We start from the raw sequence: 55,776 nt of genomic DNA on the forward strand, positions 1-55,776 counted from the left end.
GCGCGGGTCACCGCTGCCACCGGCGTACCGTTCGTGGAGCGCCTTGTTGAGGGTGCTCAGGGCCGAGACGGGGTCGGGGTCGTGCAGGGCGGCGGCGCGCAGGGTGTAGCGGGTCAGTGAGGTGACCGCGGCGGCCTGGGGCCCCTTGCCGCACACGTCGCCGAGGAAGAAACCGAAGCGCTCGGCGTCGATGGGGAAGACGTCGTAGAAGTCGCCGCCGAGCCGGTCGGGATGGGCGGTGTGGTAGTAGGCGGCCGACTCCACACCGGGTATCCGGGGCAGGATGTCGGGCAGCAGTGACTGCTGGAGGACCGCGAGGGCGTCCTCCAGCCGGGTTCGGTCGGCCTCGGCCTGCTTGCGCGTTTCTTCGGCCGCCTTCCGGCCGCGCAGGAGCTCTTCCTCGTAGGCACGGCGGTCCCGGGCGTCGAAGAGCGTGGTGCGGATCAGCAGCGGCTCGCCGGTGCTGCCGTGCTTGACCACGGAGGAGACCAGGACCGGCATTCGGCCGTCGCTCCGTCTGATCTCCAGGGCGATGCCGCTGATCTCGCCCTGCATCCGCAGCAGCGGTGCGAAGTGCGTCTCGTGGTACAGCTTGCCGCCCATGGTCAGCAGGTCGGCGAAGCGCATCCGGCCCACCACCGCCTCACGCTCCAGGCCGAGCCAGGTCAGCAGGGTGCCATTGATCTTCGCGATGGTGCCGTCCATCAGCGTGGACAGGTATCCGCACGGCGCGCTTTCGTAGAGTTCCTCGGCGCTGTCCTCCAGCAGGGCGGCGAACGTCGCGCCGGGCGCCTTGTCGTCGTCCGCCTCGTGCGGACCGGGGTGCTGCCCTGTGCGGCACATCAGCGCAGGCCCGCGAGGAAGACCCGTATCGCCGCGTTGGTCGCCTCGGACGCGGACAGGTGCGGGCAGTGCCCGTGCGCGTCCAGCGTGACGAGCGTCGAACCGGGGATCGCCCGGTGGACGAAGGCGCCCACCTCACGGGGAGCGATCATGTCCTGGGCGCACTCCAGCACCAGGGTCGGCACCCTCACACGCTTCAGGTCGGCCCGCGAATCCGACAGGAACGTGGTCCGGGCGAAGACGCGAGCCATCTCCGGATCGGTGACGCAGAAGCTGTTCCTCAGCTCCTCACCGAGCTCCGGCCGGTCCGCGTTCCCCATGATCACCGGCGCCATCGCCGCCGACCAGCCCAGATAGTTCGACTCCAGTGACTCCAGCAGTTCGTCGATGTCGGCGGCGCTGAAACCGCCGCGGTAACCGTCGTCGTCGATGTACCGCGCGGACGGCGCGAGCATCACGTGTGCCCCGATCCGGTCGGGGGCCATGTCGGCCGCAAGCACACCGATCATCGCGCTGACGGAATGGCCCACGAACACCGCGTCACGCAGATCGAGCGCCTCGCACACCTCCACCACGTCCTGGGCTTAGCCGCTCAGGGAGGCGTAGCGAGCCGCCGAGAACGCGGCCGCGTCCGAGCGGCCCGAGCCGACGTAGTCGAACAGCACCACCCGGTAGTCCTCGGTCAGGGCAGGCAGTGTCAGCCGCCACATGTTCTGGTCGCAGCCGAACCCGTGAGCCAGCACCACCGTCCGTCCTCGCGGATTGCCGGTGACGGCGACGTTGTTCCTACGGGCGACATCCATGTCCGGCAGTCTCGCAGCACCTGCCCCGTGACCCAACCCGGCCCCGCGCCGCCCGACCATGCGCGCGGGGCGGCGTCGGTCCCGCGCTCACGTGGGCGGGTACGCGAAGACCCCGTCCCGCCCTCACGAAGAGGGAGAGCGCGACACGGCGGGATGATCCGAGTCTGCGCTTCGTGAGCACGGGTACCCGGTCGCCATGGACGGAAAATACTGGGACATCGCGCTCTCGAACGCCGCGTACGGCACGCTCGGCGCGTTTCTGGGCGGGCTCGTCATCGCGGGAGCCCTGGTCTGGGCAGTACCGCTGGGAATCCGGACGCGCCGTCGCGAGCCGAGCCCGCCCCAGGCTCATGAGCAGCCCACGCTTGCGGAGTCAGGGCCGGTGCGCGAGACCTCGGAGGTCAGGGAACCGAACGAGGTGCCGCGGGCCGCGAACGAGAGCGAGCGCCTCACCCCGCACCAGCTCGGCGGGCCCGGCAGCAAACGCAGCGACCGGCAGGAGCGCCCGCGCTGGGACTCCGGGTCCGGCGGTTCGTTCGGCAGCGGGGGCTCCGGCAGGACCTGAACCGCCTCGCCGGTCCGCGGCCCCCGAGACGACGCCCATCGCCCTCACGTGTCATGACCGGGCGAGCCCCCGTATGTCCTGGCCGTGTGGTCGGGACATACGGGGGCCGGTGCCCGCTCGCTCGGTCGTGCCGGGGGTTTCGGTGCCGTGATTCAGCTCGGAAGTTTCCAGTTCTGGGCCGCTGTGCCGTTGCAGGTGTAGATCTGGAGCTGGGTGCCGGTCGTCGTCGTCGCGTTGGGGTCGTCCAGGCACAGTTTGGACTGGGGGTTGATCACCGACCCGTTGGCGCCCGCGGACCACTGCTGGGCGCCGGTGCCGTTGCAGGTCCACAGCTGGACGAGGGTGCCGTTGGTGGTGCCGCTGTGGTCGACGTCCAGGCACTTGCCGAGGGTCCGGATCGTTCCGTCGCCGGCGACGATCCAGTCCTGGGCGTAGGTGTTGTTGCAGGTCCAGATCTGTACGTGGTTGCCGTCGGTCGTCGAGGAGCTCGCGTCGTCGACGCACAGGTTCGATGCCACCGCCGAGGTGACGGGTCCGGTACGGGGCACGGCGGGGGCCGTGGTGTCACCGGCGTAGGAGGGCGGAGCCGCGGACGCGGCCGTCGCCCAGGACGTGTTGGCGCTCGTGCCGAGCGTGTAGTTGAGGGTGCCGCCCGCCGTGATCGCCGAGGTCGGGGCGTAGGCGTTGTTCCAGGCGGTGCCGTTCCAGGTCGCGGACTGGACGTAGGGGGCGTTGTCGGCGGCACCGTTGCCGTTGATCGTCAGGGTGTTGCCCGACGGGAGGGTGACCACGGCCTGCGTGAACAGGGGTGAGCCCAGGGCGAGATCGGAGGTGCCCGGGGTCTCGGGGAACATTCCGAGTGCGGACCACACGTACCACGCGCTCATCGCGCCGAGATCGTCGTTGCCGTCGGCGAGCCCGCCAGGGGTGTTCGACCAGATCTGGTCCTGGACCGCCCGCACGGTGCCCTGCGTCTTGTACGGCTGCCCGATGTAGTCGTACTCCCAGGGCAGTTCGATGCTGGGTTCGTTGCCGACCCACGCATAGCCCTTGTCACCCGTGTAGCTGCGCAGCACGGTGTCCAAGTAGTGGCTCATCGCCGTGTTGCCGCCCTTGGCGCGCGCCAGACCGCCGATGTTGAACGGGATCATCCCGGTGTAGATCCAGGAGTCGGCCTCGACCATGTCGGTGCCGCTGGTGGGGTCGAAGCCGCCGGTCCAGGAACCACTGGCGTTGCGCGGCTCGACGAAGCCGGAGGCCGGGTTGAGAACGTTGCGCCAGCCCTGGGCGCGGTTGGCGTACGTCTTCTGGTTGGCGGTATCCCCGAGCGCCCCGGCCATGGCGGAGAGCGCGAAGTCGGCCGTGTTGTACTCCAGCGTCGTGGCCACGGGACCGTAGAAGTTGCAGCAGCCGTAGCTGCCGTCGTGCGGCATGTAGCCCGGTGAGTTGAGGTAGTTGAGGCCCGGCCGGTCGTTGTTGGTCGTGCTCGCCTGTTTCACCATGTCGGCGAGAGCGGTCGTCGTGTCGAAGTCCCTGGCGCCGAAGGCGTAGTAGTCGGCGAGGATCGCGTCCGCCGGATCACCCACCATGACGTACGACTCGCCGTTGTTCTCCGACCACTTGGGGAAGATCCCGGTCTGGGCGTAGTCGTCGACCATCGACTGCGCGGTGTCCGAGGCGACCTGCGGGGCGACCAGGGCTTCGAGCTGTGCCTGCGAACGGTAGATGTCCCACCCGGAGTAGTTGGCGTACTCCGCCTTGTGGCCCGCGTCCACGGTGTGGGTCTTGCCGTCGAAGCCGTAGTACTGGCCGTTGGTGTCGCTGATGACGTTCGGGTGCAGCAGCGAGTGGTAGAGCGCCGTGTAGAAGGTCTGCTGCTGCGCGGCCGTTCCGCCGGCGACCTGCACCTTGCCGAGTGCGCTGTTCCAGGCGTCCTGCGCGGTGGTGCGGGTCGCGTTGAAATCCCACCCGGTGTTCTCCGACGCCCTGTTGGCCGTCGCGTTGGCCACCGAGACGTAGGAGATGCCGACCTTGGCCTGCACCACCGGGTTGGCGGTGGTGTTGAAGGTGACGTAGCCGTTCGAGGCGGCGGCGTCGGGCGAGGCGCTGTCCTTGGCGGCCTTCGGCGTCGCGGCGGCGGGCATCTTGCCGTGCAGTACAGGCTTGTTGGGCTTCTCGGCCGCGTTCTTGGACGCCGAGCCGGGCTTCGCGGGAGTGGCGGACGACGCCTTGGCGATCGACGTGCCCTGCGAGGCGAACGGCTGGTCGAAGACCATGTCGAAGTACACGCTGTAGGTGTTCCCCGCGCCGCAGAAGTGCCCGCTGGTGACCTGACCGCTCACCTCGGTGTTCGAGATTTTGGTGAACTGGGTCGAGGAGGCTCCGTTCTGACTGCCAGTCAGCTTGAAGATCAGATTGGACTGGGTGCTCGAGGGGAAGGTGAAGCGCGCCATGCCGCTGCGCGTCGTGGTGGTCAGTTCCGCGGTCACCTGGTTGTTGAGCGCGACCTTGTAGGAACCGGCGGACGCCGATTCGTTGGCGTGCGAGAACGCGTCCGTCGCCCCGGTGTTCACGGTGCCGACGGTGGGCAGCACCGGTATGTCGCCGGCCGCGCCGCAGCCGGGTCCGGCGATGTGGGTGAGGCTGAAGCCGGTGATGGACGAGTCGTTGTACTCGTATCCGCCACCGGAGGGTCGTGACGGTGTGTCAGGACTCCACTGCACCATGCCGAACGGCACGTCGGCCCCGGGGAAGTCGTCGGCCTGATTCGACGTTCCGATGAACGGGTTGACCACGGTGGCGGGCGAGGTGACGAGCGCGGCCTTGCCGGCAGCCCACGCGGGTGCGCACATCCCGGCCGTGGCCAGCGCCGTAGCCGCGAGCAATCCGATCACGGCGGTTCCGGGGGGTCTCGACAGTCGTGTGATCACGGGGGGTTTCTCCTCTACTCGGGAGCGGGAGGCACAGCGGCTTGACAACGTTGTCTTTCTTGACTTCCGTACGACGCGCATTACTTGAGCGGCAGCCGAGTTCGACAACGTTGTCGCATCGTCGAGTTGGGGCGCCTGACGATGTGAACGCATGGGCGTGGCCCCTGGGCCGCAAGCACCTGGGGGCGCAGACGAGAACTGTCCGTGAAGCTAGCTATAAGGCAGGGGCATGTCAACGATTCGCGCAAAGGGCCCGCCCCTGGTCCGCCTCACCGCTTCCGCCGTGGTCTTCACGTTCGTCCGAGCACGTGCAGCACCCGGCGGCCGGCCGAGGCGCGCACAGCCCGGGAGACGGCTCCGTGCGCGAGCGGCGAGTGCCGGCTCGTGCGAAGATGCGCCGCTCGTCGTTCGGACGGACCGTTGAGACATGACACATCCACTCGTACCCCCAGGTGAGACGCCGCCCGTCGAGGGCTGCATCGCGGAAGCGCATCAGGAGCGGCCCGACGGCGGGATTTGGGAACACCCCTATCTGTGGCTCACGTTCATCGTCGTGGGCTCGGTGATCGTCGCCGGATACTTCGTGGCCCGGATCAGCGGATTCTGAGCCGCCCAGCCGTGCGGCCTGCGAAATGGTGGTGACTGGTGTTCCGTTGGCGGCCTGTTTCAGCCGTCTCGGATGATCTCTCGTGTGCGGCGAACGCCGTACACGAGAGAGAGAACGGAACGTGAACGCACGAACTGTCGCACGGCGGGCCGCTGTCGGGGCAGGCACGCCGACCGGGGTCGCCGCCCTGGTGCTGGGCGGCAGCGGGGTCGCCTCCGCGGAGACCGCACGGTCCACGGTCTGGAGCCACAACTGCTCGGGCACCCTGATGACGCAGTACCTTTCGGGCTCCGCCGGCTGACAGGTCCGCAACTACGTGAACAACAACGCCGGCGGCGGCACCCACTGGTCGGGCTGGATCGACTGGGCCTCGACGGTCGACACCGGCCACTTCTCCGGTCTGAACAACCGGGTCTGGGTGGATCCCGGCCACTCTCAGGAATCCCTCCCCATGCCGGACAACATCCCTGCGCTGGCGCGCATTTGTGTCCTGGCGACCGGGGACAACACCGCGCGCCGCACCGCATGGTGGTAGGCCGCTGACCTCAGTGCGTGATCAAGTTCGGCGGTGCACCCTCGTCGGCGCCGGGACCGCCTGACGAGTCGGCCGGGGCCGCGGGGAGTTCAGGTCCCCTCCCCCGCGGCCCGCCGCGCTGTCCGGTGACCTGTCCTGTGCGATGTCCGGTGCGATGTCCGGTGCGATGTGCGGTGCGATGTGCGGTGCGATGTGCGGTGCGGCAAACGCCGCCTGAAAGTCGTCGCTTTCGTGTGCCGGGACCGACCCCGCGCGCCATTGCCTCCGGCCGCAGAGACCGAACGGATCCCGATCCGCCGGAGGGCCCCGTCCGCACGGCCTCGCGCGCCGCGTCTCCGAGATCTGCCCGCATGCGCCGATCCCGCGTCGTCCTTAGGCTGGAACGCGTCGGCCGAAATTCGCTCGAACCCCGGCGAGCGCCGCCAACGCAGCCACGGACGCGACACCGACCCGCCCGACTCCGCACGGCAAGGCTCTGCTCTGACTGGCCGAGCCCGGCCCGGCCCGGCCCGGGTTCAGGATCGTCGCGCGCGGGCTGCGGCGGGCCGGACGGACACGCCCGCCGGTCACAGCTGGACGCTCGATTCTCATTCCGGTCACGCGGGCGGTTCGGCCAAGGTCCCCGACGAGCTAATCGGCGCCAAGGAGGCGAGGAACGATGGCGAAAGTGCTGTTCATCGTGACGGGTGCGACGTACTGGGTACTCAAGGACGGCACCCGGTACGCGACGGGCTACTGGGCCGAGGAATTCGCCATGCCCTACAAGGCGATCACGGAGGCCGGTCACGAGGTCGTGGTCGCGACACCGGGCGGTGTGACTCCCAACGTCGACATGATGAGTCTGCGTCCTTCCATGGTCGGCGGTGAGGAGACGGCTCTGGAGCTGGAGGAGATCATCCGCTCCGCGGAGGCGATGCGCCGGCCGCTCGAGCTGTCGGACGTCCGTCTGGAGGACTACGACGCCGTCTACCTCCCCGGGGGCCACGGACCGATGTCGGACCTGGCATACGACGCCGACGCCGGCCGGCTGCTGACGGCCCAGCTCGCCTCGGGCAGGCCGCTGGCCATCGTGTGCCACGCTCCCGCCGCCCTGCTGTCCACCAGGATCCATGGCAGCTCGCCGTTCAAGGGCTATCGCATGACGGGTTTCACCAACGACGAGGAGACGGCCGTCGGTCTGGCCTCCAAGGCGCCGTGGCTGCTGGAGGACGAGCTGAAGCACCAGGTGGGCGTCGAATACAGTCGCGGCCCCGTGTGGGAGCCGTACATGGTGGAGGACCGCAATCTCGTCACCGGGCAGAACCCCCACTCCGCGGCGATCGTGGCGGATCGGCTGCTCGAACTCCTCAAGTGAGCACGTCCGCACGCCGTCACGGCGGAGCTGCGGGCGCACCGACGGCCGGCGTGGTGACAGCGGTGACAGCGGCATAGCCGGTGGCGCGAAGGCGGTGAGCTGCCGTAGCCTCGCATACGGAACCAGTTCCGTTTACGGGGTGTGCAGGAGGTCGGGTTGACCGGCGACGAGGGGCACGTGACGCGGTCCCGCAGACCGCTGCGGGCCGACGCGCGGCGCAACGAGGACCGTCTCCTGGAGGCGGCGGCGGCCGCCTTCGCCCGCGACGGCATGAACGCCTCGGTCAAGGACATCGCCCGAGCCGCCGGTGTCGGCGTCGGCACGCTCTACCGGCGGTTCCCCTCCAAGGAACTGCTGTTCGCGGCGATCTACCGGCTCGAAGTGCAGCGGCTCTGTGAGGCCGCACCGCGTCTCGCGGCCGCACGGCCCCCCGTGGAGGCGTTGCGGGAGTGGATGGAGCGATTCATCGACTTCATGGCCGCGAAAGAGGGCATGGCCGACGCGCTGCGCGCGGTGCTTTCCGACGACAGCGAGAAACTGGAGACGCGGGCGATGCTCGCCGGGGCCATCGATCACCTGCTCACACCGGCCCAGGGCACGTCGGTTGCACGGCCGGAGGTCAAGGACCAGGACGTACTCATGGCCCTGGGCGGGATCAGCCTGATGGCCGGGGCCGAGGGCAGGCGCGAGCTGGCCACCCGGCTCATCGGCCTGCTCCTGCACGGCATCGTGAAGAACTGAAACCCTCCGGTCGGACCGGAGCGTGGGGCGGGATCGCCGCCGGGCACCCGCGGTCCGTCACCAGGTCTGGTCGCCGGCACGTACGAGGATCTCGTTGACGGCGACCCGGCGTTCACGCGTCACGATGTACGAGACCGCGTCGGCGATGTCCTCCGGACGCAGCAGCTCCAGCCCCTCCACCTGCCTCTCGACGGCTTCACGCGCGCCGTCGCGAAGGTGCGAGCTCAGCTCGGTGTCCACCGTGCCGGGCTCCACCACGCTCACCCGCACCCCTTTCCCCATGACCTCCTGCCGCAGGGCCTCGGTGAAACCGTTGACCCCGAACTTGGTGAGGTTGTAGACCGCCGTCCCCGGCCGTGCCACCCGGCCCGCCGTGGAACTGATGTTGACCAGGTCCGCCACCTTCCGGGGCGAGTCCTCGGCGGCCCGCAGCAGATGCGGCAGCGCGGCGTGGGTCACGTACAGAAGACCCCGTACGTTGATCTCGATCATCCGCTCCCACTCGTCGACCGGGGAGTCCGTCACGGGGCCGACCCCCATGGTCCCGGCGTTGTTGACGACGGTGTCCAGGCGGCCCAGTTCGGAGACGACGCCCTCGACGGCCGCCGCGGCCCGCCCCTGATCGGTGATGTCGGCTTCCACCACGAACGCCGTCCTCGCCTCCGCCCGAAGCTCGCCCGCGAGCGCCTCCAGCCGCTCACGCCGCCGACCCAGAAGGGCCACCGCCGCACCCTCCGCGGCGAGGGCTCGCGCCGTCGCCGCACCGATACCGCTGCTCGCGCCGGTGACCAGGGCCACCGTGTCCCGCAGTCGTCCAGCCATTGCCGCCACCTTCTTCGTCCTCCGCCCGGTGCCGCCCGCCCGGCCTTCGTGGCGGCACCACCGGCCTCATATGCGGAACCAGTTCCGGTTACACCGTAAGCGGAACTGGTTCCACTTGCAAGCGTCTGCGGAACAGTGACGCCTCCGGGATCGCCGCGCTCGATGCCGGCCTTCCGGCCCGGCGCCGGCCGTCTGTTGCCGTCGCCGCGAGTCACTTGCCAGAATGGTGACGTGAACCACGAACACGCCTTCGTCTGCGGCCACCCGGCACTCGACTTCGCCGCGACGCTCCGCGCCCGGCGGACGGTCCGTCACGAGATGTTCTCGGCGCCGGACCGCTTGGACGCCTGGTTCGTGGAGTCCGGGCTGGTCGACTCCGTCACGCCCGGCGACGATGACGACGTGGAGCGCGCCAAGGCGTTGCGCGAGGCGATCTACGACCTCGTCACGGCCCGTCGTCTCGAGCGGGAGTACGACGAGGAAGCGCTGAGCCTCGTGAACGACGCCGCCCGCAAGCCTCCGGCGACGCCACAGCTCACCAGGACCGGCCGCAGGACCGAGGCGAGCGCGGAGCAGGCGCTGTCCACGGTCGCCCGGTACGCCGTCGAGTTGCTCAGCGGTCCGGACGTGCCCCTGATGAAGGAGTGCGACAACCCCGAGTGCACGCGGATCTACGTCGACCGCTCCCGGGGCACACGCCGGCAGTGGTGCGGCATGGAGTCCTGCGGCAACAGGTTCAAGGCCGCCGCGTACCGCGCCCGGAAGAAGAGCGCTCAGGCAACGGCCTCCGGCTGAAAGGCAGTTCGGGCCCAGGCGTGAGCCGGCGCGTCATCAGGGACACACCGGCCGTCCGTCGCGTGGCTCAGGGCCTCCCGCCCTGCCCCGGGACCGGCCGCGCCGTGCCGCTTGGCCGTGGACCGTGCCGGCCAGGCCGGTTCAGACCGTCCGGCCCGGGTCGTTGGGGTGCGACTCCAACGGGGTGATCACCGCGGTCATCCACGGCCACATCGGCAGACTCCCGAGGACCTTCTCGCGCAGTTCGGGCTCGTCCTCCGCGCGCCACACCCCGATGCTGCGAAGCTCGCCCACCGGACGCCACAGCCGGAACAGGCGCCCCTCGGCCGCCAGTTCCCCGGCCCGTACGGATTCGGCGGCGCGTCGCCTGTCGACCTCCGCCGGCTCGATGCCGCCGGGCACCGTGGTGGTCAGCTCGACCAGGTATTCCCTCATGACGTACGCCTCCACGGATCGATCCGATGGGCCTGGGCCGACCCCGGCCTCACCAGGTCCGGACGGCAGCCACGGCCTCACAGCACGCCGGAAACGTCTCACAGCCCCAGATCGAGCGCGAGGCAGGAGAAGTGGTTCCAGGAGGCTTCGGGGTTGTACGAGGCGGTCCCGGCACCGTTCGGTCCGGCTTCCTTCTCCTCGATCATGGCGTGAAACGGTACGCGCTCCGGCAGCTTGCCGAACCGCGCGTGCCGCGCCGCCGCTCCCACGTCCATCGCGGTCTCGGCCTCAGTCTCAGCCCCAGTCTCCACGGTGGCCCCCTTTCCGTCTTGGCGAACCGGCCCACCGGACGAGATGCCCACAAGGCTGCATCGGTCCGCGTCACCTGTCAAGGCAGTGACGCACAGGACGGTGACGCGGCGGTGGAGCGCGCGGTCGCGGCTCCTCGGCGAACAGGGCCGAGAAGCTGACGAGCACGTGAAAGTCGCCGTCGGGCCGGAAGAAGCCGACGGCTGTGGACGGGCCGGCACGTCGGCCGCCCGGTGAGGACGAGGCTGGGGACTCGGAGGTCTAAAAGTGTCCCTGCGGGCGTACGTCAGCCGCGCGCGGCCGTCGGGTCATGGCCCGCGCGGATCATCAGCTCGACCGCTTGCAGGGTTCCGGCCACGTCCGTCGCGTTGAAGCTGTTGTCGATGAGACCGGCGACGGATGCCGCGGCGGTCGAGACGTCGTCGGCGCGTCGCCGCACGGCGTTCATCAGGACGTTCACGGCTTCATGTCGGGCGACGGTCTGAAAGCCGGCGCCCAGTTTCCCGGGCTCGGCCAGAGCCATCGCGGCCAGGTCGGCCACGTACGCGTCGTCGAACTCGGCACGGCACCTGTCGACTGTCTCGATGAGTTGCGGGATGCCCCAGACCACGAACGTGAAGTCCTGGGTACCCGTACGCACCGTCACTTGCCGGGTCGCCGCCACCGAGGAGTTCCGGACCTCCTCGATGCAGGGGAGGAACATGCTGAACGTGCCTCGCACACGGTTGAAACGGTGGGACTTGAAGACCAGCCGATAGTTGGTCAGATAGAGCCGTCCGCCGATGGCCTCCTTGTTCCGCATGCCGACGAGCCACATGAGGTCGTCGAACGCGAAACGGGACAGCCCGGCCGCCCTCACGTCGATGACCGCGTTGGCGTTCTTGCGAAGGATGATCCCCTCGCCCGGCAGCAGGTCCTCGGAATTCAGCGGGGCTATCGCCACGGCTCCCCCTCCATGTCGGTTGCGCAGCAAGGGAGACATCGTAGGTGCGCCGCCCCGCAGGCCTGACCGCTGGGGGCAACTCCCCGACCTGTCCCACGATCGAGCGCGTGAATCGGGACCGGGCTGTCCCGCTCCCCCGGCCGCCGTCCCCCTCGATCACGGACTGCTCCGATCGGATCCCATGAGTGGTGGACCTCTGGCCACGCGCCCAGGCTGGCCCACGTGGTGCCCGCCCGCAGCAGGCGGTGGCGGGCCGAACCCGGGCGTCGGCGTCGTGACGGCGGCGCGCCCGGGGACGTCAGAGAAACGGGATCTCATGAGGGAACAGGGCATCAGAACGGGCTGTCCGCCGTCCGTTCGCGGGGATGGCGGGAACGGCGAGGGCAGGAACAGCAGGACCGCCGGCCGTGACGAGAACGGCGGTGGTGGCGACGACACCGGCAGCAACAGCGACTACGGGAACTCCGGTGGCGGTGGCCTGCGCGCGAACGACGTCCACCGCGGACGCGCCGGATCCGCGCCGGGACGTACGCCGCACCGGTCCGAACGGCGGCGCTCGCGGAACACACGCACCAGGGTGGCCGTCGTCGCGGCGGGCGTGGCCTTCCTCGGCGCCCTGGCCCCGGCACCGGGCCACGCCTCGACCGGCACCGAGAGCGCGCCGCGGCCGGGGACACCCGTCCGGTTCGTACCGGGTCCCTGCCCGAAGACGCCCGAGCCGGTCCCCGGACGGTGCGGGTTCCTGGAGGTCCCCGAGAATCGCGCCCACCCCGGCGGGCGGACCGTCCGGCTGACGGTCGTGGTCGTCCCGGCCGTCTCGGCGAGGCCCGCCGGGGACCCCGTGGTGTTCATGACCGGTGGTCCCGGGGCCGACGCGATCGACGACATCCCGTTCCTGATCGGCGCCGGGGTGAACAAGGACCGCGATCTGATCGTCATGGCCCAGCGCGGAACTCTTCACGCACAGCCGAACCTCGCCTGCCCGGAGATCGACCGCTTCTACGCGGACGCCGTCGGGCTGCGCTACGACGCGCCGTCGACCGGACGGCGTCTGGTGCGCGCGGCCAAGCAGTGCCGGGACCGCCTCACGGCCCACGGTGTCGAGCTGAGCGCCTACAACACGACCGAGAACGCGGCGGACTTCGCCGATCTGCGCGGGGCGCTGGGCATCCACCGCTGGAACGTCTACGGCTACTCCTACGGCACCGACCTGGCCCTCACCTACCTGCGCCGTCACCCGCAGGGGACTCGCTCGTTCGCGATCGACTCCGTGGTGCCTCCTCAGATCGTCAGCCTTCCGTGGACCTGGGACAGCGCCGGTGAGGGGATCAACACCATCTTCGCGGCCTGCGCGGCCCAGCCTCGGTGCAAGAACCGCTACCCGGACCTGTCGCGCACGCTGACGCGGCAGGTGCGGCGGCTCGAGGCGCGTCCCCTGACGGTGATGGCACAGCCGCCGTCCGGGGGAACGCCGGTCAAGGTCGTCCTCGACGGGGGCGCGCTCGTCAATCTGCTCGTCGCCAACGCCGTCCCCGCGGTCGACGTCCCCGCCGCGCTGGACGAACTCGCGCACGGCAATCCGGAGCGGTTCGCGCGGGCCAGGGCCGCCGGTGCCAACCCCGCGATCGGCGAGTTCGCGCACGGTCTCACCCAGTCGGTGGCCTGCGCCGAATGGGTGCCCGGTTACTCGCAGTCCGACCTGCTGGCGGCCGGGCGGCGCGCCTTCCCCGGCTGGCCCGACTCCGTCCTGGCCCAGGCACCCCAGCTTCCCTTCGAACAGGAGGTGTGCCACGTCTGGAACGTCCCGGACCGTACCCCGGTCCAGCGCGTGACGACCGTCAGCAACGTGCCGGCGCTCGTGGTCTCCGGAACCTTCGACGCCAAGACGGGGGCGCGATGGGGCGCGTACGCGGCCCGCACGCTGTCCCGCTCGACCACCGTACGGATTCCCGGAATCGGTCACTGGGTCGTACCCCAGTCGCCCTGCGCCCAGAGCGTCCTGGCCTCCTTCCTCGCCCGTCCGAACGCGCCCGACACCAGCTGTGTGGCGGGCCTGACGCCCAAACCGTTCACGATCATCCCCGCTCTGGAGACTCCATGATGTCCATCCGCCCGCCCCGTCACCGGCCCACCTCGCGACGGCTCCCCGCCACCCTGGCCGGAGCCGCGGCCGGCCTCCTGTTCGCCGGTCTCACCGCGACCCCGGCGGGGGCCGTGCCCGGCACCACGGCCCCACCGGGCACGGCGGCCGGGACGGCCGGCCACGCCCGGTTCGTACCAGGCCCCTGTCCAAGGACGGCGGACCCGGTCCCCGCACTGGAGGGTGCCCGCTGCGGCACGCTCGCCGTGCCCGAGAACCGTTCCCGCCCCCAGGGCCGGAAGATCACCCTCTCCGTCGCGATCGTGCCGGCCGCCACGCGCAGGCACGCTCCCGACCCGATCGTGTGGTTCGCCGGCGGGCCCGGCGACGACGCCGTCTCCGAGGCGCAGCTGGCGGTCGACGGCGGCCTGAACCGGGACCGGGACGTCATCTTCATGTCCCAGCGAGGCACCTACTCCGCCGACCCGGTGCTCACCTGCCCGAACATCGACGAGTTCAACGCCCGGGCCCTCGGGCTCGTCTACAACGCCCCCTCGACCGGTCGCCTGCACGTCCAGGCGACCCGGGCCTGCCGCGCGAGCCTGACACGGCGCACCGCCGACCTCGCGGCGTACAACACCCTCGAAAGCGCCGCCGACTACGCCGACCTGCGCGTCGCGCTGGGCATCAGACGGTGGAACGTCTTCGGCATCTCGTACGGCACCGAACTGGCCCTGACCTACATGCGCACCCACCCGCAGGGCGTCCGGTCCGTCGGGATCGACGGTGTCCTGCCGCCGTCCCTGGCCGGGGGCGCCGTGACCTGGAAGGCCGCGCGTGAGGGCTTCGACGGCCTGTTCACGGCCTGCGCCCGACAGCCCGCGTGCAACACGCGTTACCCGCATCTGTCGCAGACCTTCGAGGGCCTCGTACGCAGACTCGAGGCCCAACCGGTGACCACCACCGTCACCGTCGCGGGCCGGCCCGGGCCGGTGAAGGTCACGATCGACGGCGGGGTCCTGGTGACCTGGCTGACCTCCGCAACCCACGTGGCGGAGGGTGTGCCCCGGTCCATCGACGAACTGGCCCACGGCAACCCGCAGCGCGTCGCCGAGCAGTGGGCCGGCGGCAAACTCAGCCCGCAGGCCATCGGGCGGATCGCCCACGGTCTCGAATACGGTGTCTTCTGCGGCGAGTGGACGCCGTTCGAGACCGAGGCGGATGTGATCCGGGGAGGGCGCCGCGTGTTCCCCTCGTTCCCCCGCTCGGTGCTGGCCAACGCCCCGCAGCTGCCGTTCCTCCACGCCGACTGCCGTGCCTGGGACATCCCCGCGGCACCGCGCTCGGTCCGTGACGTGACGCGCAGCGACATCCCCACCCTCGTCCTGTCGGGCGGGTTCGACGCCCAGACCGCGCCGAGCAACGGCCCCTACGCGGCCCGCACCCTGAGCCGCGCCACCACCGTGACCGTCCCGTACGTCGCCCACGTCGTCTTCGCCGGATCAACCTGCGCGCAGACGATCACCAATTCGTTCTTCGACTCCCCGACGGCACCGGACAAGTCCTGCCTCGCGGGTCTTCAGCCGCCGCGGTTCGAGATCGCGCCGTAAGGACGACCCACCACCTCACGCGGGAAGGACCAGGGGCGGACGAGCAGCCGGGAGAGCCGGCTCTCGTCCGCCCCCTTCAACTGCTGCGGGGGACGCTCGGACCGGATCAGGAGCGTGTGGCCGGAGAGGTGCGGTTGGCGGCGGCCCGGGGGAAGTTGGCGGCGGCCACGACCTCGGGCGGGCGGACGTATCCGCCGACGCTCTCCACCCTGACGACGAGCGCCAGAGGCGCTGTCGTGTCGTATGTCCTGGCCAGCGCGCGAATCGCTCCGCGGGCGAAGAGCTGGGTCGCACCCGAGGTGGCCAGGAGGGCGCAGCCCGCGATCATGATCAGGCGGCTTCCCGCCGCGAAGGGATTGTTCGCCAGCACGACGATGGCATGATCTACCAGCGTCGCCGTGTCCACGTCCGACTCTCCGTACTCCTCGCCGCTCTCCACGCAGACGACGCGGAATTCGTCGGGGAACCGCCGGAACACGTACGGGGGATCGAGCCTGTCGGACAGCAGCGTCCAGACGCGGTTGTGCACCGGCCCGCCGATCACGACCAGGTTCTCCTCCGCGTCCGCAGCCATGGCGAAGGCCCCCGCCCGAACCGTCGCCGCCTCGTGCAACCCGAGGTCCTGGGACAGGAACTGCCGCAGGTTCATGGCCGCGAGGGCATCGGTCTCCGGGATCTTCGGATACGCGGACGACGGCCCGCCCGACTCGCCGACGACCATCACCACGCGTCGGCCGCGGTCCAGCCGCCACACACGCGCCGCGGGAATCCGCGTCCGGTAGTAGTGGACGAGAGCACGGCCGAGCCAGCCGACACCGAATGCCAGCAGCGAGGCCACGAGGTTGACCGCCAGATCCTGCCGCACGACCGGCTCCCCCCGCCCTCGTCTGCGCGTCAACGAGCAGTCTGCACCACGGAGTTGGCCGACGAGTAGTGAATCGCGGGGACGCCCGGGGGAGGATCGTGTCGCCTCACGGCCCCGGCGCACCGGTCGTTCGCCGAGGCGTCCAGGCTTCGGAGGAGGCCGGTGACGACCTGTCCGAAGTCGCTGGGCGCCTCGGCCACGCGCTTGCTCCCGGGTAACGCCCCCGGGATCAGTGACACTGGTTGGCGTGGTTGAAGTCCACGACCACACGCTCGGGGCTGTGGAGCTTGGAGACCTTGTACGTGGGTTTGGTCTGGAACGCGGTCCCGAAGGAGACGACGCCTTCGAAGTCCCCGGTCAGGGCCAGCCCCTTGAGCTTGGTCAAGGGGATCTTGACCAGACGGGGGCCGTGGTAGACCGACCTGCCCGCGCTGTCGTGAGCGACCGCGGGGGACAGCCTGATGGACAGGAAGTACTTGCCCGCGAGCGGGACCTTCTTCCCGGAGGGGTCGTAGTGAAGGGAACCGACCCGGCTCACGCTGACGGACGGGGCGCTGCCCTGGACGTCGATGACCAGCCGGTCGTAGGTGCAGTGGCCGCCCCACCGGGCGTTGAGGACGCGGGCGGGCGACGTGGGCGACGCGGCCGCCTTCGACTGTGCGACCGCGGAAGCGGGGATCGTGGCGCCGACGGCGGTGAGAACGAGGCCGGCGACGATGGCTGCGCGGGATGGGTGATGGTGCATGACGCCCCCAGAGGCTCCTGGTGAAGGGGACAGACTATTTCACTCGGTGAGACATGTCCGGGGTTCAAATGGTTGCAGCGCCGGAGACCCGTTCCGCGGACGCGGTCAGGCGCCTGCGGCCGCCGCGAGCACGGCCGAGTGCACGGCCCTGGCGAGACGGGCACCCCACAGCGAGCGGGGCCCGGCGAACTCGTGCACCAACTCCCCGGGACGCGGGCTGCGCGCGGCGACACACACGGCGTCGGTGGGCGTACCGGAGCAGTCGAGACCGGCGTCGAGCAGAGCCTGCACCTTGGCCTCCGTGGCCGTGATCACCGCGTTGACCAGCGCGGCATCACCGAGTGCCACGGGAAGCGCGGCGATGATGTTGATCGTCCCCGGCACAGCGGGACGGCGTACGGGCTCGGCCGGGGCCGCGGCCCATCCCCGTACCCCCAGTCCCGCCGTGGCGACCGCCTCGGCGCCCTCGTCGTGGGCGGTGGCACAGCGGGTGACGTCGGCGGCCGTCATCAGCCCGACGCCGGGCCCCCGGGCGTCCGCGGCGCGGGCCAGTTCGGCGAGGTGCCGGTCCGGGTCGGTGCGCCGGTAGCCGTGGGAGACCTGGGCGTTCAGGACCCAGGCTCGTTCGGCGATGCCGCCGCCGAGGACGGCGCTGCTGGCCATCCGCCAGCCGGGGCCCGCCCGCCAGAGCAGCGCGTTCAGCGGCTCGCCGTCCTCGACGCGGGTGAGGTGCTGTACGGGGATGAGACCGGCGACGGGGCGGGGCTGCGGCACGACTGCGGTCACCGGGCGGAACTCCTTGCGGGACGGGAACGGGTCGATCGTACGGGCTGGTGGACCTGCCGCTGTCCGGGCCGGAGTCGGCGTGCGGCGGTGCGGGCCCGGACGGGAACCGGCCGGGCAGTAAGGCTGTCGCGCACGCCGGAGCCGGTCAGGTGTCCGCGCCGCGGGGTTTGACCGTGCGACCGACGACGGCCGTCTCGACGCGCGTGATCCCGAGGCCGACCAGGTCGCGGGAGAGGAAGTCGTAGAGAGCTGCCAGGTTACGGAAATAGGCGGCCGCGTGAAGGTTGGAGGGGCCTGTCGTCGCGAACGCCCCGTGCACCGAGGGATGGTCGGCCAGCGACTTCCCGGCCGCGTCCAGATGGTCGGGGGCCACGTGCAGCAGGAGTTTGGCCTCGATGGGCAGCCCGAGACGGCGCGTGTCCACAAGGACCTGGGTGATCAGACGGCGTTGCGCGACCAGTTGGGAAACGCGCCGGCGAACCGTGGTCTCCGCGTGCCCGGTGCGCTCCGCGAGCGCCGCGGCCGACAGCCGCGCGTCGGGGGCCAGCGCGTCGATGAGGGACCGCTCCACGGGGTCGGCGTCCACACCGTACGGCCCCGAGGACCCCGGAGCCGGGTACTCCGCGGCCGGCTCGGCGGGGCTCAGGGCCGCGCGTTCGGATGCCGTCAGGACGTTGTGCCGCCACTCGGACGTGAGTCGGAAGACGTGCAGGACCGTCGAGCTCTCCAGGGACGTGACCGCCTGGGTGGAGGGCAGTTGGCGAAAGACCAGCGGATCACGCGATCCCGGTTCGGTACGGGCGACCGCGAAGATCTCGTCGCCCGAGGTGCTGACGTCGATGAACGAGATGTCGTCGCGTGCGGCGAGGGCGGCGACGATCGTGTCCAGCCTTCCCCTGAGCACCCGGATGCGCAGGAACAGTGCCCCGGCGGAGCCGCCGTTGCGCGGCCGGGCGACAGGTGAGACCACCACACGCACGGTGCCGTCGACGCTCAGCGCGTGCAGCCGGCGGCGCACGGTCGCCGGGCTGAGACCCAGTACCCCGGCCGCCCGTTCCGCGGTGACACGGCCGTCGCACTGGAGAGCGGCCACCAACCGCTGGTCCAGGAGACTCAGTACGCAATCCGCCGGTTCACGCGCCATGGACACCAGTTTCGCTCATTCCGCCGCCTTCCGGTGCCCGACTCGGCAGCCACGCTCGACGATGGATGACATCCCCTCCGCTCACCTCCCCGACTCCGGCCGGCGGACGCGAGCCGGGAACGCCCATCGAGGAACGACCGAATCCACCACGGAGGCCGATGTGCCCGCCCTCAGGGAACGGAAAGAACTACGCTTCGCCAGCGGCGACACGACATGTGCCGCCTGGCACTATCCGGGAACCAACGGCGGCTGCGTGATCATGGCCGGCGGAACCGCGGTGACGAAGGAACCCGCTTCGGATCTCTTCGCCCGGCGGTTCAACGATGCAGGCTTCGCCGTCCTGGCCTTCGACCACCGGCGGTTCGGCGGGAGCGGTGGCGCGCCGCGCCAGGTCGTCCGCTTCGCCGAACAACGCGCCGACTGGCAGGCCGCGATCGAGTGCGCGGCGAAGCTGCCCGACGTGGATCCGGGCAAGATCGCGCTCTGGGGTTTCTCACTCGCCGGGGGACACATCTTCCAGGTCGCGGCCGACAGCCCGGGGCTGGCCTGCGCCATCGCCCAGACGCCGCTGGTCGACGGCCCGGCGGTCGCCCCGCACGCCCTCCGCTCCATGACTCTTCCGGCGCTCCTCCGGCTGTTCGGCCGAGCCGTCGCGGACGCGATCGGCGCTCTCCTGGGACGCCCGCCACTGCTCGTCCCGACCGCGGGAAGGCGCGGCGACGTGGCCTCGCTCACCACGGCCGACGCGATGGACGGGGACCGGGCCCTGGATCCCGACCACCGCCACGTCGGCTGGGAGCAGACGGTCGCCGCCCGGATCGCGCTGAAGATCGGCGGGTACCGGCCCGGCCGCCATGCCTCTCGTATCCGGTGCCCTCTCCTGGTGGTCGTGTGCGACCAGGACCGGAGCGCGCTGCCAGGCCCTGCGGTCAAGGCCGCGCGGAACGCGCCGAACTCCGAGGTACTGCATCTCGCGGGCCGCCACTACGCGCCGTTCCTTGAGGCACACGAACAGGCCGTCGAGGCGGAGATCGCGTTCCTGGTGAAGCATCTGTGAGCACGCCGCCCCGTCGTCGGCACGCTCCGCTCGAACCGCCCCAGGCGCACGTCGTGGGACCGGGGCGTTCGCGAGTCGCACCGCCGGACCGGAGCTCAGGACGGGCCAGTGACGGGCGTGCATGAGCTCCTGCCGACGGGCGGGCGCGAGCGCCTATCGACGGGCGTGAACCGGCGTGCGCCGTCGCGCGTGAACGAGCGCGCGCCGTCGGGCCCGGGATCTCCGCCCGGCGAGCCCGGCGGGACTAAGGGCTGTCCCGTAATCCCCGGCGGGCGCACGACGACAGCTACGGCTCCCCCAAGCTCTTCGAGCAGGGGGTACCCCCCCCGCCGCGTTGTCGGATCGCCGGAATACGCCCAGTATGAGGACGACCCTCCGCCTTGCGATGCACCGCATCTGACGCCGCGCGCTGATCCACCGGGGATTACGGGACAGCCCTTAGGGTGCAGTTCCGGTGAATTGTCACGAAAGGACCCTCTGTGGGCTCTCGCCTCAACCCCTACATCAGCTTTTCCGGTGACGCCAGGCAGGCTTTGACCTTCTATCAGGGGGTCTTCGGCGGCGAGCTGGCGATCCACGAGTTCGGTGCCTTCGGTTCCGAGGCACCGCCGGGATTCGCCGACAAGGTCATGCACGGCGCACTGGAGGCCCCCAACGGCTTCGTGCTCATGGGCGCCGACGTCCCGCCGGGGATGGAACGCCGGGCGGGCAACAACTTCGCCGTGAGCCTGAGCGGCGAGGACGCCGAGGAACTGAGCGGCTACTGGGCCAAGTTGTCGGCCGACGGCAAGGTGTCGGTCCCGCTGGAGAAGCAGATGTGGGGCGACACGTTCGGCATGTGCACGGACCGGTTCGGCGTCGAGTGGATGGTCAACATCGCCGGGACGCCCACGGCCTGACGGGCCCCGGCCCCCGAAGCCGCTCGGCGCGGATCGCACCGTCCGCGCCGGGCGCCGACCGCTCCACGGTCGATACCCCGAGGGCTCGGCGACCACGGGCTCTGAGGCCGTGGCCACGGGACGTCACACGCCTCCCCGAGGCCGCGGACGGCAGCTGACTTCGACGAGGGGAAACGCCGGGTCAGCCCGCGGATCCGGGACCGGGCGGAATGTGAACGGTTATGATCAGGTGGCAGGTCCGAGTGCCCGAGCCCCGATAGGTGTGGGGGGTGTCGCCGCCGAACGTGGCGGTCTGCCCGGCTTCCACGGTGTGCTCGGTACCGTCGACGACGAGAACCATCTGACCGGCGGTGACGCTGACGGTCTCCACGACGCCGGCTTGATGCGGGTGGCTGGGGTATTCGTCGCCCGGTTCCAGTTTCCAGCGCCAGACCTCGACCGGGGCCGCTCCGGTGGTGGTCAGCATGAGCCGCGCCTCGCTGCCCTTCTCCCCCGCCCACAGGGGCATGACGGCATCGGCGCTCACCACCCGGACGCGCCCTTCGGCCGGTCCCTCCATCAGCGCGGACACCGAGATGCCGAGGGTGTCGGCGAGGCGGACCAGGGTGGCGAAGTTCGGGTTGCCCTGGGCCTTCTCCAGCCCGACCAGGGCACCCTTGCTGACTTTGGCGCGGCGGCCCAGTTCGTCCAGGGACAGTCCGGCGCGGGTGCGGGCGGCTCTGACGTTGTGCGCGAGCGTCCGCAGTGCCGCTTCTGTCTCGGCCATCGCTCTCCCCTCCCGGCAGAGTTCATTACGCTGCACCGTACGGTCGTTTGGTTGAAACTTCCGGTCGGTGCGTTGTACGGTGCAGTCGTTCCATTGATAGTAAGGGATGCACCCGTGATCGCTCTGCCGCTGGCCCTGGGCAGCTCTCTCGCCTACGGCTGCGCCGACTTCCTCGGCGGCCTCGGCGCCCGCAAGGCCCATGTCCCGCGTACCGTGATGATCGCCGCCCCGGCCTCGTTCACCGTCGAACTGCTGCTGTGGCCCTTCCTCGGGGCGTCCTTCGCCCCGGCGACCCTCGCCTGGGGCGCGGCTTCCGGTGTCGCCTCGGCCGCAGCCTTCGCCCTGCTCTACCGGACGCTGGCGATCGGCCCGATGAACATCCTCTCGCCCGTCACGGCACTGGTCTCGGCGATGCTGCCGGTCGGCGTCGGGCTGGCGCAGGGTGAGCGGCTGGGCCCTGCCGGGCTGATCGGGCTGCCGCTGGCCCTGGCGGCAGTGGTGCTGGTCAGCGCCGGAGGGGGCGCCGGGACCGCACGCCCGTCGCGCACCGCGCTGGTGTCGGCCTTCGGCGCCGGGGCGGCCATCGCGCTCCAACTGGTCTTCCTGCACCAGGCACCGGCGGGCAGCGGCATCGGACCGCTCATCGTCGGCAGAGCCGTGTCCGCCGCCGTCACCCTCGCGGCGGCCGGCGTGATGTACCGCCGGCTCGGTTCCGAGAGGCCCGCGTACGCGATGTCGGTGACAGCCGGCGTGCTGGACTCGGTGGCCAACCTGCTGTTCCTGTTCGCCGCCCGCGGCGGCGACCTCGCCGTCGTCGCCGTGATCACCGCCCTTTACCCGGCGGGCACCGTCCTGCTCGCCCGCGGCGTGCTCGCCGAGCGGATCCACCGCGGCCAGCTGATCGGTCTGGGCGCAGCCGCCGTCGCCGTGAGCCTCCTCGCCCTCACCTGACCACACGAAACCACGACCCCAAGGGTCTCCACCATGTACGTCAGCCACCTCGCCCCAGCCTGACCACCCCACACCCCAGACTCCGCCCCGGAGGACCGCCATCATGTTCATCCAGCCCTGGGACGCCGCCCTCGACGACGCCGAATGGCAGACGTGGATCGCCGCCGGCCACGACTTCGGCCTGCTCAGCGTCAACGGCCTGCCCGGGCGGGCGCCCGACGTCGTACCCACCCACTTCGCCGTCGACGGCACCGGCCTGCTGATCCACCTCGCCCGCCCCAACCCCGTCTGGGAAGCGATCGAGGCCGACCCCGCCGTGACCTTCACCGTCACCGGCGACTACGCCTTCATCCCGGGCCCCTGGCGCGCCAAGCCCGACGTCCCGCCCACGGACGGCGTCCCGACCAGCTACTACGCGGCCGTCCAGTTCATCTGCCGGGCAACCGTCATCGACGAGCCCGAGGCCAAGGCAGAGCTGCTGCGCCGCCAGATGGCCCACTTCCAGCCCGAAGGCGACCACGCCGCCATCGAGACCGGCCGGCCTCCCTACGGACGGATGCTCGCGGGCATCCGCGGACTGCGCCTGGACGTCACGGACGTACGCGCGAAGTTCAAGTACGACGATCACAAACCCGTCGAGCAGCGCACCGGTACCGCACGCAGGCTCACCGAACGCGGCACGGGCCTGGACACACCCACCGCGGCTCAGCAGCTGCGCCGCCTGGACCGCATAGGCCCCTGGAATCCGTGACCGTCACCCTCCCCTGCCTTCTCTTCCCCCCACCCGTCCCGCACCCCTCCCCTGCCTTCTCTTCCCCTACCTCTCCCGCACCCCTCCCACGGAACGGATCCCGGATGACCACCTTTCGAATCGCCCCGGCCGTCGCCGCCGCGTTCCCCGACACCCTCGTCGCCGTCGTCACGGCCACCGGCCTGCGCGGCGAGGAACCCTGGCCCGCCACCACCATCGCCCTGGAAGACCTGGAGCGGCAGCTCGCCGACGGAACCATGCGGCCCGCCGACGAGACCGATCCGCGCATCGAGGCATGGCACACCGCCTACCGCGCCTTCGGCACCAACCCGCGCCGCGTCCGGCCCAGTGTCGACGCCCTCGGCCGCCGCCTCGCCAAGAAGGGCGCCCTGCCACGGATCAACGCGGCCGTCGACTCCTACAACGCCGTCTCCGTCCGCCACGGCCTGCCCGCCGGCGCCTTCGACCTCGACAACGTCACCGGTGACGTCGAGATCCGCTACGCCGACGGCGGCGAGACCTTCACCCCGCTCGGCGAACCCGACACCGCCGAGAACCCCCGCGCCGGCGAGGTCATCTACGCCGACACCACCGACGTACTCACCAGACACTGGAACCACCGCGACGCCCACCGCACCCGCGTCACCCAGGCCTCCACCCGCGTGGCCTTCATCCTCGAAACCGTCCACGCCACCCGCGACGGACAGCTCCTCAGGACCGCGGCCGAAGAACTGCGGCAACTGCTCGCCCCGCACGCGAAAGACACGACAGTGCACTACCTCGACACCGACGCCTGAACCACTCCCCCGCCCCCACCCAGGCGGACCCGGGGGTGAATCAGAGCGCCGGTTCGGGAAGCTCCCCGGGCTTGACCACGACGACCTCGACACGGGTGCACCCGACCGCTTCCAGTGCACGCCGACGCCGCGTGGCTGAACGCTTGTCGTAGCGGCCGGCGGCCGCCTGGGGCGCACCGTCGGGGTCGGTCCACGTCAGGCTGTAACGGCGTTTCGCGGTCGACATGCAGCCGTCCTCTCTGGCACCGGCGCGTGCGAGTACAGCCCCGACCGGTTCATGGTCCATACGATCGAGCAGCTTCACATGCTCAGGACCGGACCGGAAGGACCAACGGATGTGGCGGAGGTCATCGCTTGAAAGTGGGAGCAGGAGGCCACCAGCGGGCAGAGGGCCGCGATTCGACGGACGCGGACGGCTCCCCGGCGACGACCGACACCGGTGACGGGCACCGTCTGCCGACCGCCGGGCCGCGCCGCTGCCCCGGGCGCGGTCAACGCCCTCCCTCTCGTTACGGAAGGTGAGAACGGGTCCGAACATCAGGGCAACCGCGAACGGCTTCCGGGGGTCTAGGGAACGTGACACATCATCAGGTTCGCCGCGAGGAGACAGCGAACCCGACGATCCCGAAGGGGGATTCCATGCGCATCCGCCCGGCCGCCGCCACTGCGTTACTTGCCGCCGCCACCCTTTCCGCGTCGACGCTTCCGGCGTCCGCCCATGCAGCCGACCGAACCGCGCCCGGTAGCACGACGTTCTCGAAGGTCGTCGTCAACGGCGGCAAGGACATCGTGCTCGGTCTGACCACGAAGAAGACCGTCACGATCACGTGGACCGCGACGGACCCCGACGGTGTCGCCGCCTCCTGGGCCTACCTTTGGCACGGACCCGACACCGACGACGCCGACGGCAGACTGCCCGGCTATCCACCCGCGGGCACCTGCGCGGTGTCACCCACCGATCGCACCACGTCCACCTGCAAGGTGAGCTTCGGCGTGGACGCAGCGCGGGACTTCGCCGACAACGGCCTCGTCGGCACGTGGAAGGTGCTCGGCGAAGCACAGGACACCAACGACGACTGGACAGACGTCGACGTCGCCGGCACAACGCGGTTCGAGCGGTACTCCAAAATCACGGTGAACGCCTCGCCCGAGCCGGTGAAAGCAGGCAGGACGATCACAGTCACCGGCAGCCTGACCCGCGCCAACTGGGAGCGCGGCACCTACACCGGTTACGAGAGCCGGCCTGTGCAACTCCAGTTCCGGAAGAAGGGCAGCAGCACCTACACCACTCTGAAGACCGTCACGAGTGGCGGGGGCGGAACCCTGAAGACCACCACCAAGGCCAGAACGGACGGCTACTTCCGCTTCCTCTTCGCCGGCACCTCCACCACCGGACCCGCCACGGCGACCGGCGACTTCGTCGACGTCAGGTGATGGCGGAAGGGGAACCAGATGACGGCGGAAGGGGGATCCCGTGACGGCGGCAGGGGCATCGGCCGCCGAGCCGTCCCACGCCGGGCATCACCGCGGACCGACCAGGCCCTCGGCGACAGCGACAGCGACAGCCGATCGTCTCCCTACTGCGTGCCGCCCGCGGCGAGCCGTGCGGCGGCCTCGGCCCTGACCGCCTCGCGCAGCTCGTCCGACGTGAAGCCGAGGCTGCGTAGGACCTGCGCCGCCGTGCTCTCCTCGGCATGGATCAGGCCCAGGAGCATGTGTTCCGTGCCGACCCGGTCGTGGCCGAGTTCGACCGAGGCGTGGCGGGCCTGCTCGATGGCCTCCTTGCTCTCCGGGCGGAACGCGATGTGACCTCGCAGCGCCTTCTCCCCGGCCGTCGGCATCGTCGCCTCGATCGCCTCGCGCACACTCTGCTCCGATTCGGCTTTCGCCATCAGTATCTCGTAGGCCAGGCCCTGCGGTTCGCCGAGCAGACCGAGCAGGAGATGTCCGGTGCCGATGAAGTCGTGCTTGTACGTTCGGGCGGCTTCCTGCGCCAGCACGATGCTGTGCCGGTTCAGGTTGGTGAACCGCTCGAACGCGGAGGGCGCGTGTCGCTGCTGGGCGGCCTGCTTGGACACTCCGATGGCGTCTCCGATCTGGGTCCAAGACGCGCCGGTCCGCTTGGCCTTGCTGACGTAGTGGTCGATGAGCTGGTCACCGAGGTCGGACAGGGTCTGGGCGCGAAGTCGCGCCTCGCTGATCCGGGCCAGTTCACCGGCTTCGGGAAGTTCCTCGTCGAGACGGGCGATCAGGTCGGCGAGGCTGATGTCGAGTGGACTCATGCGTCAATCTTAAGTTGACGACACCTTGCCGTCAACTTGTAATTGACGATTCTTCCGGGGGTGCGCACCTTCGATTGCGGACGCGGGTCGACGTCAGTTGCGCGGAGATCGCGACGGTGGTGGAGCGTTCGGCGACGGCGGTACGGCAGTTCGGCCAACCGTGCCCGCGAGCCCGCCCCGGCCCGGCTCGCACGCGCTGCTACCGGCTATCGGCTGGGGAGTGAGCGGGGCAGGCCGAACCACGGGAGCACGCTGTTGTCGAATCGGGTCATCGCGCAGATCCGATCGCCGGTGAGCGTGAGGACGTAGAGGCCGACCCCGTGACTGATGCCGTCGGGGGTACGCAGGTAGGCCCCGAAGGCCGGCTGGCCGTTGGCTCGGGACGGGACGAGGTCGAACCTGCGGCCTGCGTCGAAGAGGCCGGTGCAGAAGCGGGCCACGACGTCTCGGCCTTGGTATTCGAAGGGCATCGGCGGCATCGACATGAAGACGTCGTCGGTCAGCAGGGCCACCAGCGCGTCGACATCGGCGGACTCCCACGCGCGGACGAACTTCCCCACGACCGCGTCCTCGGCGGGTGACCCAGCGGCGGGAGGAGCACAGTGACCGGCGGTCGGCGCTCGGTGGCTCCGCAGGGCGGACCGTGCCCGTTTGAGGGCGCTGTTGACCGAGTCGACGGTCGAGTCCAGCATGCCCGCCACCTCACTCGCCCTGAATCCCAGGACGTCGCGCAGGACGAGGACGGCGACCTGGCGGGGCGGCAACGCCTGAAGGGCGGTCACGAAAGCCAGCGAGACGGATTCGGCCTGCTCGTAGCGGGCCTCCGGGCCGAGCGGCACCTCGGCCGCGTCCTCCAGGAGGTCGCCGGGAAACGGCTGAAGCCATACGATCTCGCCGAGCCGGGTCGGCTCGGGCGGTTCGACTCCGGGCACATCCCACTCCTTGGCTGGGCGCCGGGACGCCGCGCGGCGCGCGTCCAGACACCGATGGGTGGCGATCCGGTACAGCCAGGTGCGCAGAGAGGCGCGCCCCTCGAACCCGCCAAGGCTTTGCCAGGCGGCCAGCAGCGTGTTCTGAAGGGCGTCCTCCGCGTCCTCGAAGGATCCGAGCATGCGATAGCAGTGCACCTGGAGCTCTCGAAGGTGCGGCTCGGTCAGCTCCCGGAACGCGTCCCCGTCCCCGGCCCGCGCCCTTTCGATCAGATCGGCTGCCGCCATCGTCACCGTCTCCCTCTCTTTGCCTCTTGCCGCGCTTCCATCCTGTACAGGCGCCGACCGGGAGGAGAACTGGGCGGTCGGCCGACGACCGGTTTCCCGGCGCGGTGGCGCCTGTACCTGTGTGGCCGACGACAACGTCGGCACGAGGAGGGATCGGACATGGGAAAGATCGTGATGAGCGGGCCGCAGAACGTGTCGCTCGACGGAGTGGTCCAGGACCCGGACGGTGAGGAGGGCTTCGAGCTGGGCGGCTGGTTCACCCGGTTCGGGGGCGAGGATCTCGCCGAGTGGAGCAAGGTCGCGCTCGAGGAGGCGCTGCACGCCGAGGCCTGGCTGCTGGGCCGCAAGAGCTACGAGTTCTTCGGAGCGCGGTGGCGGCCCCGGAGCGGGGAGCTCGCGGACCGCTTGAACAGCATGCCCAAGTACGTCGTCTCCTCGACGCTCGAAGAACCCGACTGGGACAACTCGACGGTCCTGAGGGGCGACGCGGTGACCGAGGTGTCGAAGCTGAAGCGGGAGCTGGACGGAGAGATCGTCATCCCGGCCAGCCATCGGCTCGGCCGTACGCTGATCGAGCACGACCTCGTTGACGAGGTACGGCTGGTCGTCTTCCCGGTCGTTCTCGGGGCCGGCGAACGGTTCTTCGGTGAAACCAGTGGCCGGAAGCCCCTGCGGCTCACGGAGGCCAGGACCATCGGTTCCGGTCTGGCCTTCCTCACCTACGAGGTCGTCCAGAACCCGTAGCGGACGGGCGACCTGGCATCACCCGACAACGAGCGGCGCCGCCCCCTCGTGCCAGGGGGCGGCGAGTGCCCGGGAGCGCGGCCGGATGAGGCCGCGCGCCCGGGACGTCATTCCGAGGATGCTTCTGGGATCTGGGTGGGGCCGTGGCGGTCGAGGGCGTCTTCCAGTTCGGCTCGGATTTCTGGAGGGATCTCGCCGTCGCGTCCCCAGACGAGGATCAGTTCGGCGACGTTGCGGAGCTTGACGTTGGTGTGCTGGGAGACGTCCTTCAGTACGGCCCAGCCCTCGTCCGGAGACACCCTGCCGAGAGCGACCATCATCCCGATGGCCTGGTCCACCACGGCATGAGATGTGACGGCCTCCTTCAGCTGCTGTACCTCCGACTCAAGCGCGAAGACGCGGTCGCTGTCGTCGTTCGATTCGCGGGATCCCGATGCCATGAGTCCATCTTCCTCCGGAGACGCGGGCCCGGGGCGTGTCGAGAACCACTGCCGCGCCGTACAACCAAGTCGGCGATCTCTGATCGTTACGTCAAGCGAGCCTAATGGGCTGGCAAAGTGCGCTGGCTGTGGACTTGAATGCGGCTCGGCGCGCCCGTTGTCGTGGACGCGCCCAAAGAGACGTACAGACGCAAGAGGATGGGAACGAACGTGAAGTCAGTTCCGGGGCGCGTCCTGGTGAGCATCGGTGTGATGGCGGCGCTCGCCGCGACGGCCGCGTGCGGCGCACAGAACACCGGCGCCGACGACAAGAGCGACGGCAACGGCTCGAAGAAGCCGGCCGCCGAGGCGACGCCCGCCGCCCAGGAGGGGCTGAAGCCCCTAACCGAGGCGCAGTTGGCGAAGGCCGTGATCACCAAGTCGGACGTCAAGGGCTACCGCGTCGGCGACACCCCCGACGACGAGATCCCGGAGGTGAGCGTTCCCGCTAAGCCGGCCGCCTGTCAGGCTCTCGCCGACATGTTCCTGCTGGGCACCGAACCCGACGCTACGGCCCGCATCTCGCGCTCGCTGACGAGCCTGAAACCGACCGACGGAACGGTGCTGCGCGTCGGTCTGCTCGCGCACAAGGAACCGGACGCCAAGAAGGTCGTCGCGGACCTGCGCACCCAGAGCGGCTCCTGCGACTCCTACGAGCACACGGACTACCAGTACACCGGGGTCAAGCCCGTGAAGGCCCCCGCTCTCGGCGACGAGGCGGTGTCGTACACGATGACCAGCGACATCGAGGGAACCAAGATCCCGGTGACCTACACGGTCGTACGCAGCGGTTCGACGCTGGCCGTCTTCTCCGCGATGAGCGCCCTGGGAGGGAGGGCCCCCGAGGTGCCGGCCGATGTCGTCGAGGCACAGGTGGCAAAGATCGAGAAGGCCACCTGACGGTTCCAGGACCGACCCATTGCGAAGGGCCCTGCAGCGTGCTTGCGCGCTGCGGGGCCCTTCGCAATGGGCTCGCGCGCAAACAAGCCCATTTCTGTCGAACTGGCCTTTAAAATACCCCTGTTGACAACTTCACGTATTTGCTGGCATCCCAACTCCGCGTTCCCCCGTCTGGCCACACTCCCTACGATCAAGGAGCACAGGATGCAGGATCGGCCCGAGGACGTCCCGGCGCAGCCCCAAGCGCAGACATCACTTCCACCCGGCTCCACGACCCCGCCCCCACCCGCGCCTGCACCCGCACTCGCACCCGCACCCGCACCTCAACAGCAGCCGCAGGCCCAGGCGTTACCTCAGCCAAGATCCGAGCCCGCGCCAAACCCGGCCTCAACTCCGGCTCCGACTCCGGCCCCGGCCCCAACGGCCAACTACGGGCCGCCTCCCGCCTATGTTCCGGCCCAGCCGTACACGTACGGGCAACCGCCAGGCTTTCCCCCGCCGTCCGGCGGCAAAGGCAACGCGGGGCGCGCGGTGCTGTGGGCGGCGGTCGGCGCGCTGGCCGCGTCCGCGCTGTGGGCCGGGGGAATCTTCCTTCTCGGCCCGCTGGGTGACAAACCGGATCTCGCCGGGTACCGGGCCAAGGCCAACCTCTGCTCCGCGGTCGACTACAGCGCCTTGAGGACCGAATACACCCAGGAAGACACCGCCCCGACGCACAACTCGCTGAAGGACAAGGCGATCGACCAGAGCTATTGCAGCATCTCGCTCAAGACGTCGTCCAGTTCGTCCTACTCCGACGCGTACCTGTCGGTGGAGATGGATCTGCACCGGGCAACCGACCCCTCCCCCGAGTTCACGGCCGTGTGGTCCGGGTACGACCAGCGCTACGAGGGCTACGAGGTGGAGAAGGTGTCCGGCTTTGGTGACGAGGCCTATCTCGTGACCGAGGACACGACGTCCGGCGCGGGAACCAGCGGAAGCCGAGCGGTGATCCTCGCGGTGCGCGACGGCTGGATGACCTACCAGATGAGCTGGAGCACCTACTCGTCCTCCTACGCGACGACCACCCCGCCCGAGGTCAGCGATGTCTCACGGTGGGTGAAGACCGACACCCGCTCGACCTTGGAGAACATCCGGTCCGACTGACCTGACGATGGTCCGCAGTGGCAGCCGCAGCGGCGGCGCCGACGGCAGCCTGACCTGGCCTTGCCTGACGCCCTGGCACCAGACACGTAAAAGAAGACCCTGTCCCGCACAACGGGGGACAGGGTCTTCGTGGAGCGCCGGGCAGGCCTTGCACCTGCATCTCCCCGCAGGAAGCGGGACGTCTTTCCTTGGACCACCGACGCACGGCGAATCAGCGCCACTTGCGCCGACCAGCTCAAGATCAATCGTAACGCACGACTTCCCGTCTCCGGCACGCCGCCAGGAGACGAGCGACCAGCTCGTCGAGGCCCCCCACACGACAGCGGGCGGACCACTGTGCGCTGATGCCGTTCGGGCCGCACGACTTTTCCGGCAGGGCACAACCGTTCCGGGGTGTCGTGGGTCACATCAAGCAGGAGCAAACATCTCCAAAGATCACAAGGGGGAAATATGCGCTTCAATCGTTCCGCCATGGTGGCCGGCGCCTTGGCCGCCGTGGCACTGGGGGCCACCACCGCTCTGGCGGCGCCCGCCTCGGCCGCGCCCAACACCACGCCGCAGAAGGTCTGTGGCAGCGCCTACAAGACGGTGAACTCGGCACCGATCGGTTCCCTGGGCACCGTCTACCTGACGTACAACTCGTCGAACGGCAAGAACTGCGTCACGACCATCCGCAAGAACCCGGGCACCGCCGTGGACATGTCCGCGTGGATCTACGTCCCCGACACCGGCCTGGGCGACGACGACTACGGGCCGTACACCTCGTACGCGGGACCGACGTACGTGTACGGCAAGGGTCACTGCGTCGACTGGGGCGGCCAGATCAACAACGTGTACACCCAGGTGTCCGGCTCCAACTGCGCCGCCCTCAGGGAACAGCGAGTGACCTTCACCCGCTGATCCACGGCTCCGACGGGCCGCCCTTTCCCCATCCGGACCGCGGGGAGAAGGCGGTCATCGGGCCGGCGTCCAAACCGATGACCGCGCGGAATGCCCTGGCCCGACTCGCCCTGGCGGACTCACCGAGTTCCGCCGGGGCGAGCACGTGTTCCGACAGGGCGAGCACGTGTTCCGGCATTGCGAGCACGTGATGCAGCAGAACGGGCGCGCGCTCCAGCAGGGCGAGCGCGCGCTCCAGCCTGCGGCGCTGCTCAACGGCCGCGGCCCCACCCGTCATGGAGACCCCGGCCGTGCTCAGAGGCTCTGCCACTCCCGTGCCGCCCGGGCCAGGTGTTCCCAGACGGCCGCAAGGGCGGGGCTCGCCGGCATGTCGCGGCGGGACGCGAGATACAGCGTGTTCAGCGGCTCGACCTCCGGCCGGTGCATCTGGACCACATGACCCGCGGCCAGCGCCGGAGCTGCGAGGTAGCGGGGCAGTACGGAGATGCCCATGCCGGACACCACCGCGGCCAGGACCGCGCGCAGGTCCGGGACGACGACCGCGACCTCGTTGGGCGGCCGGCGCCCGAACTCGCTGCGCCAGTACCGCCGGATGATCGGAAGATCGGTCGCGTAGGCCACCAGCGGCATGTGGGACAGCGCGGCGACCGGGTCTGCGGCCAGCCGCTCCTGGTCGACGGCGTGCGCCAGCGCGGGCGGCCCCACCAGCAGGAACTCCTCGTCCACCAGCGGCGTCACCGACAGCTCCTCCTGCTGGGGGCGAACCGCGGAGACGACCAGGTCGAGCGTTGCCGCCGTCAGCGCCGCCAGCAGTTCCTCGGCGAGGCCCAGCGTCACCCGGATCCGAAGCCCCCGGGCCGAGAGCGGCGCCAGTGCCGGAATCACCTGAAGGGACATCAGCTCGGCCGCTCCCCCGATGTGAACCGTCCCCTGGAGCGTGCGTTCCTCCCCCGAAGGAGTCAGAGCGGTGCGCAGCCCGTCGACGTGCAGACCCACACGGGCGGCCAGCGCCGCCGCCCGGGGCGCCGGCTGGGCTCCCTTGCTCGACCGGACGAACAGTGGCTCGCCCAGCTGCTCCTCGAGACGGGCCAGCTGTCCGGTGACCGCCGGCTGGCTCACCCCCAGCCGCGCGGCCGCCGCGGACAGCGACCCCGTGCGGTAGATCTCGAGGAAGGTCGCCAAAAGGTCCAGGCCGGGCAAGTGCCTCTCCATCCATCACAAGGCTTATGCAGTGCTTCGGTCGATCCAATTCTAGTGATGGATCCAAGAGCAGGGGTGCGGCCACCGGCGGTAGTGAACGGTCGGCACATCCACGGGAAACGGGCCAGCTCCGCTCCATAACTTTCCTTATGCCATGACAGAGGTGGTTGGGCATTTCGGTGGTGAATCCTGGGGTTGTCCCGAGCACTGCGGCACGGCGGTACTACGGGTACTGCGGTCCGCACGCGAAAGGTCACCGGTCATGGGCCACCGGCCACCGGCCACGGACCACCGGCCATCGACCACCGGCCACCACATTCCAGAGTTGCCCTACAGATAAGAGCAGGCATTCCGATGTCAAAGATCCTGATGATCGTCTCAGCCGCCGACCACTTGGTTCTGGCCGACGGATCCACCCACGCGACCGGCTTCTGGGCAGAGGAGGTCGCCGCCTCGCACAAGGTGCTGCTTGCCGCGGGAGCGCAGGTTGATTTCGCCACCCCCGGTGCCGTCCGGCCGACGGTCGACGCCCTCAGCCTCGACGCCAGCGGCGGCGTCTCCGAGACCGACGCCGAGGAGTTCCGGACCTACCTCGACAGCATCGCCGACCAGCTTTCCAGCCCGCTGCCGCTGGCGGAGGTGCGTCTGGGCGACTACGACGCGCTCTACATTCCCGGCGGTCACGCGCCGATGGCCGACCTCGCTCACGACGCGGATCTCGGACGGCTCCTCAACGAGGCCGAGGCCGGGGGCACGACCGTCGCGGCTCTCTGCCACGGCGTCGCCGCGCTGCTCAGCGCCACGACGCCGGACGGCCAGTTCACGTTCGCGGGCCGGGCCGTCACCTCCTTCGCCGACGAGGAGGAGCGCCAGGGAGGCCTGGGCGAGAACACCCCGTTCTTCCTGGAGAGCCTGCTGCGCGAGCGCGGTGCCGAGGTCGGGACGGGGGCACCGTGGAGCAACACGGTCGTCGTGGACGGCAATCTGATCACCGGCCAGAACCCCCAGTCCAGCACCGCCACCGCCGAGGCCACCCTCAAGGCCCTCGCCGACCACTGAGTCGCACAGGGACGGGCGGAACTCCGCCAGCCCCGGCCCAACCGGCCGCCGCGGAGCGCGACACGCCTCCGCGGCGGTGTTCTTTCTCCGCGCCGGCGATCCGGACGGATTCGAATCCATCTCCGGCGATCCCGCTGACATCCATCGGGCTTCAGAGTTGAACATGTTCAAATTTCGGCGCTACGCTGATCCCTAGTCAAGCCGAGGGGGTCCGATGAAGGTAGTGCTGCCCGGGGGAACCGGACAGGTGGGCGCGATTCTCGACCGTGCGCTGACGGCGGCCGGACACGAGGTCACGGTGTTGACCCGGCGTCCTGCGCGGGCGCACGACATCGGATGGGACGGGGCCACACTCGGCCGCTGGGCCGACGCCGTCGACGGCTGCGACGTCGTGATCAATCTGGCCGGACGCAGCGTCTCCTGCCGTTACACCGCCGAGAACCTGCGAGCCATGATGCGATCCCGGGTGGATTCGGCCCGGGTGGTCGGCGAGGCGATCGCCGCAGCCGCGCGACCGCCGCGTGTCTGGCTCCAGATGAGTACGGCGACGGTCTACGCCCACCGGTTCGACACGGCCCAAGACGAGGCGACCGGGCTGATCGGCGGCTCGGAGGCCGGGGTGCCGGACTACTGGGCGTACAGCGTGGAGATCGCGAAGAACTGGGAGCGGGCGCAGGCCGAGGCGCCGACTCCCGCGACCCGCAAGGTGGCGCTGCGCTCGGCGATGGTCATGAGCCCGGACCGGGGCGGTGTGTTCGACGTGCTGTCGTGGCTGACGCGCCTCGGACTTGGCGGTCCGGTGGCCGGCGGGGCGCAGTACGTCTCCTGGATCCATGACGAGGACTTCGTGCGGGCGGTGGAGTTCCTGATCGCCCGGGACGACCTCGAGGGACCCGTGAACCTCGCCGCCCCCGGCCCCCTTCCGCAGCGCGACTTCATGCGGGAACTGCGCGCGGCCTGGCATGTCCCGGTAGGGCTGCCGGCGACCCGCTGGATGGCCGAACTGGGGGCGTTCGCGCTGCGCTCGGACACGGAACTGCTGCTCAAGAGCCGTCGGGTGGTACCGGGCCGGCTGGACTCTGCCGGGTTCGCGTTCACGCACCCCGAATGGGACAGGGCCGCCACGTCTCTCGTACGCCGGGCAAAGGTGGTTCGTGCGGCATCCGGCCGATCCCGCGAACCGGGCCGTCCTGCGTGGACGGCCACACTGGAAGACCGCTGACGCGGATCCGCCGGGCGCCCCACACAAGGCGGGACGTTGTCGGTGCCGTGAGGATACGGGCATGGGCGTACGGGGGCACGGGTACGGCGCGGGACGCGGAGGGGACCGGGCCTCCCCCGAAAACGGAACCGGAGCCTAACCGGCCGTGCCGGGTGGTCGTCCGGGATTGCCGGTTCGAGCCTGTGGGCGAACAGCCGGTGAGCAGCGGCAGGGCGTGTGCCGCGTCGGGGGCGTGGGCCAGGGGCAAGTGGGCGATGTCCGCGGGGAGTTCCATGCGGTCGCGGAGAATGGCGAGGACGGGCATACCGGCGGCGGCCGCGGAGCGGACGCCGTTCGGGGCGTCCACGGAGACGGTGCAGGTGGTCGTGCTGACCGGATCCGTGCCCGCGGCGGGCTCCACCATTGAGGGGCAGTTGCCGCCGGTCTGCACACCGGCGCACGTATGGCAGTTGGCCTTGTTCTCGTACGCCGGGCAGGAGGGCGCGCGTCGTCCGAAGCTCGCCCGTTCTTGATCCCTGCCGTTCGGGCCCGGTCGGTGATCCGTTACGCTGCGGGCCGTCGATCGCGAAGGAAGACATGTTCAAGCGAGTTGCAACGGCCGCGCTGACGGCGGCGGTTCTCATAGCCGGGCTCGGCGCGTGCGGCGGCGCCGACCAGGGCTCGGGCCATTCGGTCGGTGCCGGCCAGGGCAGCGGGAGCACCACGGGGCAGCACCGGCCGGACGCGTCCGCCACGGCCGACGCGCGTGTCTTCGGCCTCCTCGACGAGGTCCGTCACCGCGCCGTCATGACCACCCGGGCCACCCGGCCTCACATGACGAGGAAGTGCACCACGGCCACGCATCGGGTCAGGCACAGTTCGAGCAGCGGCTCGGGCAGCAAGCGGCGTACCCGCACCTGGTACTCCACCGAGCACGTGAGAACCTGCAAGCGGGTCCGGAGCGGAACCGAGACCTACACCCGCGTCGTCCGGCCGGAACAGTGGTGCGTCAGCCTGGATGACGTCGGCGGCCACACGAAGCAGGACAACGTCTGGTACCGGGTCAGCAGAACGACCTACAACACGGCCGTCGGCACGGACAAGCACGCGCGCATGGACTTCACCCCGACGCACAGCGGCTGTTGATCCGCGAGACTGCGGCCGGGTGGACGGACAGCGCCGGTTCGGAAGGGCGTCGGTAGCTCGCCGCAGCCGACGGCTCCGATACTCAGCCGGTGTGCAGGGTTCGAAAGCGGTCGAGGTCCGCGGGATCCCGGTCGACGACCTGGACCGGCGGCCAGGCCCACTGCCAGACGCCGATGTCCGGCACCCGGGAGAACCGGATCCGGCCGCGAGTCCCCTCGATGTCGGCACACGACCAGGACGCGGCGATACGCGCCCGGTCCGGGCCCACGGAGCGCAGGACGTCGGCGAGGACGGTGACCGTGTCGTAGCCCTCGAAGGCGACGAAGGAGGGCTCTCGGCCCAGCCGTTCACGCAAGGCCGTCCCGACGCGCGCACCCAGTGCGTTCAGGCGCTCCGGAAGGTAGCGGAGGAACGGGATGCCGGCGCCGTCCTCGCCGCACAGCGTGACCCACTCGGCCAACTCGGGCTGCCCGGCCGGCGCGCCGATCATGATCCCGGGCAGGCGCCGGTCGCGGCGGACCGTCCTGACGATCGACACCGCGGGCTCCGGATGCCCGACCAGGAGAAGGAGTGCCGTCGCGCGATGGGCGACCAGTTCGTCGCAGACGGCCTCGGGGGTCAGCGCGCGCATGTCGAGCTCGATGACGGAACCGCCGTGCGGGGCCAGGCGGTCGCGCAGGATGCCGGCCCCGGACGCCCAGTAGACACTCGGTTCGGCTGCCACGGCGATACGGCTGTGGCCCGCGCCGAGCAGGAAGTCCGCGTAGATCCTCCAGCCGTGGGACTGCGCCGGGGCGAGGCGCGCGACCCATTGCGTCGGCTGTTCGGTGAGCGTGTCGATGACTGCCGACGAGCAGAGGAACGGCACACCCAGGGCATCGGCCCTGGCGGCGGCGGCCCGGGCGACGACGCTGTGGTACTCCCCCGCCAAGGCGGCCACGCCCAGCGCCGCCAGTTCGTCCACAGCTGCCACGGCCTTGCGCGGATCGGCGGCGGTGTCCCGGACCACCAGCTCGAAGGGTGTGCCGGTGATCCCGCCGGACTCGTTGACTTCACGAACGGCCAGTTCGAGTCCGGCGAGCAGGTGCAGGCCCGCCTCGGCCCAGCCGGGCCGGGACAGCGGTACGAGAGCGCCGATCCGCACGGATGATCCGTCGGTCGGCGTCCCCGCTGAGGGCGAACCGGGCGGCGATGGCGGTGTGTTCATGCGGTGACGTCTCCCCTGTGCCGACCGTGTACTTCGCTGCATCGACGTCAGGCCGGCCCGGTGAAGGCGGCCGGCTGCGGAGCGGTCGGACACCGCCCCGCAGCCGTACCTGGGTCATTCCAGGAGACTACTTGCCCCCTCCTGACAGGTAGGTGACGGTGATCGGGGTACGCACGCTGCGGCGCGGGAGCGTGATCGTCAGCACCTTTGAGGTGTCGTCCCAGTGGTACGCCTGCGGGGACAGGTGCACGCCGGTCGCCGAGACCTCTGTAGGTGCGTGAGCCGCCATGAGCGCGATGGTCCACTGACGGGTCTTCACCTGACCGGCGAAGGAACCTCGCGCGGGACCGATCGACACCGTGTGGCGCTGCCCCTTCTGCCGGTACCGGATCGTCGTCGTGGCGCTCCGGTTCTTGAGCCGGCTGGTTCCGTTGTCCTCGTAGAGGCGGAAGGACCCCGGCCGGCCGGCGGCGATGGTGAGTGTGACGTCGGTCAGCGGGTTCCGGTCGTCGCCGGTCACGTCGTGTGTGCGGGTGGGCAGGATGCCGCCCGCCCTGACGAAGACCGGCATCGAGTCCAGGCCGGTGGTGACCTGCCGGGTGGTCCCGCCCGTGTAGGTCTCGCCGGTGAAGTAGTCGGTCCACTGGCCGGGCGGAAGCCATACCGTGGTGGTGGCGGAGGTGCCCGGCGTGGTGACGGGGGCGACGAGTACGTCGGAGCCGTAGAAGTACTCGCTGTCCGCTGCGGTGTACGCCTGCGGCTCGTCGGGATACTCCAGATAGGTGGGACGGACGATGGGCACGCCGGTGCGGTTCGCCTCCTCGGCGAGCGTGTAGGTGTAAGGCACCAGGTTCTCGCGGAGGTTGAGGAACTTGTCGGCCGACTGCCGTGCCGCGGACCCGTACTGCCAGGGCAGCCGGTCGCTGTGGTTGCTGTGCAGCCGGTCGATGGGCTGGAACGCGCCGAACTGGACCCAGCGGGCGTACAGGTCGTCGGGCAGTTTGCGCGTGGTACGGCTCTGGCCGCCGTCGGTGTACTTCTCCGAACCGGTCAGCCCTGTCGTGTCGTTGTGCCCGCCGATGTCATGGGTGATGGCCGCCATCCCGGTCGCGGCGGACTCCCCCGGGGTGTATCCGACCTCCAGCTTCAGCGCGCCCCAGGTCGATGAGGTGTCGCCGGTGAAGTGGACGGTACTGCGCTTGTCGGCCCACGGCCCGGTCGGCAGACCCTGCTGGCCGCTGTACCCGGCCGCCTGCAACGAGCCGTACGCACGGGAGAGGACGAATCCGCGGCTGTTGTTCGCGGAACCGGCGGTGGCGTACTGCTGGTTGATCCACGCGTCCGGTGTGACGCCCTGGAGCGAGGACTGCGACGCGTCGCAGCACCAGTCGAGCCACCAGAAGTCGTTGCCCTGCTGGTCCATGGTCCGGTGCAGATCCATGTACGCCTTGAGCTGGTCCGGGTCGCCGAAGTCGAAGGTGTAGCAGTTGTTCTCGACGGAGGCGCCCGAGGCGCAACCGCCCTTGGTCAGCTTTCCCTTGGCCGTGGCCTGGGCCTGGGCGAACTGGGGATCGGACGCGAGGATGCTGGGGTGCACGTTGAGCGTGTTGTGCAGCCCCTGCGCGGCCGACCAGTCGAAGAAGCCCTTGGGGTCGGGGAACTTCGCGGGATCCATCTCCCAACCGCTCCAGTCGTTCACGGCTTTGAAGTCGGTGTCGGTCACCAGGACGTCCAGCGGGGCGCCTTCGGAGCGGAAGGCCGGGAGGATGGTGTTCTCGTAGTCCGCCGCAGTGCGGTCGATGTACTCCGAGTACCAGACGCCGTAGGCCCATTGGGGCAGCAGCGCGGGCGGGCCGGTCAGTGTGGCGAGATCGGTGAGTCCCCGCTTGTAGTCGTGTCCGTAGCCGAAGACGTAGCCGTCCTGGTAGGGCGCGCCGCCGTGGCCGGGGCGAGGCGTCGCCTTCTGAGCCGTGGCGTCGTACACCGCCGACGAGGTGTCGTCGAGGAGGTACCAGCCGTCGCGGTTGAGCAGTCCGGGCGTGGTGGGGACGGAGCTCTCGTTGCCGGTCACGCCGTCGAGGCCTCGGCGGTATCCGCCGAGCGCGAGGTGCGGCGGGGGCGCGGCCGCATCGGGGGCGGCCACCGAGACGGTGTCCGCGTTGATGTGGCAGCTCGCCGCGTCGGGACAGCCGAGCGTGATGTCGTTCGCGCCGGCGGTCAGGGTCACGGGCACCGAGGCCGTCTGCCAGTCTTCCCAGTCCTTCGTCGTGGGCAGCGACAGGGTGCCGTTGGCGCCGGCCGAGGAGACGGTGGCGGTGCGCTGCTGGTGCAGGCCGTCGCCGCCGACGCCGTTGGCGTACCGCACCCGGAGCGTGTAGGCGCCGTCGCCTGGCACACCGGCCACATGCGTGGTCAGGCTCGATCCTTGGTGGAGGTCGCCGACGAAGCCGGTGCCGGCGTATCCCTTGTGATCGGTGGCGGCGATCGCCGTACCGCCGATGCGTCCGGCTTCCGCCTCGCAGCTCGCTCCGTACGCGCAGTCCATGATCGCGGTGCTGGACACGGACGGGTAGGTGTTCCCGGGCCGGACGAGCGCGACGCTGTCGACGTTGACGTCGCCGGAGTCCGAGGCGGTCCGGGTCAGGACGAGGGTGTGACGGCCCGCGTCGAGCCGGACGCTCGCCGAAGTGACGTTCCAGGTGTCCCAGTTCGCCGTGACCGGCAGGGACACCGTCTGCTGCGCGCCGCCGTCCGCGCTGAGCGTCAGCGTGCGGGTGCGGGTCTGGCCGTCGCCACCGCGGGAGTTGGCGTACCGCAGGTCGAACTGGTAGGTCCCGGCGGCTTTGACATCGATGTCAGCGGATGCCGAGCTGCCGATGCCCTCGAATCCCGCGGCGAATCCGCTGCCGGTGTGGCCGCCGTGGTCCGAGGCGACGGAAGGCCCGTCGAGACGCAGGCTCTCGGCCTCGCAGAGGGTGCCGAGCCCGCAGGTCAGACGCTGCCAGGGAGCGGCCGTCACGGGAGTGCCGCCCGCCGTGGCCCGCATGGAGAAGTTCTGCGCGTCGAAGGGGCCGGAGTCGACCTTGTAGCGCAGACTCATCGCGCTCGTTCTGATGGTCAGCCAGCCGTCCGAGGTCGTCGCGGTGTACGCGGCCGGCTCGAACCCTTCACGGCCTATGGCGTTGAACGTGGGGTCGTCGGTGAACTTCCCGTCGCCCGCGTATTCCGTACGGATCAGGGTGGGCGAGAGGATCTCGAAGCGGGCGTCCCCGGAGGCGACGGTCGGGACCGGCCGGGCCCGCGTACCGCCGGCTGACGGTAAGTCGGCACCTGTCAGTGTCATGGTGGCGGACACGGCGAGGACTGCGGCGACACTCGCCTGCCGTCGTACGAATCTCAGCCGCCCTCTCGCCGACGCCTTGGACGTGTTCGACGCCTTGGACGCCTTGGACACAGTCGTCATACGCAACATCCGTTCTGCTCTCAGCAGGGAGACTCGCCCCCTGTGCCGGTCGAGATCCGGAGTTGCCTTGCCGCTCGCGGGCAGTGTCCGGGCTGCGGCATCCTCCGGCGGTGCGGCGGTGCGGCGGTGCAGGATGAACCGGGCCTCGGCCCGCGCCCGAAGAGATCAACCCTGGGAATCAGAGCACGGCGACTCTGGCGGTGTCCATACGGCCGACCTCGGCGTTCCGCCGGGGTGTCCCGGCCCACCGCGCTGTGCCCGTGACCCCGGGATCATGGTGACCGCGACGAAAACACGGTGTTGGCATAAGCCCTGCCGTCAGGGCCTTCGCGTGTCCGTCGCGTCGGGCGAGCGCCGCGCGCGTGCCCAGACGAGCTGCTCCGCCGCGCTGTTCAGCAGCGTGTCGAGGACGACGGGGTAGGCACTGTGGGTCATCCGCCCCGCCAGGAGCCGAGCGGTCGCCGCGATGTGCGGGTGGGTGTCGGCGGGCAGTTCGGCGTACGTCGACTGCCACATCTCCTCGTCCGACGCGCGGGCCTCGTCCGTCAGCGCCAGCGAACCGGCGTCCAGCGCCGCGAAGGCCAGTGTGAGGTCGATGAACGCGTGGTAGACGACGACCGCGTCCGCGTCGGGGAAGCCCGCTCCGCGCAAGATGCCCAGGATCGTCTCGTCCACCGCGATCTCCCGCGGCCGGCCGGTGACCCGGCTCGCGGTCAGCACGGCGGCCTGGGGATGGGCGAGGTAGGAGGCGTGGATGGCCTGGCCGAGCGCCCGCAGGTCGGAACGCCACTCCCCGGTGGCGGTCCAGGTGTCAAGGGCCCGGCCCATCAGCTCCTCGCCGATGGCCCTGGTCAGGTCGTCCAGCCCGGTGAAGTACCGGTAGAGGGTGCTGGGATCGGCTCCGAGGGCGATGCCCAGTCTGCGTGCCTTGAGTCCCGTGCTGCCGTGCTCGCGCAGCATCCGCAACGCCGTCCGCACGATCAGTTTCTCGGACAGCACCGTGCCCTGCCGGGTCGGCCGGCGTCTGCGCCGTTCCGTCTCCGGCACCACCTGTTTCGCCATGCCGACCCTTCCCGCTCACCGCGCGCCGTCGGTCCTTATGCCAACATGATTGACCTTAACCGAGGACATCCCGTTGCATCTGTCCAGCCCGGAGGCGTTCGTCTCCGGCGACGAAAGGTGTGTGACATGCGAGTACTTCTCGTGGGCGCCGGCGGCGTGGGCACGGCCGTCACCCGGATCGCGGCCCGTCGCGACTTCCTGACCCACATGGTCGTCGCGGACTACGACCTCGCCCGCGCCGAGGCGGCCGTGGCGGCGCTCAAGGAGCACGGGGACCGGTTCAGCGCGCTGCGCCTGGACGCCACCGACGAGGACGCGGTACGCCGGGCACTCACCGAGGAGAGGTGCGACGCGCTTCTCAACGCGACCGATCCGCGGTTCGTGATGCCGCTGTTCAACGCGGCCCGCGCGGCGGGCACGCACTACCTCGACATGGCGATGTCCCTGTCCTCACCGCACGCCACCCACCCGCACGAGCAGTGCGGGGTCAAGCTCGGCGACGCCCAGTTCGAACAGGCGGAGTCCTGGGAGGGTTCCGGCCGGCTGGCCCTGGTCGGCATGGGGGTGGAGCCGGGCCTGTCGGACGTCTTCGCCCGGTACGCGGCCGACGAGCTCTTCGACGAGATCGAGGAGATCGGTGTCCGCGACGGCGCCGATCTGACGGTCGAAGGCTACGACTTCGCCCCCTCCTTCAGCATCTGGACGACCATCGAGGAGTGCCTCAATCCCCCCGTGGTCTACGAGAAGGACCGCGGCTGGTTCACCACCGCCCCCTTCAGCGAGCCGGAGGTGTTCGACTTCCCCGAGGGCATCGGTCCGGTGGAGTGCGTGAACGTGGAGCACGAGGAGGTCCTGCTCATCCCCCGCTGGGTCGACGCCCGCCGGGTGACGTTCAAGTACGGCCTCGGCGACGACTTCATCGCCAAGCTGAAGACCCTTCACGAGCTGGGCCTGGACTCCACCGAGAAGGTCACCGTCCCTTCGGCGAACGGACCGGTGGAGGTCTCCCCGCGCGATGTGGTCGCCGCCTGTCTGCCCGACCCGGCCACGCTGGGCGAACGCATGACCGGCAAGACCTGTGCGGGCACCTGGGTCAAGGGGACCAAGGACGGCTCGGCCCGCGAGGTCTACCTGTACCACGTGGTCGACAACCAGTGGTCGATGCGCGAGTACGGATCCCAGGCGGTGGTGTGGCAGACCGCCATCAACCCCGTCATCGCCCTCGAACTCATCGCGGGCGGAGCCTGGTCGGCCAGCGGCGTCCTCGGCCCGGAAGCCCTGCCGCCCCGCCCCTTCCTCGACCTGCTCAACGAGTACGGCTCGCCGTGGGGCCTGCGCGAGGAGGGCTGAGGCCTGGGCGGAGCTCACAGCACACGGCGAGAGCGTCGTGACCGGCGTGAGGTGCGGTATGAAGTGTGCTGTGCATGATCAGACACAACGCGCGACCGTACGCGTGTTCATCGCCCTCGCCCCGCCCGACCACGCGAAAGAGGAACTGGCCCGGGAGCTGCGCCCCGCCTACGGCACCCACCCTCACATGCGGTGGAACCGCATCGAGGACTGGCACATCACCCTCGCGTTCCTGGGGGAGCTGCCGGCCGGGACGGTTCCTCTCCTGCGGCGGCCGCTCGCCGACCTGGCGGCGGCCCGCCGGCCGCCGTCGCTGGCGCTGCGGGGCAGCGGCAACTTCGACGACCGTGTGCTGTGGAGCGGGATCGGCGGAGACCTCGACGAGCTGCACGCGCTCGCCGTGGAGGTGCGTACCACCGTCAAGCACTGCGGGGTCGTCTTCGAGGAGCGCCCCTTTCGCCCCCATCTGACGTTGGCACGTGCCCGCCGAGGAGACCATTCTTCAGCCGGTGAAATCGCCCAGGGGCTGGCCGGGTTCACCGGCCGCCACTGGCCTGCCGAACGTCTGCACCTGGTCGGCAGCAACTTCGGACGCAGCAGCGGACCGATCCACTACCGAGACATCGAGGCGTGGCCCCTGGGCGACGGGAACCCGGCCGGCTCCTGAGGCGCCGACCCGGCCGCCCCCGGCTCCCGGGCGCGGCCTCGGCGGTCCCGGGACCTGGCTACGCGGCCGCGTCCCGCACCGTCGTGTCGGAGGGCTGCGGGGTGCCGTCGTCCTTCATGGCCTTGGCCTCGCTCTTGAGGATGCGCATCGACTTGCCCAGCCCGCGGGCGGCTTCGGGCAGCTTCTTCGACCCGAACATCAGGATGATGACGATCGCCACGATCAGCAGGTGCCAGGGTTCCAGTCCGTTGCGGAGCATCTCGCCCGCCCCTCCTCTTCACCGGACAGCGGCACGGACCAAGAGCGGCGCACCATCTGCCTTCATTGCCATATTGCGCAACTGTACAACCTTGAGATCAGGCCGGCGGGTCACCCCTCCGTAGGCACTTCGAGGGCCTACGGAACCCCCTCGGAGTTCAGGGCGACGCCGCTCGGCCGCCTCACTCGTCGGAGTCCGGCTTGCTCCGCGCCGCCGCGTAGGCCTGCGCCGGAGTCATGGGGACTCCGTTGAGGCTGACGGTCCTGTACGGGCTGACCTTGGCACACGTCTTGGCCTCGTCGGCGGTGGAGGCGTGGGCATCGGCGACCGCGGCCTTGCTGTCGGCCGACGCGGACGACGACGATCCGCCGGGGAACGCGCTCCCGCCGGGCCAGTCGCTGCCGACCACCAGGACCAGACCCGGCGCGGCGCCCTGCTTCAGATGCGAGGCGGGCAGCCCCAGGGCCTTGGCGGCCGTCTGGGCCGCGCCCTTCTCCCCGGTGCCGTAGGTGAGGGTCGTGGTGGTGGCCGAACTGGGTGCGTTGGCCGTGGCCGTCCTCGGGCTGAAGCCCTTCGCGGTGAGCGCGGTGGCGACGGCCGAGGCACGGCCGGTGATCCCGGTGCCGTTCTCCACCGTCACGGCGACCTCGGAGGCGGGTACGGCCGCGGCGGTGGCCTTCTTGGTCGCGGAGGCCGCCGCGGACTTCTTGCCCGATCCGGTCGTCAGCGACTTGTCGTCGGCGATCGTCGCGAACAGGCTCTTCGCGCCCGCTCCCACCACCACCCGGTTGCTGTCGGCCGGGTCGGGTGCCGTCTGCATCGTCGTGAAGGTCATCCGCTTGGTCGGGACCTTGTCGAGATCGGACGCGAGCCCGATCAGCTTCTTCACGGTGCCCAGGCCCTCGTCCACGGTCAGCGCCTTGGTGGCGGCGTCCGCGAGGTTGTACACGGCGCTGGGGTCGGTGAGTGTGCCCGCGCTCTTGAACTTGCGGATCATCGCGCTGAGGAAGATGTGCTGGGAGACGGTGCGGCCCAGGTCGCTGCCGTCGCCGAAGCCGTGCCGGGAACGGACGAACTCCAGCGCCGCGACACCCTTGAGGGTGTGACCGCCCTTGGACAGCTTCAGGTGCGAGTAGGTGTCGTACACGTTGTTGTTGACGCACACGGAGACACCGCCGACCGCGTCGGACATCTTGACCACACCGGAGAAGTCGAGTTTGACGAAGTGGCTGATCGGGATGCCGGTGAGCTGGTGGACCGTGGCCACCTGACAGGCCGGGCCGTACTGGAGCGCGCTGTTGATCTGGCCGTAGTAGCCGGCCGTCGACTGTCCGGTCTCGCCGTCCTTGCAGGCCGGGACGTGGGTCATCGTGTCACGCGGGATGCTCATCACCGTGGCGTTGGAGCGGTCGGCCGACACGTGCACCACCATCTGCACGTCGGCGTTGCTGCCGGTCTGCACCCCGGTCCTGGAGCAGCCGCCGCCGAGCTTGCAGTCCGCCTTGCTCGTCCGGCCGTCCGAGCCCATCACCAGGATGTCGATCGGGGTGCGGCCGAAGGCGTCCGCCTTCTCCGTGCCGCCCTTGCCGTCCAGCGGGACGCTGTCGATGTTGCCGTTCAGGTGCTCGTAGAACCACCAGCCGACACCCGCGGTGCCGAGGACCAGGAGCGCGAGACATATCCCGGCGATCCTCAGGGCCCGCCTGCCCCGGCCCGCCCGGCGCGCCCGCCTGCCGCCGTGCGAGCGGGCGGCCGCTCTGGACCCGGACCGGCCGCCCGGAAGGCGGGTCGCGTCGGCGTCCGACGCGCGTTGACCGGGAACCCGGGACGTTCGGCTCCGTGTGGCCTGACCACCCGAGCCGTCCCGCGGGTCGCTCATCTCCCACTCCCCTGAACAGTCGGGCCCGTGAACCCCGGTCCCTCAGTTACGGCCGGGGATGTAGTGCGTCGTACGGGCGGATGAAGCGGGCGTCTACTTGAGTTGCGTAATTGCGCAATCTAACAAAGCGATGACCCGAGCAGCAGGGATCCCTTCTCAATACTCGGGTGAGGCATCTCATGTCACCGGTGGGACACGTGGTGAACCGTCTCCTGAAGCGAGACGTAGGTCAGGGCCCTTGGGTTCCGCGGACGGCCGTACGGGGCCCTCTCACACCCTGCTCACACCTCGGCCGAACCGGGTCCTCGCCGCCACGAGCCCCGTGGCGTAGAGCAGCAGGACCCCGCCGAGCAGCGGGTAGTAGACGGCCGGAAGCGCCGTCAGGCCGAGCATCGGCCCCAGCGGTGAGGCGGGGAGCACCAGACCCACGGCGCTCAGGGTGATCGCGGCCCACGCCACGGGGCTCGGCCTGCGGGATCTGGCGGCACGGCGGCCGACGCTCAGCATCACCATCACCGCGGCCTGCGTGAGCAGGTTCTCGGTGAACCAGCCGGAGTGGAACACCGCCTCGTCGTCCCCCGTCCCGGGTCCGTGCAGTGCGAGCGCGAGGATGCCGAAGGTGGCGAGGTCGGCGACGGCGTTGAGCACCCCGAACCCGGTGATGAAGCGCAGGAGACCGCGTGGGTCGAGCACGGTGGGCCGGTCGAGCACGCGGGGGTGGGGGCGGTCGTGGGCGAAGGCGAGCTGGGCCGCGTCGAAGCACAGGTTCTGCGTCAGGACCTGGGCCGGGAGCATCGGCAGGAAGGGCAGCAGGAGACCGGCGAAGAGCATCGCGAGGACATTGCCGAGGTTGGACGACAGCGTGATGCGCAGATACGTGGCGATGTTGCCGCCCGCGTGCCTGCCCGCGTCGACGGCGTGGGCCACGGCCGTGAGGTCCTTCTCGGCGAGCACCACGTCGGCGGCGTCACGGGCGACGTCGGCGGCGTCGCGCGGGGCGATGCCGACATCGGCGGCGCGCAGGGCGGGCAGGTCGTTGACGCCGTCGCCGAGGAAGCCGACCGTGTGCCCGGCGCGCCGCAGGGCCTCGGTGACGCGGGCCTTGTGTTCCGGGGCGCAGCGCGCGAAGAGCGTCGTACGGCCGACGGCTTCGGCGAGTTCGGTGTCGGTGAGACCGTCGACGTCCTCGGCGGTGAGCACGGTGTCCTCGGCGACGGGGACGCCCAGGTCCCGGCACACGCGGACCGCCGTCCCCGGATGGTCGCCCGTGAGGACCTTGACGGCGACACCCCGGTCGGTGAGGACCTTGAGGGCGTCGGCGGCGGTGGGATCGAGCGCGTCCCGCAGGGTGATCACGCCCCGGAAGGTGAGGCCGCGCGCGTCGGAGGGTGTGTAGTCGCGTCCCCGGGCGGAACGTTCCGCCGTGGCGACCGCCAGGACCCGCGCACCGGTGTCGGCCTGCCGGGCGGCGAGGGCGAGCAGCCGTTGCCTCTCGTCGTCCGTGAGTGCGCAGCGTTCCAGGACAGAGGGGACGTCGCCTTTGACGGCCAGGGTGTGCGTGCCGAGCCGGCCGGGGGTCCTGACCACCACGGTGGCGAGACGGCGGTCCGGTGCGAAGGGGACGGCGGCGACACCGTCGTACGCGGTGAGCTCGTCCTCGTCGACCGCGTCGAGGATCGACTCGTCGAGGGCGTCGGGCTGGGGCAGGTCGCCGAGCTGGAGGGACCACCACGCGTTCACGGCGGCCCAGTGCAGGACCTCGGGGTCGTCCCGGCCGTCCGGACCGAGGGCACGTTCGGCGACCGGGCTGTCCTTCGTGAGGGTGCCGGTCTTGTCCAGGCACAGCACGTCGATCGCGCCGACATCGTGCAGGGCGGGCAAGCGTCTGACGATGACGCCGTGGGCGCGGGCCAGCAGAGCGGCCCCGCGGGCCAGGCAGAGGGTGACGAGGACCGGCAGCATCTCCGGGGTCAGCCCGACCGCTACCGCCACCGCGAACGGCAGTGTCTCCAGACCGCGTCCGCGCAGCGCCGCGTTCGCCATCAGGACCAGCGGCGGGGTCAGCAGCATGAACCGGATGAGGATCCAGGAGATGCCGTGGACCGAACGGTCGAAGGCACTCTCCCGAGGCGGGAGCGCCCTCCGGTCGTGGGCCTGGGCGAACCGGGTGTGCGCGCCGGTCGCGGTGACGACCGCGGTGGCGCCGCCGGAGACGACGCTGCTGCCCTGGAAGCACAGCTGCGGCCGCTCGAACTCCCCCGTTCCCGGCATCGCTCGAGCGGACGGACCCCCTTCGCCGCGGGCCGGGTGAGCCAGGTCGTCGGCGGTCTTGGCGACGGGTTCGGACTCTCCGGTCAGCGCGGCCTGATGCACGGTCAGGCCGGTGGCGCGCAGCAGTCGCACATCCGCCGGCACGATGTCGCCGGGGCCCAGCCGGATCACGTCGCCGGGTACGAGCTCGGCCACGGGTATCTCGCGGGCCGCCGGGGCGGCCTCCTCGTCCGCTCTGCGCAGCACGGTGGCGGTGGTGGCGACGAGTTCCCGCAGCGCGGCCGTGGACCGGTCGGCCCGGTACTCCCCCGAGGCGCGCAGCGCGCAGCTCACCAGGACGAGCAGGAGGATCACCGAGGCGGTACCCCAGGCGAAGACGGCTGCCGAGACCAGACCGAGGCAGCCCAGCACCGCGGTGAAGGGGTCCCGCAGGCCGCGTACGAACAGTCGCGCCCAGGACACCTCGCGCTGGGCGGGACCTCTGTTCTCGCCCAGCCGGGCCGCGCGCTCCTCGGCCTGTGACTCGGTCAGGCCGCGCGGGCCGCTGTCGAGTCCGCGCAGCACCTCGAGCACGGTGGGCGTGGTTCGTTCCTTCGAGACCTCGTCGAGGTGTGCGGCCGCGGCCGACGGACCGGGCGTCCCGTTGGCCTGCCTCCAGGCCGCGGTGGCCTCAGCCACCGGTCCGGTGCATTTCGCGCACGGGCGCGAGGGCGGGGTGCGAGCGTGCGGTGAGCTGCCCGACCATCACCCGCACCACGGTGACGATGTCGGGGTCGTCGACGTAGTAGACCTGCCGTCGGCCCTCACGGCGGGAGCGCACGAGTCCAGCGAGCTTGAGTTTGGCCAGATGCTGACTGACCGCCGGGAGCGCGCCGCCGACGCGGTCGGCGAGATGTGTGACGTCGCATTCGCCCTGCGACAGTGCCCACATGAGGTGCAGCCGGGCCGAGGACGCGAGCAGCCCGAACGCGGCCGCGGCTTCGGCGAGAACCTCGGCGGACGGATCCTCGAAACCACCGGCGTTCCCGGTCACAGCCTTCTCCCGCCCACTTCACAGCTCACTCTTGCGCCGCACCAGTCTAGTGCCGCGGCAGGCACCCGGGGCCCGCCCGCCCGGCCGTCGGCCCGCCCGGGAGGGTACGTCGGTCCGAGCCGTCGGCGTCCGGGCCGGCACGGCGTCACCGGGATTCGGGCGAGCGCTGCGATGCCCGCCAGCGCGGGACCTCGTCGTCGGGGACGTCCGGGGAGGGGAAGTGGAACGGCACCTCGAGGAGGTCCGCCAGCGCCCGGCCCGCCTCCGCGGCAGCGGTGCCCGGCCGGGGCCCGCGGGGGCGTTGGTGAACGATCGCCAGGTGCCCCTCCCCGTCCGGGTCGTCCATCACCGCGACGAGGACCACGAACCAGTCGTGCACGGTGTCGCCGTCCCACAGCGCCTCGACGGCGGCGACCCGGCCCGGGAAGGCCGCGGCACGGGCCGCCAGTGAGGAGACGTCGAGGGCGTCGGGCGGTCGGTGCCGTACGCGGTCGGCGAGGGCCTCGTAGCGCGCGTGCACCACCAGTTGCGCCTCGCTCAGACTCGGCCCCTGCGGACGCAGCGCCTCCCACACGGCCTTGACCGCCGTCATCCGGCGATCGCGCAGGACGTTCGCGTCGACCTCCTGACGGGTCCGCTCGTCCAAGCGGCCCCACCAACCGCTCATCGAGGCTCCGGGCTGGATTCGGCGGCATCCGTCATGGGCCGACCGTACGACAGGACGCCGCGGAGGGTCACCTCCGTTTGACTGCTGCCCGGACCCACTCATTGGCCGGACGGGCGGAAGCGGACGGGCCGACCGGGAGCCGACAGGCCGGCCGGGGCGGATGTCCTGGCCGGTCCCGGACATCCTGGCGGACCACCTCCGCTTCCCGAGGTCACCGGCGGCCGGGAATCGTCAGAGACCGTCCAGGCCGGCCAGCAACTGCGGCCATACGGCCGCGAATCCGGGGTGCAGGCGCAACGAGTCGAGCTCGACGGGAGCGCACCACCGATGTGCGGCGCCTTCGCCGTCGCCACGACGCGGGGAGAACGGCCCGGTGATCTCCGCGACGACGGTGTGGTAGGCCCAACCACCGTGATCGTCCACGAAGGTGTGGATCCGGCGGAGTGCCGGAACGCCGCCCATTTCCTCCGCGAACTCCCTGCGGGCCCCGTCCCACGGACTTTCACCGGCATGGAGCGCGCCGCCGGGAATGCTCCAGGTGCGACCGTGATGGACCCGCCATGAGCGTCGTTGGAGCAGGAACCGGCCGTCCCGCCGCAGGAGCAGTCCCGCCGCGCCGTGGGGTCCCCAATGACGGCACCCACGCCGGTCCTTGACGTATCCGCGGCCACTGTCGGCCATGCCGCCTCCCTTGTGTCGTACCGGCCTTCGAGCCGTTCATTCTCGACGGGCCGACGACCTCGCCCGTCACGGACCCGGTCGCCCACGACGAGGACGACCTCCGCAAATCGGCGTTTATCTCGCACAACGCAGGAAACCCGGCAGGAGAAGAGGACGCCCGCAGGCGACGTCCCGCCACCGGAGGACGCCATGATCATCCTCGGAGTCATCCTGCTAGTCATCGGCCTCGTCGCCGGCATCGGAATCCTCTGGACCATCGGGATCATTCTGGTGGCGATCGGCGTGGTGCTGTGGATCCTGGGAGCGGTCGGCCGGGAGGTCGGCGGGCGACGGCACTACTACTGAGTCGCGACCACTGGATGTCGCGACCGGCGGCTCGGCGAGCTACGCGGGGCCCGGCGGCTGCCGGGCCCCGTCGCGGCGGGTCGAGCCTCGGGCCCGGTCCGCCGGGCCCCGGGCGTGGCCGGGTGCTGCCGGAGCACGGACGAGGCCCGACCCACCCCGTCCTCCGGTACGGACGCGTTCCTGGAATGATCAGGTGGCATGACACCAAGGGCTTCCAGTGACCTCGCGGCGACGGAACGGGTAGGGAGCGCGGGGCTGTTGGAGGGGCTGTTCCAGGAGGAGTACAAGATCGACTGCCCGAAGTGGGGTTCGGCGGCGTTCATCGCCTTCGGTGAGTACGGCACCTTCGCCTCGGCCGGCGACCACGTGACGGCGGACCCGGCGAGGACAGCGATGCTGCCCGCCCTCTCCCCCTTGCCCGCGCGCCCGGGGAGCGGCACATGAGCGATGTGAGTGACCGGCCCGCGCGGATCGAAGCCGTGGACTGGGCGGCCCTCGGACACGCCTACGGGACCGCCGAGGATGTGCCCGCCATGCTGCGGAACCTCTGGCGGCCGGACAAGGCCGCCGGCGCCGCCGACGATCTGCTGACGCACATCCATCACCAGGGCGGTGGGGTCTATTCATCGGCGCCCGCCGCTCTGTCCCACGTCGTCGCGGCCGCCGCGGACCCGGCCGTCGCCGCAGAGGTTCGCGGTGAACTCCTCCACCTCGTAAGGGCCTTGGCGCACGCGGGAAACACCGCACGACCCCGCTTCGTCACCTCCGGCTGGCCCGGCGCGTGGGACCTGGCGGTCACGGCCCTGCTGCCGCTGCTCGACGACCCCGAACCGAAGCACCGGACTGCCGTCGCGGGCTGCCTCGCCGAGGCCCGTCGCCGGGCCGACGAGGTGATCGCCGCGCTGCGCGCACGTTGGAACGTCGAGTCCGAACCAGAGACACAGCTCCAACTCATCGCTTCGGTAGGCTCGTTGGCCGTCCACGCCGTTGCACAGCGGGACGCCTCCGTCGACTGGCTGCGGGCACTCATGGACGGCGCCGAACCCGCCGTAAGGCTGGCGGCCGTGCAGGCCCTGCGCCGCACGCTCCCAGGGCAGGACGACAGCGACTGCGGACGGGTCGTCTCCGACGTGCTGTCCGGCAGCGAACCGGCCACCTGGCGGCCGAGTGCCACGACCACCACGACGGTCGTCTGGGCGGTCGGCCTGCTGGGAGACGACCGGACCGGCCTGGCCGACGCAACACGCGAACTGCTCGAACACCGGGACCCCGCGGTACGCGCGGGTGCGCTGCGCGTGGCCGCCCAGGCACTCGGACGCCGGCGTTCGGCCGTCGTCGAACTCCTGCCGTCCGTGTCCCGTTCGCTGTCCGACCCCGAACCCGACAACCGGCTCTTCGCCGCCCGGATCCTCGGCATGTGCGGGCCCGCGGCGCACCGTTGGTCGGACGCGCTCTCGTCCATGGTCACGGAAGCGGGAGAACCGCATCCGCCCACCCGGTCCCACGCGATCTGGGCACTGTCGCGACTCGGCGACGTACGGTGCGTCCCGCCCCTGGCACAACGCCTGGCGGACGGGCGCCCCGGGTTCGCGTACCACTCGACCCACGCCGACGGCTGGTGGACGTACGAGCTGAGTCTGACCGAGGTCGCCGCCGGCCTCGGCCCTCACGCCGACGTGCTGCTGCCTCCGCTGCGGGCTCGGCTCGCCGCCGCCTCGGGCCTCGACGAACGCCGTGCGCTCTGCCAGTTGCTGACCTCGTGGGGCGAGGCGGCCGCCCCGGCGATCCCGGAACTGCTCGCACTCCTGGAAACCGAGGCGGTGGTGTGGGCGCTGGACGCCCTCGCCGCGATCGGGCCGGCCGCGGCAAAGGCCGTACCCCACCGGCGACTGCGCGCCCTCCTGCGCACCCCGCCCGCAAGCCGGCCGTTCGCCACCCACAGCCTGGCACTAGCCTACGGACGGCTGACCGGTGACCGGGAGCCCGCGCTGAAGCTGCTTCTTCCCCGGCTGGGCGAGCCGTACGGTCACGAGAACGCCGCCACGCTGCTGGCGGAAATGGGTCCGGCGGCAGCCCCGTACGCCGCGCGGCTGCGTGAACTCCTCCCCCGTCACACACAGGGCTGGCTGCCGCTGCGCGTCGGGGAGGCACTGTGGCGGATCACCGGAAGGACCGACGAGGTGGTCCCGGCCCTCGTGAGGGCGATCACCCCGTTCGCCGAACGGGGAGGCGCCGGTCCGGCGGTCATCGAGACGGTGAGGCTGCTGGCGGAGATCGGCCCGGACGCCGCACCCGCGCGGCCCGTTCTGAAGGCGTTCCTCGACGCCGACGAACGGCCCGTCACGCACGGCACCTGGCGCTCCGTCCCGGAGGACGACGCGCTGAGTGCCGCCGCACGGGCCGCGCTGCTCGCCGCCTCCGCACCTGGTGGTTGCGCCTGACGGCACGCTCTCGTCGCCATCGGCGGCCGGGCAGCTGTGAAGGAGCAGGTTCGGACCGCCGGGCCGCGAAGAGGCGACGACCCGCTGCGGACAGCAAGAAACCCTGCCCCGCAATGCGGGACAGGGTTTCGACAGAGCGCCGGGCAGGCCTTGCACCTGCATTTCCCCGCAGGAAGCGGGACGTCTTTCCTTGGACCACCAACGCATCACCAACCGGAACGACTTCCTCCGACCAGCTCTGAGTGAATAGTAGCGCACAGGTGTACGGGCGATGCCATGCCCACCGACGCGAATCGGCTTCCCGCGGGCTCCGTCGCACGGTGGCATCCGCGAATTCCGCAACTCGCGCCGCCTGCCCGGCCACGCGCCAAGGGCGCGGGCGCATCACACGGCGGCTCCTCCGCCGGGCTCAGGGAGGGATCCCGGGGGCCCGAGACGGAAGCAGTCCGCGCCTCAGGCCGGTACGACAAATCCATCACCCGAGGAGAGCGGGCGCACGGGAGTCATTTTCCACATCGCGCCGCACCCGGCATATGCCGTTTTAACCATGCCTCCAGGGCCCAATTGACCAACACCGCCGAAGCGGCCGGACCCCGCGAAACCTCCTGGTCACAGACCTGAACCGACGAGATCGTCCTTGTCGGCGCCCGCGGCGGCGCAGCGCGCCGGGCCGGTCCGGTGATCCGGTGTGCGCCTTGGCGCTGTCGACGATTCTCGGCCCCGCCATCACGCCGGGGCGAATATCTTCGGAAAAGCCTTCTTTCGCGCCGTTGTGGACGAAGTAATGCTTTCCCAATACTTCGAGTGGTCGCAGACCCCACCCAGGACGGCGGCCACCACCCGAAGACCACGGCCCGCCTCCGCTCCCCGGGCCGGCGCAACTCCCCGCTCCCCGCTCTCCAGGCCGGACAGATCCCGCTCCCCTTTGCTGTCCCGCCTGCACACGTCCCTGCCCTGAGGAGAAGTCCGATGGACAACCGGTACGAGGCCTATGCCTACGCAGACCCGATCTTCTACGACTCGCCTCGCCGCTGGGGCGCACAGGAGGAGTTCGCGGCCGTCACCCAACCGTTGCCCGCCGGATGGGAGCGCGGCGACCTCGAGATCTGGGCGGTCGTACGCCCCCAGGACGTCCAACTGCCCTCGCAGGGCTGGAAGATCCATGTGTCCTCCTGCGCTGAGGATGCCGAGGCGGTACTGGAGCAGGTCTACGACTACTGCCTGCGCGAACACATCACGTTCAAGTTCCTGCGCGGGTTACCCATCCTCCAGATGCAGAACTCCAAGTACTCGCCGCGTGGTTCGAGCGGGAAGTTCTGCACGCTCTACCCGGTCGGTGACACCGAGCTGCGGCGCTGTCTCGAGGGCCTCGGCCCGCTGCTCACCGGCCGCCGCGGCCCGTACATTCTCAGCGATCTGCGCTGGGGAGAGGGACCTCTGTATCTGCGCTACGGGGGATTCGCCGAGCGTCACTGTCACAACGACGCCGGTCAGCGGGTGCTGGCTCTCGAAGACCCGGACGGCAGGCTCGTCCCCGATGTCCGCGGCGCCGGGTTCTCGGTACCCGACTGGGCGCCCGTACCCGCGTTCGTCGAGCGGGCGATCGCCGAGCGCAACGCCTCGGGGACACCCGAACTGCCCTACTCGGTCGAACGGGTGCTGCACTTCTCCAACGCGGGCGGCGTGTACCTGGGCCGCAAGGACCCGGACAGTCCGCAGGTGGTACTGAAGGAGGCGCGCCCCCATGCGGGGCTGGACCAGCGCGGAGTCGACGCCGTCACCCGACTCCAGCAGGAACACGACATGATGGCGCGCCTGGCCGGCTCACCCGGAGTCCCCGCACTGCACGAGATGCTGACCGTGTGGGAACACCGCTTCCTGGTCCAGGAGTTCGTCGAGGGCCAGTCGCTGAGCGAGTGGCTGACCACGAAGTACCCGCTCATCCATCCGGACGCCGACGAGGCCACCGTCGCCGAGTACACCCGCGAGGCGATCGCGATCGTGGACCGGATCGAGCACGTCCTGACCGGCATGCACGACCGCG

General features: G+C 70.5%; 54 protein-coding genes and 2 pseudogenes (2 of these 56 running past the window's edge). 29 read left to right on the forward strand and 27 right to left on the reverse strand.

Features of this window, described 5'->3' with window-relative positions:
• Positions 1-843 (reverse strand): annotated as a pseudogene (locus tag ABZV42_RS03450) (SpoIIE family protein phosphatase); its annotated part reaches 417 nt to the left of the window's first position; the annotation flags it as partial.
• Positions 843-1,646 (reverse strand): annotated as a pseudogene (locus ABZV42_RS03455) (alpha/beta hydrolase). The pseudogenes ABZV42_RS03450 and ABZV42_RS03455, both read right to left, overlap by 1 nt.
• A gap of 196 nt (positions 1,647-1,842) precedes the next feature.
• Here ABZV42_RS03455 and ABZV42_RS03460 point away from each other — a divergent pair.
• Positions 1,843-2,211, forward strand: coding sequence for a DUF6479 family protein (locus tag ABZV42_RS03460; RefSeq protein WP_356050780.1), 369 nt, complete (start codon positions 1,843-1,845; stop codon positions 2,209-2,211).
• Between the two features lie 152 nt (positions 2,212-2,363).
• Here the strand turns inward: ABZV42_RS03460 and ABZV42_RS03465 are convergent, their stop codons facing one another.
• On the reverse strand, positions 2,364-5,141 hold the full coding sequence (locus ABZV42_RS03465; protein WP_356050781.1) for a lectin: 2,778 nt from the start codon (positions 5,139-5,141) through the stop codon (positions 2,364-2,366).
• Between the two features lie 427 nt (positions 5,142-5,568).
• On the opposite strand from ABZV42_RS03465, the gene ABZV42_RS03470 reads away from it, so the two are divergent.
• From ABZV42_RS03470 to ABZV42_RS03490, 5 genes are all read left to right on the forward strand, one after another.
• Positions 5,569-5,748 (forward strand): DUF6480 family protein, encoded by a 180-nt coding sequence (locus ABZV42_RS03470; RefSeq protein WP_355979459.1) that lies wholly within the window; start codon positions 5,569-5,571, stop codon positions 5,746-5,748.
• Between the two features lie 121 nt (positions 5,749-5,869).
• Positions 5,870-6,049: a hypothetical protein gene (locus ABZV42_RS03475; protein WP_356050782.1), complete on the forward strand. Its 180-nt coding sequence runs from the start codon at positions 5,870-5,872 to the stop codon at positions 6,047-6,049.
• Positions 6,050-6,064: 15 nt separating this feature from the next.
• Positions 6,065-6,283, forward strand: a complete 219-nt coding sequence (locus ABZV42_RS03480; RefSeq protein ID WP_356050783.1) for a hypothetical protein — start codon at positions 6,065-6,067, stop codon at positions 6,281-6,283.
• A gap of 658 nt (positions 6,284-6,941) precedes the next feature.
• Complete coding sequence (locus ABZV42_RS03485) at positions 6,942-7,637, forward strand: type 1 glutamine amidotransferase domain-containing protein (RefSeq protein ID WP_355979465.1); 696 nt, start codon at positions 6,942-6,944, stop codon at positions 7,635-7,637.
• Positions 7,638-7,793: 156 nt separating this feature from the next.
• Entirely contained in the window at positions 7,794-8,378 is a 585-nt protein-coding gene (locus ABZV42_RS03490) for a helix-turn-helix domain-containing protein (protein WP_356050784.1), read from the forward strand.
• Between the two features lie 57 nt (positions 8,379-8,435).
• On the opposite strand, the gene ABZV42_RS03495 is transcribed toward ABZV42_RS03490, so the two are convergent.
• A complete protein-coding gene (locus tag ABZV42_RS03495; protein ID WP_356050785.1) occupies positions 8,436-9,200 on the reverse strand; it encodes an SDR family NAD(P)-dependent oxidoreductase in 765 nt (254 codons plus the stop codon).
• 231 nt (positions 9,201-9,431) lie between these two features.
• On the opposite strand from ABZV42_RS03495, the gene ABZV42_RS03500 reads away from it, so the two are divergent.
• The gene (locus tag ABZV42_RS03500; RefSeq protein WP_356050786.1) at positions 9,432-9,995 is read left to right on the forward strand and encodes a CGNR zinc finger domain-containing protein; all 564 of its coding nucleotides are present in this window, start codon (positions 9,432-9,434) and stop codon (positions 9,993-9,995) included.
• 141 nt (positions 9,996-10,136) lie between these two features.
• On the opposite strand, the gene ABZV42_RS03505 is transcribed toward ABZV42_RS03500, so the two are convergent.
• The 3 genes from ABZV42_RS03505 to ABZV42_RS03515 form a co-directional block, all read right to left on the reverse strand.
• On the reverse strand, positions 10,137-10,430 hold the full coding sequence (locus ABZV42_RS03505) for a muconolactone Delta-isomerase family protein (protein WP_355979478.1): 294 nt from the start codon (positions 10,428-10,430) through the stop codon (positions 10,137-10,139).
• Between the two features lie 98 nt (positions 10,431-10,528).
• The gene (locus ABZV42_RS03510) at positions 10,529-10,741 is read right to left on the reverse strand and encodes a hypothetical protein (RefSeq protein ID WP_355979932.1); all 213 of its coding nucleotides are present in this window, start codon (positions 10,739-10,741) and stop codon (positions 10,529-10,531) included.
• Between the two features lie 284 nt (positions 10,742-11,025).
• Positions 11,026-11,712 carry a hypothetical protein gene (locus ABZV42_RS03515; RefSeq protein ID WP_356050787.1) on the reverse strand — a complete coding sequence of 229 codons (687 nt, stop codon included), beginning with the start codon at positions 11,710-11,712 and terminating at the stop codon, positions 11,026-11,028.
• 286 nt (positions 11,713-11,998) lie between these two features.
• On the opposite strand from ABZV42_RS03515, the gene ABZV42_RS03520 reads away from it, so the two are divergent.
• A complete protein-coding gene (locus tag ABZV42_RS03520) occupies positions 11,999-13,783 on the forward strand; it encodes an alpha/beta fold hydrolase (RefSeq protein ID WP_356050788.1) in 1,785 nt (594 codons plus the stop codon).
• Positions 13,780-15,372: an alpha/beta fold hydrolase gene (locus ABZV42_RS03525; RefSeq protein WP_356050789.1), complete on the forward strand. Its 1,593-nt coding sequence runs from the start codon at positions 13,780-13,782 to the stop codon at positions 15,370-15,372. The genes ABZV42_RS03520 and ABZV42_RS03525 overlap by 4 nt, the downstream gene beginning before the upstream one ends.
• A gap of 106 nt (positions 15,373-15,478) precedes the next feature.
• On the opposite strand, the gene ABZV42_RS03530 is transcribed toward ABZV42_RS03525, so the two are convergent.
• The 4 genes from ABZV42_RS03530 to ABZV42_RS03545 all read right to left on the reverse strand — a co-directional run bounded on the left by ABZV42_RS03530 (position 15,479) and on the right by ABZV42_RS03545 (position 18,912).
• Positions 15,479-16,237 (reverse strand): hypothetical protein, encoded by a 759-nt coding sequence (locus ABZV42_RS03530; RefSeq protein ID WP_356050790.1) that lies wholly within the window; start codon positions 16,235-16,237, stop codon positions 15,479-15,481.
• A 229-nt stretch (positions 16,238-16,466) separates the two neighbouring features.
• Positions 16,467-16,982 carry a hypothetical protein gene (locus tag ABZV42_RS03535; protein ID WP_356050791.1) on the reverse strand — a complete coding sequence of 172 codons (516 nt, stop codon included), beginning with the start codon at positions 16,980-16,982 and terminating at the stop codon, positions 16,467-16,469.
• A gap of 105 nt (positions 16,983-17,087) precedes the next feature.
• Complete coding sequence (locus ABZV42_RS03540) at positions 17,088-17,768, reverse strand: adenosylcobinamide amidohydrolase (protein ID WP_355979495.1); 681 nt, start codon at positions 17,766-17,768, stop codon at positions 17,088-17,090.
• A 145-nt stretch (positions 17,769-17,913) separates the two neighbouring features.
• The gene (locus ABZV42_RS03545; RefSeq protein WP_356050792.1) at positions 17,914-18,912 is read right to left on the reverse strand and encodes an Lrp/AsnC family transcriptional regulator; all 999 of its coding nucleotides are present in this window, start codon (positions 18,910-18,912) and stop codon (positions 17,914-17,916) included.
• 160 nt (positions 18,913-19,072) lie between these two features.
• Between ABZV42_RS03545 and ABZV42_RS03550 the strand changes: the two genes are divergently transcribed.
• Both ABZV42_RS03550 and ABZV42_RS03555 read left to right on the forward strand, forming a co-directional pair.
• Complete coding sequence (locus tag ABZV42_RS03550; RefSeq protein WP_356050793.1) at positions 19,073-19,969, forward strand: alpha/beta fold hydrolase; 897 nt, start codon at positions 19,073-19,075, stop codon at positions 19,967-19,969.
• Between the two features lie 479 nt (positions 19,970-20,448).
• Positions 20,449-20,868, forward strand: coding sequence for a VOC family protein (locus ABZV42_RS03555; protein WP_356050794.1), 420 nt, complete (start codon positions 20,449-20,451; stop codon positions 20,866-20,868).
• Positions 20,869-21,049: 181 nt separating this feature from the next.
• Here ABZV42_RS03555 and ABZV42_RS03560 read toward each other — a convergent pair whose 3' ends face one another.
• The gene (locus ABZV42_RS03560) at positions 21,050-21,634 is read right to left on the reverse strand and encodes an XRE family transcriptional regulator (RefSeq protein ID WP_356050795.1); all 585 of its coding nucleotides are present in this window, start codon (positions 21,632-21,634) and stop codon (positions 21,050-21,052) included.
• A 114-nt stretch (positions 21,635-21,748) separates the two neighbouring features.
• Between ABZV42_RS03560 and ABZV42_RS03565 the strand changes: the two genes are divergently transcribed.
• The 3 genes from ABZV42_RS03565 to ABZV42_RS03575 all read left to right on the forward strand — a co-directional run bounded on the left by ABZV42_RS03565 (position 21,749) and on the right by ABZV42_RS03575 (position 24,133).
• On the forward strand, positions 21,749-22,585 hold the full coding sequence (locus tag ABZV42_RS03565) for a DMT family transporter (RefSeq protein ID WP_356050796.1): 837 nt from the start codon (positions 21,749-21,751) through the stop codon (positions 22,583-22,585).
• Positions 22,586-22,688: 103 nt separating this feature from the next.
• Positions 22,689-23,336, forward strand: coding sequence for an FMN-binding negative transcriptional regulator (locus ABZV42_RS03570; protein WP_356050797.1), 648 nt, complete (start codon positions 22,689-22,691; stop codon positions 23,334-23,336).
• 104 nt (positions 23,337-23,440) lie between these two features.
• The gene (locus tag ABZV42_RS03575) at positions 23,441-24,133 is read left to right on the forward strand and encodes a phenylalanine--tRNA ligase beta subunit-related protein (protein WP_356050798.1); all 693 of its coding nucleotides are present in this window, start codon (positions 23,441-23,443) and stop codon (positions 24,131-24,133) included.
• A 40-nt stretch (positions 24,134-24,173) separates the two neighbouring features.
• Here the strand turns inward: ABZV42_RS03575 and ABZV42_RS03580 are convergent, their stop codons facing one another.
• Positions 24,174-24,359 (reverse strand): hypothetical protein, encoded by a 186-nt coding sequence (locus tag ABZV42_RS03580; protein WP_356050799.1) that lies wholly within the window; start codon positions 24,357-24,359, stop codon positions 24,174-24,176.
• A 413-nt stretch (positions 24,360-24,772) separates the two neighbouring features.
• Here ABZV42_RS03580 and ABZV42_RS03585 point away from each other — a divergent pair, with 413 nt between their 5' ends.
• The gene (locus tag ABZV42_RS03585; protein WP_356050800.1) at positions 24,773-25,567 is read left to right on the forward strand and encodes a hypothetical protein; all 795 of its coding nucleotides are present in this window, start codon (positions 24,773-24,775) and stop codon (positions 25,565-25,567) included.
• 143 nt (positions 25,568-25,710) lie between these two features.
• On the opposite strand, the gene ABZV42_RS03590 is transcribed toward ABZV42_RS03585, so the two are convergent.
• On the reverse strand, positions 25,711-26,415 hold the full coding sequence (locus ABZV42_RS03590) for a Clp protease N-terminal domain-containing protein (RefSeq protein WP_356050801.1): 705 nt from the start codon (positions 26,413-26,415) through the stop codon (positions 25,711-25,713).
• A gap of 206 nt (positions 26,416-26,621) precedes the next feature.
• A complete protein-coding gene (locus ABZV42_RS03595) occupies positions 26,622-27,632 on the reverse strand; it encodes a sigma-70 family RNA polymerase sigma factor (protein ID WP_356050803.1) in 1,011 nt (336 codons plus the stop codon).
• Between the two features lie 159 nt (positions 27,633-27,791).
• On the opposite strand from ABZV42_RS03595, the gene ABZV42_RS03600 reads away from it, so the two are divergent.
• The gene (locus tag ABZV42_RS03600) at positions 27,792-28,376 is read left to right on the forward strand and encodes a dihydrofolate reductase family protein (RefSeq protein ID WP_356050804.1); all 585 of its coding nucleotides are present in this window, start codon (positions 27,792-27,794) and stop codon (positions 28,374-28,376) included.
• Between the two features lie 107 nt (positions 28,377-28,483).
• On the opposite strand, the gene ABZV42_RS03605 is transcribed toward ABZV42_RS03600, so the two are convergent.
• On the reverse strand, positions 28,484-28,816 hold the full coding sequence (locus ABZV42_RS03605) for an ANTAR domain-containing protein (RefSeq protein ID WP_356050805.1): 333 nt from the start codon (positions 28,814-28,816) through the stop codon (positions 28,484-28,486).
• A 210-nt stretch (positions 28,817-29,026) separates the two neighbouring features.
• Between ABZV42_RS03605 and ABZV42_RS03610 the strand changes: the two genes are divergently transcribed.
• The 3 genes from ABZV42_RS03610 (at position 29,027) to ABZV42_RS03620 (ending at position 31,801) form a co-directional block, all read left to right on the forward strand.
• The gene (locus ABZV42_RS03610; protein ID WP_356050806.1) at positions 29,027-29,755 is read left to right on the forward strand and encodes a hypothetical protein; all 729 of its coding nucleotides are present in this window, start codon (positions 29,027-29,029) and stop codon (positions 29,753-29,755) included.
• Between the two features lie 531 nt (positions 29,756-30,286).
• Positions 30,287-30,901, forward strand: a complete 615-nt coding sequence (locus ABZV42_RS03615) for a hypothetical protein (protein ID WP_356050807.1) — start codon at positions 30,287-30,289, stop codon at positions 30,899-30,901.
• Positions 30,902-31,351: 450 nt separating this feature from the next.
• Positions 31,352-31,801 (forward strand): spore-associated protein, encoded by a 450-nt coding sequence (locus tag ABZV42_RS03620; RefSeq protein WP_355979532.1) that lies wholly within the window; start codon positions 31,352-31,354, stop codon positions 31,799-31,801.
• Here ABZV42_RS03620 and ABZV42_RS03625 read toward each other — a convergent pair.
• Both ABZV42_RS03625 and ABZV42_RS03630 read right to left on the reverse strand, forming a co-directional pair.
• A complete protein-coding gene (locus ABZV42_RS03625; RefSeq protein WP_356050808.1) occupies positions 31,791-32,111 on the reverse strand; it encodes a hypothetical protein in 321 nt (106 codons plus the stop codon). The two genes, ABZV42_RS03620 and ABZV42_RS03625, sit on opposite strands and share 11 nt — an antisense overlap.
• Positions 32,096-33,013: a LysR family transcriptional regulator gene (locus ABZV42_RS03630; RefSeq protein ID WP_356050809.1), complete on the reverse strand. Its 918-nt coding sequence runs from the start codon at positions 33,011-33,013 to the stop codon at positions 32,096-32,098. The genes ABZV42_RS03625 and ABZV42_RS03630 overlap by 16 nt, the downstream gene beginning before the upstream one ends.
• A 342-nt stretch (positions 33,014-33,355) precedes the next feature.
• On the opposite strand from ABZV42_RS03630, the gene ABZV42_RS03635 reads away from it, so the two are divergent.
• The 4 genes from ABZV42_RS03635 (at position 33,356) to ABZV42_RS03650 (ending at position 36,407) form a co-directional block, all read left to right on the forward strand.
• A complete protein-coding gene (locus ABZV42_RS03635; RefSeq protein WP_356050810.1) occupies positions 33,356-34,060 on the forward strand; it encodes a type 1 glutamine amidotransferase domain-containing protein in 705 nt (234 codons plus the stop codon).
• Positions 34,061-34,274: 214 nt separating this feature from the next.
• A complete protein-coding gene (locus ABZV42_RS03640) occupies positions 34,275-35,282 on the forward strand; it encodes a TIGR01777 family oxidoreductase (protein WP_356050811.1) in 1,008 nt (335 codons plus the stop codon).
• A 272-nt stretch (positions 35,283-35,554) separates the two neighbouring features.
• Positions 35,555-35,794, forward strand: coding sequence for a hypothetical protein (locus tag ABZV42_RS03645; protein ID WP_356050812.1), 240 nt, complete (start codon positions 35,555-35,557; stop codon positions 35,792-35,794).
• Positions 35,795-35,858: 64 nt separating this feature from the next.
• The gene (locus ABZV42_RS03650) at positions 35,859-36,407 is read left to right on the forward strand and encodes a hypothetical protein (protein ID WP_356050813.1); all 549 of its coding nucleotides are present in this window, start codon (positions 35,859-35,861) and stop codon (positions 36,405-36,407) included.
• 82 nt (positions 36,408-36,489) lie between these two features.
• Here the strand turns inward: ABZV42_RS03650 and ABZV42_RS03655 are convergent, their stop codons facing one another.
• The 3 genes from ABZV42_RS03655 to ABZV42_RS03665 all read right to left on the reverse strand — a co-directional run bounded on the left by ABZV42_RS03655 (position 36,490) and on the right by ABZV42_RS03665 (position 42,139).
• Entirely contained in the window at positions 36,490-37,614 is a 1,125-nt protein-coding gene (locus ABZV42_RS03655) for an ABC transporter substrate-binding protein (protein ID WP_355979550.1), read from the reverse strand.
• A gap of 127 nt (positions 37,615-37,741) precedes the next feature.
• Positions 37,742-40,957 (reverse strand): TIM-barrel domain-containing protein, encoded by a 3,216-nt coding sequence (locus ABZV42_RS03660; RefSeq protein ID WP_356050910.1) that lies wholly within the window; start codon positions 40,955-40,957, stop codon positions 37,742-37,744.
• Positions 40,958-41,395: 438 nt separating this feature from the next.
• Positions 41,396-42,139, reverse strand: coding sequence for a TetR/AcrR family transcriptional regulator C-terminal domain-containing protein (locus ABZV42_RS03665; RefSeq protein WP_356050814.1), 744 nt, complete (start codon positions 42,137-42,139; stop codon positions 41,396-41,398).
• Between the two features lie 126 nt (positions 42,140-42,265).
• Between ABZV42_RS03665 and ABZV42_RS03670 the strand changes: the two genes are divergently transcribed.
• Together ABZV42_RS03670 and thpR are read left to right on the forward strand one after the other, a co-directional pair.
• Positions 42,266-43,489, forward strand: a complete 1,224-nt coding sequence (locus ABZV42_RS03670) for a saccharopine dehydrogenase C-terminal domain-containing protein (protein ID WP_356050815.1) — start codon at positions 42,266-42,268, stop codon at positions 43,487-43,489.
• Positions 43,490-43,559: 70 nt separating this feature from the next.
• Positions 43,560-44,156: an RNA 2',3'-cyclic phosphodiesterase gene (gene thpR, locus ABZV42_RS03675; RefSeq protein ID WP_355979559.1), complete on the forward strand. Its 597-nt coding sequence runs from the start codon at positions 43,560-43,562 to the stop codon at positions 44,154-44,156.
• Between the two features lie 58 nt (positions 44,157-44,214).
• On the opposite strand, the gene tatA is transcribed toward thpR, so the two are convergent.
• The 6 genes from tatA to ABZV42_RS03705 all read right to left on the reverse strand — a co-directional run bounded on the left by tatA (position 44,215) and on the right by ABZV42_RS03705 (position 50,946).
• Positions 44,215-44,415, reverse strand: a complete 201-nt coding sequence (gene tatA / locus ABZV42_RS03680; protein WP_355979561.1) for a Sec-independent protein translocase subunit TatA — start codon at positions 44,413-44,415, stop codon at positions 44,215-44,217.
• Positions 44,416-44,596: 181 nt separating this feature from the next.
• Positions 44,597-46,294, reverse strand: a complete 1,698-nt coding sequence (locus tag ABZV42_RS03685) for an LCP family protein (protein WP_356050816.1) — start codon at positions 46,292-46,294, stop codon at positions 44,597-44,599.
• 270 nt (positions 46,295-46,564) lie between these two features.
• Positions 46,565-49,243: a magnesium-translocating P-type ATPase gene (gene mgtA, locus ABZV42_RS03690; protein ID WP_356050817.1), complete on the reverse strand. Its 2,679-nt coding sequence runs from the start codon at positions 49,241-49,243 to the stop codon at positions 46,565-46,567.
• A complete protein-coding gene (locus tag ABZV42_RS03695) occupies positions 49,236-49,598 on the reverse strand; it encodes a metalloregulator ArsR/SmtB family transcription factor (RefSeq protein ID WP_356050818.1) in 363 nt (120 codons plus the stop codon). The genes mgtA and ABZV42_RS03695 overlap by 8 nt, the downstream gene beginning before the upstream one ends.
• Before the next feature lie 145 nt (positions 49,599-49,743).
• The gene (locus tag ABZV42_RS03700) at positions 49,744-50,265 is read right to left on the reverse strand and encodes a hypothetical protein (protein ID WP_356050819.1); all 522 of its coding nucleotides are present in this window, start codon (positions 50,263-50,265) and stop codon (positions 49,744-49,746) included.
• 231 nt (positions 50,266-50,496) lie between these two features.
• A complete protein-coding gene (locus ABZV42_RS03705) occupies positions 50,497-50,946 on the reverse strand; it encodes an NUDIX hydrolase (RefSeq protein ID WP_356050821.1) in 450 nt (149 codons plus the stop codon).
• A gap of 189 nt (positions 50,947-51,135) precedes the next feature.
• On the opposite strand from ABZV42_RS03705, the gene ABZV42_RS03710 reads away from it, so the two are divergent.
• The 4 genes from ABZV42_RS03710 to lanKC all read left to right on the forward strand — a co-directional run.
• Entirely contained in the window at positions 51,136-51,291 is a 156-nt protein-coding gene (locus ABZV42_RS03710; RefSeq protein WP_167455657.1) for a DUF6131 family protein, read from the forward strand.
• 198 nt (positions 51,292-51,489) lie between these two features.
• Positions 51,490-51,735, forward strand: coding sequence for a hypothetical protein (locus tag ABZV42_RS03715; protein ID WP_356050822.1), 246 nt, complete (start codon positions 51,490-51,492; stop codon positions 51,733-51,735).
• Entirely contained in the window at positions 51,732-53,732 is a 2,001-nt protein-coding gene (locus ABZV42_RS03720) for a HEAT repeat domain-containing protein (protein ID WP_356050823.1), read from the forward strand. The genes ABZV42_RS03715 and ABZV42_RS03720 overlap by 4 nt, the downstream gene beginning before the upstream one ends.
• A gap of 969 nt (positions 53,733-54,701) precedes the next feature.
• Positions 54,702-55,776, forward strand: the beginning of a protein-coding gene (lanKC, locus tag ABZV42_RS03725) for a class III lanthionine synthetase LanKC (RefSeq protein WP_356050824.1). Its footprint extends 1,622 nt past the window's final position; the window shows 1,075 of its 2,697 coding nt (coding positions 1-1,075); the start codon lies at positions 54,702-54,704; the stop codon falls past the right edge of the window.

It is taken from the genome of Streptomyces sp. NPDC005281, assembly GCF_040607495.1.
Classification (GTDB): domain Bacteria; phylum Actinomycetota; class Actinomycetes; order Streptomycetales; family Streptomycetaceae; genus Streptomyces.

Excerpts from the sequence above, each read along its gene's own strand:
- ABZV42_RS03460 (WP_356050780.1), top strand. The coding sequence starts at position 1,843 with ATGGACGGAAAATACTGGGACATCGCGCTCTCGAACGCCGCGTACGGC.
- ABZV42_RS03470 (WP_355979459.1), top strand. The coding sequence starts at position 5,569 with ATGACACATCCACTCGTACCCCCAGGTGAGACGCCGCCCGTCGAGGGC.
- ABZV42_RS03485 (WP_355979465.1), top strand. The coding sequence starts at position 6,942 with ATGGCGAAAGTGCTGTTCATCGTGACGGGTGCGACGTACTGGGTACTC.
- ABZV42_RS03495 (WP_356050785.1), bottom strand. The coding sequence starts at position 9,200 with ATGGCTGGACGACTGCGGGACACGGTGGCCCTGGTCACCGGCGCGAGC.
- ABZV42_RS03505 (WP_355979478.1), bottom strand. The coding sequence starts at position 10,430 with ATGAGGGAATACCTGGTCGAGCTGACCACCACGGTGCCCGGCGGCATC.
- ABZV42_RS03520 (WP_356050788.1), top strand. The coding sequence starts at position 11,999 with ATGAGGGAACAGGGCATCAGAACGGGCTGTCCGCCGTCCGTTCGCGGG.
- ABZV42_RS03525 (WP_356050789.1), top strand. The coding sequence starts at position 13,780 with ATGATGTCCATCCGCCCGCCCCGTCACCGGCCCACCTCGCGACGGCTC.
- ABZV42_RS03535 (WP_356050791.1), bottom strand. The coding sequence starts at position 16,982 with ATGCACCATCACCCATCCCGCGCAGCCATCGTCGCCGGCCTCGTTCTC.
- ABZV42_RS03545 (WP_356050792.1), bottom strand. The coding sequence starts at position 18,912 with ATGGCGCGTGAACCGGCGGATTGCGTACTGAGTCTCCTGGACCAGCGG.
- ABZV42_RS03560 (WP_356050795.1), bottom strand. The coding sequence starts at position 21,634 with ATGGCCGAGACAGAAGCGGCACTGCGGACGCTCGCGCACAACGTCAGA.
- ABZV42_RS03570 (WP_356050797.1), top strand. The coding sequence starts at position 22,689 with ATGTTCATCCAGCCCTGGGACGCCGCCCTCGACGACGCCGAATGGCAG.
- ABZV42_RS03575 (WP_356050798.1), top strand. The coding sequence starts at position 23,441 with ATGACCACCTTTCGAATCGCCCCGGCCGTCGCCGCCGCGTTCCCCGAC.
- ABZV42_RS03580 (WP_356050799.1), bottom strand. The coding sequence starts at position 24,359 with ATGTCGACCGCGAAACGCCGTTACAGCCTGACGTGGACCGACCCCGAC.
- ABZV42_RS03585 (WP_356050800.1), top strand. The coding sequence starts at position 24,773 with ATGCGCATCCGCCCGGCCGCCGCCACTGCGTTACTTGCCGCCGCCACC.
- ABZV42_RS03590 (WP_356050801.1), bottom strand. The coding sequence starts at position 26,415 with ATGAGTCCACTCGACATCAGCCTCGCCGACCTGATCGCCCGTCTCGAC.
- ABZV42_RS03595 (WP_356050803.1), bottom strand. The coding sequence starts at position 27,632 with ATGGCGGCAGCCGATCTGATCGAAAGGGCGCGGGCCGGGGACGGGGAC.
- ABZV42_RS03600 (WP_356050804.1), top strand. The coding sequence starts at position 27,792 with ATGGGAAAGATCGTGATGAGCGGGCCGCAGAACGTGTCGCTCGACGGA.
- ABZV42_RS03605 (WP_356050805.1), bottom strand. The coding sequence starts at position 28,816 with ATGGCATCGGGATCCCGCGAATCGAACGACGACAGCGACCGCGTCTTC.
- ABZV42_RS03620 (WP_355979532.1), top strand. The coding sequence starts at position 31,352 with ATGCGCTTCAATCGTTCCGCCATGGTGGCCGGCGCCTTGGCCGCCGTG.
- ABZV42_RS03630 (WP_356050809.1), bottom strand. The coding sequence starts at position 33,013 with ATGGAGAGGCACTTGCCCGGCCTGGACCTTTTGGCGACCTTCCTCGAG.
- ABZV42_RS03635 (WP_356050810.1), top strand. The coding sequence starts at position 33,356 with ATGTCAAAGATCCTGATGATCGTCTCAGCCGCCGACCACTTGGTTCTG.
- ABZV42_RS03640 (WP_356050811.1), top strand. The coding sequence starts at position 34,275 with ATGAAGGTAGTGCTGCCCGGGGGAACCGGACAGGTGGGCGCGATTCTC.
- ABZV42_RS03645 (WP_356050812.1), top strand. The coding sequence starts at position 35,555 with ATGCGGTCGCGGAGAATGGCGAGGACGGGCATACCGGCGGCGGCCGCG.
- ABZV42_RS03650 (WP_356050813.1), top strand. The coding sequence starts at position 35,859 with ATGTTCAAGCGAGTTGCAACGGCCGCGCTGACGGCGGCGGTTCTCATA.
- ABZV42_RS03655 (WP_355979550.1), bottom strand. The coding sequence starts at position 37,614 with ATGAACACACCGCCATCGCCGCCCGGTTCGCCCTCAGCGGGGACGCCG.
- ABZV42_RS03660 (WP_356050910.1), bottom strand. The coding sequence starts at position 40,957 with ATGACACTGACAGGTGCCGACTTACCGTCAGCCGGCGGTACGCGGGCC.
- ABZV42_RS03665 (WP_356050814.1), bottom strand. The coding sequence starts at position 42,139 with ATGGCGAAACAGGTGGTGCCGGAGACGGAACGGCGCAGACGCCGGCCG.
- ABZV42_RS03670 (WP_356050815.1), top strand. The coding sequence starts at position 42,266 with ATGCGAGTACTTCTCGTGGGCGCCGGCGGCGTGGGCACGGCCGTCACC.
- tatA (WP_355979561.1), bottom strand. The coding sequence starts at position 44,415 with ATGCTCCGCAACGGACTGGAACCCTGGCACCTGCTGATCGTGGCGATC.
- ABZV42_RS03685 (WP_356050816.1), bottom strand. The coding sequence starts at position 46,294 with ATGAGCGACCCGCGGGACGGCTCGGGTGGTCAGGCCACACGGAGCCGA.
- ABZV42_RS03700 (WP_356050819.1), bottom strand. The coding sequence starts at position 50,265 with ATGAGCGGTTGGTGGGGCCGCTTGGACGAGCGGACCCGTCAGGAGGTC.
- ABZV42_RS03705 (WP_356050821.1), bottom strand. The coding sequence starts at position 50,946 with ATGGCCGACAGTGGCCGCGGATACGTCAAGGACCGGCGTGGGTGCCGT.
- ABZV42_RS03710 (WP_167455657.1), top strand. The coding sequence starts at position 51,136 with ATGATCATCCTCGGAGTCATCCTGCTAGTCATCGGCCTCGTCGCCGGC.
- ABZV42_RS03715 (WP_356050822.1), top strand. The coding sequence starts at position 51,490 with ATGACACCAAGGGCTTCCAGTGACCTCGCGGCGACGGAACGGGTAGGG.
- ABZV42_RS03720 (WP_356050823.1), top strand. The coding sequence starts at position 51,732 with ATGAGCGATGTGAGTGACCGGCCCGCGCGGATCGAAGCCGTGGACTGG.